The sequence below is a fragment of the Pedobacter sp. MR2016-19 genome, from assembly GCF_014947265.1.
GTDB lineage: Bacteria > Bacteroidota > Bacteroidia > Sphingobacteriales > Sphingobacteriaceae > Pedobacter.
In genome coordinates this window covers 1-57,671 of the sequence record NZ_JADCNK010000029.1, presented here as the reverse complement: position 1 = coordinate 57,671, position 57,671 = coordinate 1, and the positions used below count along the sequence as shown (strand labels likewise).

The following is a 57,671-nucleotide window of genomic DNA, read 5'->3' as shown; positions in this document are numbered from 1 at the left end:
TTCCACTTAAATACCTTGGGGTAGAAAGTGGTCTGTCTAACAACGTGGTAAATTCCTTGTATCTGGATCATTATGGTTTTATGTGGATGGGTACTTATGACGGATTAAACCGTTATGATGGTTATCATTTCAAGGTTTTTAGAAATGGGTGGGGAGATGAACATTCATTGGTAAACAATCATATCACAGTATTGAATGGAGATGAGAATAACAGGGTTTGGGTAGGTACGCAAAAAGGAATTTCATATTATGATTATGCCGATTCTAAGTTTCATCAATTGGTTTATCTGGATAAAGGCATAAAAAATGAAGTAAGTGATGCTATTAATTCAATTGCAATCAGTAAAGCTTCAGTTGTTTATGTGGCTACTGAAGAAAAAGGCCTGTTCATGCTTAAAAAGAATAGTAGTACAGCAGAACGGATCCCGTTTGGTAAAAATTTCGATTTTACGGTAAAAGCTTTATATGTAGATGAAAATCAAACCCTTTGGCTTTTTATAAAAGATGTTGGTCTTTGCAGGTATGATCATGATAAAAACACACTTCATTTAGTAACTTCTGCCATACGCTCGGTAACTTGCATTACCAAAGGTGCCAACCAAATGCTTTGGGTTGGAACAGAACACGGACTTTTTCAGTTTGATAAAGCCAGAGGTAGCCTGATCAGGTTCAACCAGCATTTAAGTAATGAGAATATTATGAATTTGTTGTTTGATCGGAAACAAAAGCTATGGATTTCGACCGATGGAGGGGGAATTGCTGTTTACGACACAAAAAATCAAAAAACGAATTACCTGTCTGCAGGAAAAGAAAAAGACTTACTGAGCAGTAATTCTATTGCACAGGTTTACGAAGACCGCGAATCCAGAAAGTGGATAGCAACCTTACGTGGCGGGGTGAATATCATTGATCCGGAAAATGAGCGGTTTACCACGATTAAACATGATCCATTAAATAGAAATTCCTTAATTAACAATTTTGTGCTCTCCTTTAGTGAAGATGAGCACAAAAACATCTGGATCGGAACTGATGGAGGTGGTTTAAGTGTTTGGAACCGGAAGCAAAATGTGTTTACTAATTATGCTAAAACCAGCGATCCGAATTCCTTAACCAGTAATTTTGTTACCAGTATTTTAAATGATACCGATCACAATGTCTGGGTGGCCACTTTTAGCGGAGGGATAGACAGGTTTAATAAAACAACCGGAAAATTTGTCCACTATAACTGTTATAATACTTTTAAAGGTATTGATGATATTAATATTTGGAAGCTTTATCAAGACAAACAACAAAATATTTGGGTAGGAACCACGAAAGGTGGCGCATTATACCGTTACAATAAGAGTACTGATAAATTTGAACTTTTCGACCATAAATTAAAGGATATTCACAGCTTGTTCCAGGATTCGAAAGGCAGGCTTTGGGCTGGGAATTATACCGATTTGATTGAAATAGATCCAATTAATAAAAAACATTATTATACAAAAATCAACTTTGCCATCAGGGCTATTCAGGAGGGTTTAAATCATCAAATATGGATTGGTACAGAAGGTGGAGGGTTACTGCTTTTTGATCCTGAAACAAAAAAAATAAAACGATATATCCAGAGTGATGGATTGCCGGGTAATTCGGTACTCAATATCCTCCAGGATAAACAAGGAAATTTATGGTGCAGTACCTACAATGGTCTGTCGAAATTTGATATTACACACCATAACTTTAAAAACTACTATGCTACTGATGGTTTACAGAGCAATCAGTTTAACTACAATGCAGCCCTAAAGCTTACTAATGGTGATCTTTTATTTGGTGGAATTGGTGGCTTCAACCTGTTTTCGCCCGATAGCATAAAGAAAAATAGAAGGATACCTAAAATGGTGCTGACAGATTTCAGGATCAATAATATTCCGCTCGACCAGGATTCAGGTTATAAGGATATCTCTATCGTTAATTTAGCTCATATAGAAATCCCATATAATGCTGCGGTGATTTCTATCGATTATGCAGCCATAGAATTTTCTTTTCAGGACCAGATTTCGTATGCTTATTACCTGGAGGGTTGGGACAGAGACTGGAATTATGTAAACAAATTGAGTACCGCTTATTATTCCAGATTAAGTGAGGGCGAATATAAACTGCACATTAAAAGTACCGATACAGAAGGTGCCTGGAGCAACAACGAAAAGATCGTGTTCATTCGGATTTTACCGCCCTGGTATCGTACCTGGTGGGCCTATTCCATTTATCTCATTATAGGATCTTCCCTGTTTTATCTTTTTCAAACTTATCGCAGCCGCCAGAGAAGATTAAAACACGAAGTGGAGCTTACCAATTTTAAAATGGAGCGTGAAAAGGACCTGAATGAGAAAAAGTTAAACTTCTTTACTAATATTTCTCACGAGCTTAGAACACCGTTAACCCTGATCGTTAATCCGATTAAAGATATTATCCATAAAAAAGATCCGGGGCAGGAAAAGAACGATTTAAGTGTAGTTTACCGAAATTCGAGGCGTTTATTAAGCTTGGTAGATCAGTTATTGCTATTTAGAAAAACGGAAAGTGAAAATGATACCTTGAAAATTGTAAGGATCAACCTATACAAATTTACAAACGAGATTTTCCTCTGCTTTAATTATCTGGCAAAGCAGAATCACATCGGGTATATATTTGAGTGCGAAGAAGAGGACCTGGATATTTATGCAGATAAAGACAAACTCGAAATTGTTTTTTTTAACCTGCTCTCTAATGCACTAAAATTTACACCAAAGGGCGGTTTTGTGAAATTTAGTGTTAAAAGCCTTGGTATGCGTGTGCATATTGAAGTGAGCGATAGTGGTCCGGGCATACCGGCGCATGTGGGTGAAAAGTTATTCGATAAATTTTATAAGGTTATGTCGAATGAATCGCTGAAAATGGGTTTCGGTATTGGTCTTTACCTGGCCAAAAACTTTGTAGAATTGCATCAGGGTAAAATTTCATTCCGCTCCAATCAGGGAATAGGTACGATATTTTTGATCGATATTCCGGTTGGAGAACCAAATTTGCAACACAGCGGTGTTTTTCAAAATGAATTAACCTATGTAAATGAACTTATTGCACAAGAGGAAGAAGCTGAAAATAATGACACGGAGAATGTAGGCAACCTCGAATTGCTTATCTCAGATTTACACTCAATTTTGGTTGTTGATGATAACCTTGAAATTATAGATTACATTAAACAGATTTTTCAAGATAACTTCAAAATTTACAAGGCCGAAAACGGTACCGATGGACTAAAACTTTGTAAAGAATATTTGCCAGATATCGTCATATCTGATGTAAACATGGATGGCCTCAACGGTATCGAACTCTGTAAGGCGATTAAAGACGATTCTGCCCTAAGCCATATTCCTGTAATTCTGCTAACCGGCGACCCTGGTCCGGAAGTAAAACTTAAAGGAATTGAAGTTGGTGCCTACGATTTTATAGGTAAACCTTTCGATAAAGAACTTTTTACAGCTAAGATTAACAGCATTATTAAAAACAGGACCAATCTTCAGTCTTATTTCTACAATGAAATAACCTTGAAGAGTGATGCCCACAAAGTCTCTCAGGAGGATAAGGGCTTTCTTCAAAAATGCATTATGATTATCGAAGAAAATTTAATGGAGGATAACTTCAACGTAAAAACACTGGCATCTGATCTTGGAATGAGTCATTCGAATCTTTATAAAAGAATCAAAGCTACTTCAGGCCAATCTATAAATGGTTTTATCCGTTTTATCAGGTTAAGAAAAGCTGCCGAATTATTAATCAATACCAATTTAAATATTAACGAAGCTGCCTTTAGAGTTGGCATAAATGATAGTAAATATTTTAGAGAGCAGTTTCAAAAGCTGTTTAAGTTAACGCCATCAGATTTTATAAAGAAACACCGGAAAAGTTTTCATAAATACTATAATGTTAATGCTACAACATAAAAGTTACGCTATTTTACGTTTTAAAAGGCATTTAGCTTAAAACACCCCCTGCAAAGTATGATTTAACCCCCTGTTTAAAGCTTAAAAATTTCGGTACTTAGGCTTTGCCAAATGTAATGCCGATCAGTGTAAACGTATAATGTATCAATACCTCAATAAAAGTATATTTCTAATCTGTGTGTTCGTCAGTGTTAGTCTGATAAGTGTTGCTCAAGAAACACAGCTGAGTACTATTGCCAGCAACGGTTGGGCGAACAATTCAGTAAATACAGTTATTTTTCGTAAAAATTCCTTAATTAGCTTTAAAGGCAGCCAGTATGCAGCTTACTATGATCACGAACAAAATGTGGTATTGGCCAAACGAAAAATCGGTTCTACCCATTGGACGTCGGTTATCACACCTTATAAAGGCGATGCTACCGATGCGCATAAATCAATCAGTATTATGATCGATGGGGATGGTTTTCTTCATATTGCCTGGGGCCAGCATAACAATAATTTAAACTACGCCAGATCAGCTTCAGCAGGTTCGTTAACTTTAGGCAAAAAAGAAGTTATGCTCTCCGCAAAGGAAAATAAAGTCAGTTATCCTGAGTTTTATAAACTGGCTAATGGCGATCTTTTGTTTTTTTACCGCGATGGGGGCTCTGGAAACGGAAACCTGATGATTAATCATTATAGTTTAAAAACCAGAAAGTGGACACCGGTACAAGATGGAATGATTGATGGCGAAGGCCAGCGTAATGCCTATTGGCAGGTTGCAGTAGATCAGGTTGGAACCATCCATTTATCTTGGGTTTGGCGCGAAAGCCCTGATGTAGCCAGTAACCATGATTTGTGTTATGCGAAATCAACCGATGGAGGCATCACCTGGTTAAAATCTACCGGCGAAAAATATAAGCTTCCCATTACCGCCACAAATGCAGAGTATACCGTAAAAATTTCACAGAAAAGTGAGTTGATTAACCAAACATCAATGTTTGCCGATGCGAAAGGTAAAGTATTTATTGCTGGTTATTGGCGCGGAGCGAATGAAACCGGGCCTCAGTATCACCTTGTCTTTAAAACAGATAGCAGCTGGAAAGTAAGTAACCTGAATTTTAGAAAAACAATGTTTAGCTTAAGTGGTACCGGTACCAAGCGGATTCCAATTTCGCGACCACAGATTATCGTTTGGCCAAATGGAAAACATTATGCCGCAGGTTTATTGTTTAGAGATGCCGAACGCGGAAACAAGGCATCTATTGCTTTAAATGATCATCTTGGATCAGAAAACTGGATAATTAAAGACCTTACCAAAACAAGCATGGGCGATTGGGAACCTACGTATGATACTGAACTTTGGAAAACTAAAGGTATATTAAGCCTATTTTTACAAAATGTTACCCAAATAGATGGCGAAGGAAAAGCAGACCAGGCGCCAACAAAGGTCCAGGTATTGGATTGGAAACCAAAAAAATAAAATAACCACACGAGAAATGAAATATTCACAAACAAAATATGCTATTCTTTTATTGCTGATATGTTTATCAGGAAAAATAATCGCACAACCTAAAAAAACTTCTGGTCAAAAAGCCGGATCAAAAGAGAATGTGGCTTACTTATTTACCTATTTCACCGGAAATTCGAAAGCAGAAGAAGCCATTCGTTTTGCAGTGAGTACCGATGGTTATCATTATAGCGCATTAAATAACAATAACGCAATCATTTCTTCTGAAAAGATTAGCAGCACTGGTGGCGTTCGCGATCCACATATTCTGCGCGGTGAAGATGGCAAAACCTTTTACATGGTGGCTACTGATATGGTTTCGGCTAATGGCTGGAACTTGAACAGGGCCATGGTATTGTTGAAATCAAATGATCTGATCCATTGGACATCAGCAGTTGTTAATATTCAAAAACGTTTTCCGAATAACGAAAACCTGCTGCGCGTTTGGGCTCCGCAAACCATCTATGATAAAACAGCCAAAAAATATATGGTTTATTGGTCGATGAAGAATGGCGATGATCCTGATAAAATTTATTACGCTTATGCCAACGCGGATTTTACCGACCTGGAAAGCACTCCAAAGCAGCTCTTTTTTAGTCCAACCAATGGCTCTTGTATCGATGGAGATATTATTTACGATAAAGGAAAATACAACCTTTTCTTTAAAACAGAGGGTAATGGCAATGGTATTAAAAAAGCAGTTTCTGATAAACTAACAGAAGGTTATGTATTACAGGATAAATACCTTCAACAAACTAAAGAAGCGGTAGAAGGTGCCGGTGTTTTTAAACTGAACCATGGCGATGAGTATATCCTGATGTATGATGTATATATGAAAGGCCGTTACCAGTTTACTAAGAGTAAAGATTTGACAAATTTTAGTGTGGTAGATCAGGATGTTACAATGGATTTTCATCCAAGGCACGGAACTATTTTGCCGATTAATCAACAAGAGTTAAGCCGGTTACTTAAACAGTGGTATACCGTTGAGTCTGTTCTACATACTGTAAAAAACAAGGCAATCAACCCAAATAATATTGTGCTGGATAGTGTGAACCAAAAACTTTATCTCCCTGTAAATTATGGCACAGATCTAAAGGCTTTTGATCCGCAGTTTAATACCTTTAACCAAATCAGTATCCTGCCAAAAGGAAAACTGGATTTTTCTAAAGGCCCTGTAAAAATTAAGGTGAGCATTCCTGGTCAGCAAGCTAAAACTTACGAGGTAAGTGTTGCAGTAGCGAATAACCCTGTGCTAAAAGGCTATTATGCCGATCCTGAGATTTTATATTCCAATAAAACTGCTAAATATTATATCTATCCAACCAGTGATGGATTTAACAATTGGAGCGGTACTTATTTTAAAACTTTTTCCTCAACAGATCTGGTTAACTGGAAAGATGAAGGCAAAATATTAGATCTTGAAAAAGACGTTTCATGGGCAAAAAGGAATGCCTGGGCACCTACTATTATCGAAAAGAAAGTAAATGGAAAATATAAATATTTCTATTATTTCACAGCTGCACAGAAAATTGGTGTTGCTGTTGCTGATGATCCGGCAGGACCATTTAAGGATAGTGGCAAAGCTTTAATTGCGGGCAAGCCAAAAGGAATTAAAGGTGGTCAGGAGATTGATCCGGATGTGTTTAACGATCCTAAAACCAATAAAAGTTATTTGTACTGGGGAAATGGCTACATGGCTGTTGCACCATTAAATGATGATATGATTTCGATTGATACCACTGCGATTAAAATTATTACCCCAAATAATGATTTCAGAGAAGGCACAGAAGTGTTTTATAGAAATGGGAAATATTATTTTTTATGGTCGGAAGATGATACCCGAAGTGAGAATTACAGGGTAAGATATGGTTTTTCTGACTCGCCTACAGGGAAAATAACCATCCCTGAAAACAATCTGATTTTGGCAAAAGATGCACCTCAGGGTATCTACGGTACAGGGCACAACAGTGTAATCAAAGTGAATGGCAGAGACGAATGGTATATGGTTTACCACCGTTTTACCCGGCCAAAAGGAATTTCAATGGGCGACGCTGCAGGCTTCAACCGCGAAGTTTGTATTGACAGGATGGAATTTAATACTGATGGAACCATTAAGCCTGTAAAACCAACTGTAAATGGCATTAAACCAATACACTAATGAATTCAAGATTATATAAAGTGCTTTTCTTACTCTTTTTCTTAACCAGCGGAGCGGTAAATGCCCAGAGCCAGCTGTCAAAAGAAGAAGTGCTGGAGATGATTAACCGGGCAAATACTTATTGGCAAAGTAGCAATAAACCCGAAGTGCGTGCCTTTTGGGATCACGCAGCTTATCATACAGGGAACATGGAGGCCTATGAGGTTACCAAAAACGAAGCATACCGAAAATATTCAGAAGATTGGGCCGAATATAACAAATGGATGGGCGCAAAATCAATCGATAAATCCAATTGGAAATATAAGTATGGCGAAACAGATGAACATGTACTGTTTGGCGATTGGCAAATCTGCTTTCAAACCTATATCAATCTATACCACTTAAAACCCGAAGAATATAAAATCGCCAGGGCAAAAGAGGTAATGCAATACGAAATGAGTACACCCAATAACGATTATTGGTGGTGGGCAGACGGCTTGTACATGGTAATGCCAGTGATGACCAAACTTTATAAAGTAACCAGCGATCAAAAATACCTGGATAAACTCTACGAATATTTTATGTATGCCAACAGCATCATGTACGATAAAAAGGAAAAGCTTTATTACCGCGATGCCAAATATGTTTATCCAAAACATAAAAGTGCCAATGGTAAAAAAGATTTTTGGGCAAGGGGCGATGGTTGGGTGTTTGCAGGTTTGGCGAAAGTGCTAAAAGATCTGCCCCTTACAGATCCACACCGGAATGAATTCCTAACCAAATACCGCAATATGGCCAAAGCAATTGTTAAAAGCCAGCAAGAAGAAGGCTATTGGACCAGAAGTATCCTCGATCCCCAACACGCGCCCGGACCTGAAACCAGTGGTACGGCATTTTTTACATATGGTTTGTTGTGGGGGATAAACAATGGTTATTTAAAAGAAAAAAACTATTTACCAGCAGCACAAAAAGCATGGACATATCTGGCTAAAACTGCTTTGCAGCCTAACGGTAAACTGGGGTATGTACAACCGATTGGTGAAAAAGCTATTCCGGGTCAGGTGGTTGATGTAAATTCTACAACGAATTTTGGTGTAGGTGCATTTTTATTGGCAGGAAGCGAAATGTACCGCTATTTATCCAGCAAACACTAAATTTTAAAGAGAAAATGAGACTTAAAAATATTTTGATTACAGGTTTATTGATCATCCTGGCCGGTGGATCTGTTTTTGCACAAAAGAAAGCCAAAAATACCAAAGGTGCGGCGCTAACTGACAGGCAGTTTTGGTTGCAGCAAATGGATAAGATGGTGAAACCTGTTTTATATAATTTGGCTAAAGACAGTTTGAGGATTGCGATGCCGAAGGTTACCTCTATCCATGTAGATAATAAAGAACACCGCATTAAAGTACAATATGTGGAGGTTTTGGGTAGGGTTTTAAGTGGTATTGCACCATGGTTACAGTTAGAAGGTGGTTCGGCTGAAGAAGTAGCGCTAAGGAAACAATATCGCGAGTGGGCTATTCAGGGCTTAAAGAATGCCTTAGATTCTAACGCCAAAGATTTTATGAACTTTGATATTGGTGGGCAACAACTGGTAGATGCTTCTTACGTAGCCCTTGCTTTGGTCCGTGCGCCATGGCTATGGGAAAACCTGGATAAGAAAAACCAGGCATTGATGATGCAATCTATTATAACAACCAGAAGATTTAAACCAGTTTTTTCTAACTGGTTACTGTTTTCAGCAATGAACGAGGCTTTTCTGGCTAAGTTCGGTTATAGTTGGGACCCTATGCGTGTTGATTATGCCCTGCAACAAATGGAACAGTGGTACACAGGTGACGGAATGTACACCGATGGAACATCATTCGCCTTCGATTATTACAATAGTTACGTAATCCATCCTTATCTGGCTACTTTGGCCAGTATCATTGGTACTAAAACGAGCAGTTATAAAGAAATGTTCGAGAAGATTAAAAAACGTAATGAACGATATGCCATCATTCAGGAAAGATTAATCAATGCCGATGGCACTTATCCTGCAACTGGTCGCTCGATCATTTATCGTGGAGCTGCATTTCATCATTTGGCTGATATGGCCTGGAGAAAAGCATTGCCTAAACAGTTAAGTCCGGCACAGGTACGTTGTGCTTTAACAGCGGTAATCAGAAAAACTTTAGAGAGCCCATCAACTTATAAAAATGGATGGTTAACAATAGGTTTATATGGCGATCAGCCCAATCTCGGCGATTTCTATAACAACCAGGGCAGCCCTTATATCGCCTCAAATATCTTCTTGCCTTTAGGTTTGCCGGCATCAGATCCTTTTTGGGCTAACCCGGCAGAAAAATGGAGTGCACAAAAGATCTGGAGCGGCGAGAATTTTGAGAACGACCATAGTGCCAGTTTAAAATAAATAAAACGTTGATATACCGTCGAAAAGATGTAGGTAATTACTTCTATATAATATTAAAATTAGTTAATTAAAATGATGAATAAGAGAATCAGTTTTGTTTTAGGATTTATCGCCTTTAGTTTGTGCTTAAACAGTTTTGTTTCTGCACAGCAAACCTATACCTCTTTTACCCCAGGTAAAATTTGGAAAGATGATAAAGGTGTTCATATCAATGCACATGGCGGCGGTATTGTGGAGCATAAAGGTGTTTATTATTGGTTTGGAGAACATAAAATTGAAGGAGAAATAGGAAATACGGCACAGGTAGGCGTGCATTGTTATTCATCGAAAGATTTATACAATTGGAAAGATGAAGGCATTGCCTTGCCGGTTTCAAACGATTTGACCAGTGATATTGCCAAAGGCTGTATCCTTGAAAGGCCTAAAGTAGTGTACAACAAGAAAACCAAAAAGTTTGTAATGTGGTTTCACTTAGAACTTTTGGGCAAAGGTTATGCAGCAGCCAGATCAGGTGTAGCTGTTGCAGATCGTCCAACCGGGCCATATACTTTTATCAGGAGCTATCGTCCAAATCCAGGTAAAATGCCTTTTTATGCATCAGGCACAGCCGAAAAAGATATGGTAAACTGCCAGCAACCAGCCAATAAAAGTGATGGCTTTTTCTGCAGGGATTTACCTGGCGGACAAATGGCAAGAGACATGACCGTTTTCGTTGACGATGATGGAAAAGCCTATCATGTATTTTCTTCCGAAGAGAATTTTACCTTGCATTTAGCAGAATTAACGCCAGATTATTTAGGGCATACCGGAAAATTTATCAGAATTTATGTAGGGCAGCAAACCGAAGCACCAGCTTTGTTCAAGAAAAATGGAACTTATTATATGGTTGGTTCAGGCTGTACAGGCTGGGCGCCAAATCCGGCAAGATGGTTTAAAGCAAGCAATATCTGGGGACCCTGGACTTATATGGGAAACCCTTGCCAGGGCGAAGGTGCTAAACTAACCTATGGTGGGCAAAGTACACATGTATTGCCAGCACCGGGTAAAAAGGGAGATTTTATTTTTATGGCCGATAAATGGGAGCCAAAAAATGCAATTGATGGCCGTTATTTATGGTTGCCGATCAAATTTGAGCAGGATAAAATTTCGATAAACTGGGCAGATGAATGGGATCTGAGCGTGTTTAGAAAATAAAGAAAAACAAAATTTTTATATAAACCTTGATGATTGGATTGCATAAAAGCATGCAAAAGGAACTTTTTTGCCCAAAATTAGGGTCATCTTAAAAAACAACTTTAAAAAAAATGAAAGCAAAATTACTATGGTTGGTGGCGATATGTTTCTCCTTATCGGCTTTTGGCCAGCAAGCTAAACATACGTTTAAGCTGGGAGAAACAGACTTTTTATTAGATGGAAAACCTTTTCAGATTATTTCTGGTGAGATGCACTATCCACGTGTACCGAAAGAAGCCTGGCGGGCCCGTATGAAAATGGCCAAAGCAATGGGTTTAAATACTATTGGTACCTACGTATTCTGGAATTTACACGAACCACAAAAAGGAAAGTTCGATTTTTCAGGTAATAACAACATTGCCGAATTTGTAAAAATTGCCCAACAGGAAGGTCTATGGGTTATTTTAAGACCAAGCCCTTACGTTTGTGCGGAGTGGGAATTTGGTGGGTATCCTTATTGGTTGCAAACCGAAAAAGGTTTGGTGGTAAGAAGTACCGAACAACAATATTTAGAGGAGTATAAGAAGTATATTATTGAAGTTGGTAAACAGTTGGCGCCATTGCAGATTAACCATGGTGGTAACATCATTATGGTACAGGTGGAAAATGAATATGGTTCTTATGCCGCCGATAAAAACTATTTAGCTATCAACCGGAAAATGTTTATAGAAGCGGGTTTTGATGGATTGCTTTATACCTGCGACCCCGCAGCAGATGTAAAGGATGGGCATTTAGACGGGTTGCTGCCAGCACTAAACGGTATTGATAATCCAGCAAAAATCAGGCAATTGGTAAATGAAAATCACAATGGCAAAGGGCCATATTTTATTGCAGAGTGGTACCCTGCCTGGTTTGATTGGTGGGGAACCCCTCATCACACTGTTCCAGCAGCACAATATACCCAAAAGTTAGACTCTGTTTTAACAGCAGGTATTTCAATTAATATGTATATGTTTCATGGAGGAACCACCCGCGATTTTATGAATGGTGCAAACTACAAAGATATTTCGCCCTACGAGCCACAAACCAGCAGCTATGATTATGACGCACCTTTAAACGAGGCAGGAAATGTGACTGAAAAATTCAAGGCATTTAGAAGTGTGATCGAAAAACACCTTCCAGCAGGACAAAGTTTGCCACCAATTCCCACTGCAAAGCATAGTATGGCCATTGCGCCTTTTAAATTGGGTACTAAAATAGCATTATTTAATGCCCTGCCTAAAGCATTAAAAAATAGTATACCTTTAACTTTCGAGGATCTTAGTCAGGATTACGGTTACGTATTATACCGCACCACCATTCAGGGTGGTAAAAAAGGCGAACTGCAGCTTAAACAATTGCGCGATTATGCCCTCATTTTTATTAATCAAAAAAGAGTAGGTATTTTAGACCGTAGGTTAAACCAGAATACATTAGCATTAGATCTTCCGGCAGGAGAGGTACAGCTTGATATTTTTGTGGAGAATATGGGCCGGATAAATTTTGGAAAGTATTTACTCGAAAACAAAAAAGGAATTACCGAACAGGTTACTTTTGATGGTGCCGAAGTTAAAAACTGGTCTATGTATGGCTTCCCTTTTGGCAACGATCGTCTTAACATTACTGGTTCATCAAAAGCTAATGGAAATGGGCCAACATTGCAGAAAGGTTCCTTTCAGCTATCAACCGTTGCCGATACCTATTTAGATATGACCGATTGGGGAAAAGGAGTAGTATGGGTTAACGGACACAACTTAGGCAAGTACTGGGCAATTGGTCCACAGCAAACGCTTTATATCCCTCAGGAGTGGCTAAAAAAAGGTAAAAATGATATCGCCGTTTTAGAACTGATTAAACCTGATCAGAATATTTTAAAAGCAATTAACCAGCCAATCTTAAACACGCTTAAAAATTAAACTTAGAATAAACGTTTACAATCTTCAATTTAGGGGTTAAAAAGCTAAATTTTAATAAAAAGTAACGATTTAGCCCCTACTTATTACCGTATTACCCCTCACTCCATTGGGATTTTATGTTTACATTGTTATAATCAATCCTTCATTATTCATGCACAATTTCTACATCCGGTCTGATTAAATATTTACTGAAATATTTTTAATAGACTACACTTTTGAATTCCTCTCGAGGTTCAATTATTAACTAACCAAATAATCTTAAAAAATGAAAAGAAAACTACTAGACACATCTAAGTGTGCGGTAATGTTTTTGTTTGTTTTAATCCTATCCTTAGGTAAATCAAACAATTCAATTGCACAAACAATCGCTCAAATCTCAATTTCCGGAAAAGTAAAAGATAATAAAGGTAACCCCATTCCAGGTGCATCTATTAGTGTTAAGGGAACTACTCAGGTGGTGGCCAGCGATGCCAATGGAAATTTCAAAATATCAGCCCAGAAAGGAGAAAGCCTGGTCATTAGTTTTATAGGTTACGTAACGAATACAGTATTGGTAGCTAATGACACGCAACTGAGCATTATCCTTGCAGAGGATAAGGATAAAAACTTACAAGATGTAATTGTTGTAGGTTATGGTACGCAAAAGCGTTCTGATGTTACCGGTTCGGTAGTTTCTGTACCTAAAGCACGATTGTCGCAACTACCGGTTACCAACGTTTTACAATCTATTGAAGGTGCAGTTGCAGGTGTCAATGTTAGCACGACATCTTCAGTTCCAGGTAGCCAGCCAAATGCATTAATCAGAGGTCAGAATTCAATAAGCGCAACTACTGGGCCTTATGTGGTTGTGGATGGGGTACCTTTGACCAAAACCGGTGGTTCATTAAATGACATTAACCCCAATGATATTGCATCGGTAGAGGTTCTGAAAGATGCGAGTGCTACCGCAATTTATGGTACTAATGGCTCAAATGGCGTAATCTTAATTACCACAAAAAGGGGAACAACTGGTAAACCGGTTATTCGTTATAGCGGTTATGCAGGTATCGATAATATTGCACATATTTTGGAGCCAGGAAGCGGTGCAGATTATGTTCAAAAATATGCTGATATGCTTAAACAAACCGGCCAGGTACAACAAAGACCAGTTCCAAATATCGGTGAACTTCCTGCTTATAATGCTGGTACCACAACCGATTGGGTTAAAGAAGCAACCCAACAAGGTGTAATTCAGGATCATAATGTTAGTATTTCGGGCGGATCACAGGATGTTAAATATTTCATTTCTGGTGATTACCTGGATCAAAAGGGTGTAATTAAAGGTTATGAGTTTAAACGCATCGGTTTACGTTCTAACCTGGATATTAATGTTACCAGCTTTTTAACCGTAGGTACTTCAATGTTCTTAACAAGTAATAACTATGATGGTGGAAGGGCAAACTTATTGTTAGCTACGGCGATGAGTCCCTATGGTCAGGAATATAACGCAAATGGAACGTATGCGATTTACCCGATGAGTCCGGAGTTGTTGTACACAAATCCACTACTTGGTTTAACAACAACTAAAATTAGCAGAACGACCAACATTAATGGAAATGGTTACGCTGAAGTTAAATTTCCCGGTGCTTTAACTGGTTTAAAATTTCGTTTAAATGCAGGTTATACTTATTTTCCAGAAAGAAGAGGAAGTTATATTGGCCGTTTAGCCAATGATTTAAATGGTACCGCAAGTAGTTTCAATGCCTCTACAAATAGTTATACTGTTGAAAATATCTTAAGTTATTCCAAAGACATTAAAAAGCACCACTTCGATTTTACGGCTTTATACAGTGCTCAAGAGCGTCAATACAGTTCTACTACAGCTGGTGCAGTTGGTTTTATCAATGATGAATTGGGTATGAATAATATGGGTGCCGGAGCTACACAAACCAGTGGATCTTCCCGGGATAGATATGGATTGAACTCACAAATGGGTCGTTTGTTTTATTCATATGACAGCAAATACTTACTGACTTTAACTGCACGTAGAGACGGTTCTTCAGTTTTTGGCGCAAATACAACCAAATACGGTGTTTTCCCTTCTGCTGCAATTGGCTGGAATATCATTAACGAAGACTTTATGAAAAGCGCCAAGGTTTTCAATAACCTGAAACTAAGATTATCATACGGTAAAACAGGTAACGAGGCTGTAGATGTTTACAGAACCATAACCACAGAAGGTTCTTTACGCTCTCCATTTAATGGGATAAGTACAATTGGTGTTGCTCCAAATAACTTAGGAAATACATCATTACAATGGGAAACCACAAAAACGGCAAATATTGGCTTAGATTTCGGTATTCTTAACAACAGGATTAATGGTAGTATAGAAGCATATCAGAATAAAACATCAGGTCTTTTATTAAATAGAGCTTTACCAATTATAACGGGTTACTCAAGAGTGTTAGAAAATATTGGTAAAACAACGAATAAAGGTTTAGAGATCACTTTAAATACACAAAATATTGCTGGTAAAGATTTCCGTTGGGAAACCATGTTTGTTTTTGCGACTAACAAAAATAAAATTACCGATTTATACGGCGATGGAAAAGACGATTTAGGAAACAGATGGTTTATAGGTAAGCCAATTAGAGTAGTGTATGATTATCAAATGACTGGCGTTTGGCAAACGGGAGAGGACGTTTCTAAACAAGACCCAACAGCAAAACCAGGAAGCCTGAAATTTGCTGATTTAACGAGCGACGGTAAAATTACTGCTGATGACAGAACGATTCTAGGTCAAATTGATCCAAAATGGACCGGTGGTATAACCAATACTTTCCACTACAAGAATATCAACCTGAGCATTTTCATTCAAACTGCTCAAGGGATGACTAGAAACAACCCTGATTTAAGCTATGGTGATGAAACCGGAAGAAGAAATACACCTGCTGAAATTGGTTACTGGACGCCTGAAAATAGGAGCCAGACAAGACCAGCATTATCTTACAACAATACTTTGGGTTATGGCTATGCATCAGACGCAAGTTACACCAGAATCAAGGATGTGACGTTAAGTTATGTTTTCGCACAGTCAGTGTTAGATAAACTTCACCTTGGTGGCTTAACCGTATATGCAAGTGGTCGTAACCTGCACACTTTTACCAAATGGGTAGGTTGGGATCCTGAACAAATTACTTACAGTAGAGGATCAGGCGATGGCAATGCAAATCAGCTGGCATTTGCAGCAGACTGGACCAATAATTATCCTTTAACCAGAACCTTCGTATTGGGTTTAAATGTTTCATTACGTTAATTTACAATCATCATGAAAAAATATATAACCATAATTGCATCCTTATCGGTGCTGTTTGTTGCATTTTCATCGTGCAAGAAAGCATTTTTAGATGAGAAACCGTTTTCATCATATACGCCATTAACGCTTACGGATTCGCTTGGATTTGAAGCTTCATTAATAGGTTTGTATAACCATACCAGTACAATTTTTTCCTGGGCTGATCAGCAGGGCTGGCCAAGCGTTTGGCAGGTTGGAACTGATGTTGCAAACGCAACCAATAACCAGCAAGGTGTAGAAATTCCTTATTATAATTACGCAACGCTAACGCCAACGGATAATGGAGCTGCCCGTACCTGGAACAGAAACTACATCATGGTAAACTTAACCAATATTATTGTAGACGGAGTCGATAACCCCGGCTTAACAAGCTTAAGCGCAAAAGGTAAAAGCCTGGTAAGTGCCGAAGCTAAATTTTTCAGGGCTTATGCTTACAATAACTTAGCAACTTTGTTTGGTGGCGTGCCATTGATTGTGCATGCATTAGCGGGGCCTAAAATAGATTTTGTAAGGGCGCCAATAGCTGATGTAAATAATTTTATCGTTTCAGATTTAGTGTATGCTGCGGCAAACCTTCCTGATATCGAATCCGTAAAAACAAATAGTAAGGGGAAAATGTACGGCAGAGCGAATAAGTTTATGGCGATGCAATTGCTTGCTGAGGTTTACCTTCGTATCGGCAAGCCTGATTTGGCAGAGCAACAGGCCCAGGCAATTATCAGCAGCGGCAAATTCAGCTTAATTAAAAACCGCTATGGTGTTAAAACCAGTCAGGCCGGAGATTATTACTCTGATATGTTCCAGTATGGCAACCAGAGAAGATCTCAGGGGAATACAGAGGCTATCTGGGTACTGGAACAGGAAAATCCGAATGTTGTTGTTGGTGGAATTACTGATAATCCCCAGCAAAGAAGGGTATGGGGGGCTGCTTATTACAACATTGCAGGTATGGCTATTGCCGATTCATTAGGTGGCCGTTCTATTGGTAGATTGCGTTTGAGCAACTGGGTGCTTTACGGTTTGTACAAAGGAAATGATATCCGTAATTCGCAATACAACATCCGCAGAAAATATTATTACAACGACCCAGATCCTAAATATGCAGCAAAATTTGGAAAACAAGTTCCTTTTACCGGTCCTGATACGTTAATCAATATTTGCCCAAGTACAACCAAATGGGGCGCTTTTGATCCCAATGATACTTTTGGTTATGCAATGATTAAAGATTTCATTTTGATGCGGTTAGGCGAAACTTATCTTCTGTTAGCTGAAGCACAGGTTGCACAAGGTAAAACAGGAGATGCGGCAACAACAATTAACGTGTTAAGAACCAGAGCAAATGCTTCACAGGTTAGTGCTTCTGAAATGACAAAGGATTTTATTCTTGATGAAAGAGCCAGAGAATTAATTGGTGAAGAAAACAGAAGAATGACCCTAATGAGAACCGGAACTTTGGTAGAACGTGCACTTCGTTTAAACTCGAATGATGCGTCAAAACCAATTACTGGCTTAACGACAAAAAATTTGTTATTGCCAATTCCTTTAGGTGAAATACAGCTAAACAAAGATGCTGTGTTGACTCAAAACCCAGGTTATTAACCCTTAAGGTTACTTAATTAATTCACTCTCCGAACCTTTCTGTAAAGAAAGGTTCGGAGAGTTTTTATTTACAGCCATTTTTAAAGCAGCTCAACCTGGTGAATCTGTTAAATCAATATCCTTTTAAGAAAATGGATTATGGAATCTTTCTTTTCAGAAATTAAACTTTAAATCAAAGTTTAATTTCTGACTAAAAACAGAAAAACAACATAAAAGGCCTAAAAATAACAATTTAACCCCTATTTATTACCGTATTACCCCTCACTACAAGCGATTTTTTTATGGTTAATTTGTTTAAACCAAGTATAAGAATAGAAGACTGATCCAGATTATTCGAGATTAACTACTAGAATAATTGATGTGTACAGCAGAGTAAAGAAAATATTATATCTAGTTTTTTGAAGCAAAATCTAATCCTTTAACTAATTATAAAAACACAAACAAAATGTCCTCATTCTTATTGACTCAAATTATTATTTGATGATGTGGTACGAACCCATTGTCTGCTTAACAAAAAAATAATGCCTAAACCAAAATTATGAAGAAAGATAAATCTACTCCACTTTTTTAAAATCCTAAACAAAAATAGGAAGTCCTTACTGCTGGTAAGGGCAGAACAATCAAAAATGTGAAGGGATAAGGCGCTACATGTGCCGCTCCCTAAACATTACCGACGAAACATTTTCGATAGAAAGAACTCCTGATGGCTCAACAAACTTGAGCAGGGGTAAGCTATGATCTAACTTATTGATGTACCTAACCAATTTAACCACTTTTATGAAGAAAAAACTACCAAATAAAATACTGCTCCATCCACACAGTATTGCCTTTAGGTCAATTTTAAAATTTTTATTCTGTTTTGTAATTATAACTTCTTGTTTAACGGCAGCAGCACAAACAGAGATAACCGTAATGGGTATAGTTAAAGACGAATCCGGGGGGATCCCAGGAGTAAACGTCAAAGTGTCTGGTACACTAAAAGGAATTTCTACAGACTCTGACGGGAAATATAATATTAAAATGGCCAGGTCGGGTAAATTGCTGTTCACAGGAATTAGTTACAAACCTAAAACGGTTATAGTAGCCGATTATTTACCAAATAAAGATGGCGTTTATATTATTAACGTAACGCTAGTGAGTGATGTAGGCTCTTTAGATGAAGTAGCTGTAGTGGGGTTTGGTACTCAGAAAAAGGCAAGTATGGTCAGTTCCATCACGACCATTAATCCAAAAGAACTGAAAGGTCCAACAAGTAATCTAACTACGATGATGCAAGGGCGTGTAGCAGGTATGATCGCCTATCAGCGTAGTGGAGAGCCAGGGGCAGATAATGCACAGTTTTTTATTCGTGGCTTAGGTACTTTCGGTACAGGTAAGCAAGATCCGTTGATCTTAATTGACGGTATAGAATCTACACAGAATGATATGGCCCGCTTGCAGGCAGATGATATCGCCTCATTCAGTGTTTTAAAAGATGCCACTGCATCGGCAGTTTATGGTGCCCGTGGTGCTAATGGTGTAGTGTTAATTACAACAAAATCTGGAGAAGCCGGTAATACAAATTTTACGGTCAGATCAGAAACGGCTGTTTCATCAAATACAAAGAATTTTCAATTTGCAGATAATATTACTTATATGAGAATGGCAAATGAGGCCGCACTAACGCGAAATCCTCAGGCCGCTTTACCTTATCTTCAAACCAAAATTGATGGTACGGCCAGGGGTGATAATCCTTTATTATATCCAAGCAACAACTGGATCGATCAATTAATTAAAGACTATACCATAAATACCCGTAACAATATTAGCTTACAGGGCGGTGGCGAGAAAGCCCGGTTTTATGTTGCAGGAACATACAATATAGATAATGGGTTACTAAAAGTTGAGGGACTGAACAATTTCAACAATAACGTAAAGTTGAAAAACTATTCTGTTCGCTCCAATGTTGATCTTGATCTGACCAAAACAACCAAAGCAGCAATTCGGGTTTATGGTCAATTTGATGATTATTCAGGTCCGTTACTAGGCCCCAATGGACAAAATGGAGGAGAGCGAATCTTTAACCAGACCATTTGGTCTAACCCAGTTCTTTTTCCGGCAGTTTACCCTTCAGAATTATCTCCTTTTGCTACACATGCCTTATTTGGTAATGCGATTACCCCAAATAACGGACTATATGTAAATCCTTATGCCGAAATGGTAAAAGGATATTCTGAGTACAATGCATCAACCTTACAAACACAAATTGAATTGAAACAAGATTTAAAAGTGTTTACTGAGGGTTTAAATGCACGTTTAATGACTTATGCCAGAAGATATTCTTATTTCGATGTTTCCAGAAGTTATAATCCCTTTTATTATGTAGCCAGCGAACAGCCAAATGGAGGTGTTGGTTTGCAGGTTCTAAATCCAGGCGGACAAGGTTCTATAGGTGCAACAGGTACTGAGTATTTGGGTTATTCGGAAGGTAGAAAGATTTTAAACTCGACTTTTTATGCAGAATTGGCCTTGAATTATGCGAGAACATTTGGAGGCAAACATGCAGTAAGTGGTATGCTTATCACAACCATGCGGAATTACCTTTCGGGCAATGCTGGAAGTTTGCAGTTATCGCTTCCGGCCCGTAACCAAGGCTTATCTGGTAGAGCAACATACGGTTACGACGATAAATATTTAGCCGAATTCAATTTTGGTTACAATGGATCAGAACGTTTTGCAGATAATAACCGTTTTGGTTTTTTTCCATCATTTGGCTTAGGTTATGTATTGTCTAATGAAGAATTTTTCAAGCCATTAACTAAAGTAATCAACAGCATGAAGTTGAGGGCTACTTATGGTTTTGTTGGAAACGATCAGATTGGAAATGACGATGATCGTTTCTTTTATATGTCGGAAGTCAACATGAACAACTTTGATTATGGTGCCACTTTTGGCGAGCAATATGGCTATTATAAAACTGGGATATTGGTGAGCAGATACGCTAATCCATTAATTACCTGGGAGAGATCAGAACAACTTAATCTAGGGGTAGACTTTAGGTTTTTTAATGCGCTGGATATCAATATTGATGTTTACCGAAATACACGTTCCAATATTTTAACTGCACGTACTTATATTCCTACCACAATGGGTTTACAGGCTGCTGTTAGAGCCAATACCAATAAAGCCCAGAATGAAGGGGTAGATTTTGCAGCAGCCTTCAATAAATCTTTTGGTAGCGGATGGTCAGTTCAAATGAGAGGGAATTTTACATATGCCAAAAGTAAAATACTGATTAACGATGAGCCAACGTACCCAGCTAACGAATATTACAGAACAAGCGTAGGCCTGCCTACCACTCAAAGATTTGGATACATCGCAGAACGCTTATTTATTGATGATAATGAAGCTAAAAACTCTCCCCTGCAATTTGATGGAACTCCTGGCTTAAACTATGGAGGTGGCGATATCAAATACCGGGATGTAAATGGCGATGGATTGATTAATGATCAGGATCAGGTGCCTATTGGTCTTCCAACTTCACCCGAAATTATTTACGGTTTTGGAGGCACAATTGGCTATAAAAGCTTCGATTTCAGTTTCTTCTTTCAGGGGTCTGCCCGCTCTTCATTCTTTATCAATTCAGAAAATATTGCCCCATTTGTATTAAACGGAGGTAGTCAGAATGGATTATTGTCAGCTATTTCTGATAGCTATTGGTCAGAAGAAAATAGAAATATTTATGCCATGTGGCCGCGTTTGAGCCCCAACTTCGTGAGAAATAATAGCCGGGAGGGTAACGACCTTAATCAAACCTCAACCTGGTGGATGAGAAGTGGAAATTTTTTAAGGTTGAGAAGTGTTGAGTTCGCTTACAATGCCAATAAAAAAATAACGCAAAGAATCGGATTAACAGCACTCCGTTTATATGTAAGTGCAACTAATTTAGGTTATATCAGCAGCTTTAAAACCTGGGATCCTGAAATGGGTGGTAAAGGCTTAGGATATCCTATTCAGGGCACATATAATTTAGGTGTCAGAGCCTCATTTTAATAAGAAAAACATGGCTTTAAACGATAATAAAATGAAAAATATTACTATAAACAAAATAAAATATAACGTTAGGGATATACTTATCACATTGTGTTTTGTAAGTGCTATATGCACTATGTCAGCATGTAAAAAATATTTAGATATAGTGCCCGATAACGTTGCTACAATAGATAATGCTTTCACTATGAGAACGGAAGCAGAAAAATACCTGTTTACCTGTTACTCCTTTTTGCCCAGAGACGGCGACCCGTTCTATAACGTAGGTTTACTCTCTGGCGATGAACTTTGGGTTCCAACTCAGGAATGGGATTTTGTATCTTATGCCTGGCGCGGTGCAAGGGGCGGGCAAAATGCTGCCAATCCATACATGAACGCATGGAATGGTAATTATCAAGGCGGAGGACCAAACGATAATTATGGTTTATGGAAAGGGATAAGAAATTGTAATATCTTTTTAGAGAATGTAAAAGATGAAAGTAAAGTAAGGGACTTAAGATCCGACGAGCGTGCCCGTTGGATAGCTGAGGTTACTTTCTTAAAAGCGTATTACCATTATTACCTGTTGCGGATGTATGGGCCGATTCCGTTAGTAGATCAGAATATAGATATTAGTGCTCCAGAAGATGATGTACGGATTAAACGTAGACCATTTGACGAATGTGTGGCTTATATTTCTGGTTTGATAGATCAATCTACAACAAATCTGCCACCTATTATTACCGATAGGACAACAGAGTTGGGAAGGATAACCAGACCTATAGCTTTGGCTGTAAAGGCAAAACTATTATTACTTGCGGCAAGCCCATTGTTTAACGGCAATCAGGATTACACCAATTTCAAAGACCGAGATGGTATAAATTTAATTTCAACGACTTATAGTGCTACAAAATGGAAAAGTGCTGCTGATGCGGCTAAGGTAGCTATTGATGCTGCAGAACAAGCAGGTGCCGCATTATATAAGTTCCCGGGATCAACCTTTAAACTTTCCGATACCACGAACCTGCAATTAACATTAAGGAGTTCAATTACAGAACGATGGAATGTCGAACATGTTTGGGCAAACCCAAACACTAGGGCAGATATGCTACAACGGGTAGCTATGCCTAAACTTGCTTCAGGAGGAGCAAGCGGTGATGCAAGAATGCAGTTAGCCGCTCCGCTTAAAATTGCCGAAATGTTTTATTCAAGTAATGGAGTGCCTATTAATGAAGACAAATTTTTAAATTTTTCGAATAAATACAGCTTGAGAACTGCTGTAGATAAAGAACGATTTTATATAAAAGCAGGTTATGAAACTGCGCGGGTAAACTTTGATCGCGAACCACGCTTTTATGCTGCCCTTGGTTTTGATGGTGGCGTTTGGTACAAATATGATAGCCCTTCTAACTCTGATGAAAATACATGGGTTGTTGAAGGGAAGTATACCCAGTTAGCAGGGGCTACACACGTTGGCTTTTACAATGAAACGGGTTATTATATTAAAAAATTGGTAGACTGGAACATGACGAACAGTACCAATGGTGTTTCGTATCGCGATTATCCTTGGCCTCAAATACGACTTGCAGATTTATATCTTATGTATGCAGAAGCCTTAAACGAAAGTCAGGGGCCTGTAAATGATGTTTTCGAATATGTAGATCGGATTCGAAAACGGGCAGGTTTATCGGGTGTGGTAGAATCGTGGAATAGTTTTTCCAATAACCCTAATAAACCAACAACCAAAGATGGTTTGAGAGAAATTATCCATCAGGAAAGAGGAATTGAGCTTGCTTTCGAAGGCAGTCGCTATTGGGATATGAAAAGGTGGAAGAAAGCGGGCGAAGTATTCAATCAAGCTATAACAGGTTGGAGCGTTTTTCAGGCCAATACCTTAGATTATTATAGAGTAAGGACGATTTATACACAAAATTTTGTTGCTCCACGCGATTATTTAGCACCAATTAGAAATTATGATATCACTGTAAATCCCAAACTGGTTCAGAATCCAGGATGGTAATTTATAAATCAAATAGCATTTTCAATATGAACACTATGAAATTAAATTTTGCACTACTATTATCAATGGTGATAGTTTTTGTAGCAGGTTGTAAGGTTGATGAACTGGAACCTCTCGAAAAAAATACAGATGTACCAGGTGCCATTTCCAATGTAAAATGGGTTGCTGGGCCAGGTAATGCAACTTTAACGTATGCAGTACCCAACAATAATAATCTACTTTATGTAAAAGCTGTTTATACCCTGGCCTCAGGGCGCATAATGGAAGTAAAGGCTTCCTATTATGGAAATACCTTAAAAGTGGAAGGTTTTGGAGATACAGAAGAACATGAAGTAAAACTTTATGCAGTTACAAGAAGCGAAATAGAGTCAGCTCCAGTAAGTGTAAAGGTGAAACCCCTTGAAAATCCGATTTGGGGAGTATTTAGAAGTATTAAAGCGCAGGCCGATTTTGGAGGATTAAGATTTACAGCAAAAAACATAGCTAAAGCAGATTTGGCGATAGAAATCTTAACAGAAGATAGTAAAGGCAAACTCGTACCCACTTCTAAAAATATTTACACCTCAATTGTAGATATAGACCAGGCGATAAGAGGATATGATCCTATTGAACGCAAGTTTGCCATTACCATTAGAGATAGGTGGTTAAACTATAGTGATACCTTATATACTTCATTAACACCACTTTATGAAGCGGTTATTCCGAAATCAGGTTATAAGTCCGTTACATTGCCAAGCGATGTAGCCTTGAACACCTCCACTTCAATTGCTGGTATGTGGGATGGAGATACAAATGGCTGGCCAAGGGTATTAATGACGAGTTCTGGAGTTTTAACTCCTCAATGGGTTACTTTTGATATTGGCAAATTATCTTCTTTAAGCCGTATTGTGATGTGGGATTATCCTGAGTATTTAAATGGTCGGACCTATTATTATGGTGGTAATTTGCTAGACTTTGAGGTATGGGGAACAGATAACCCACCATCAGATGGTAGTTTTACAAACTGGACTAAGCTAGGTACCTTCAAATCTATAAAACCATCAGGTAGTGCCTATGGGGTAAATACCGCAGAAGATAATACTATTGGCGCTGCGGGTTTAAACTACACTTTCGATCCGGGTATCCCTAAAGTACGATATATCCGTATCAAGAGTTTAAAAAATTGGCAGGGAACAACATTTATGGCCATCGGAGAAATTCAGCTTTATGGTGATCCTAGGTAATATGATAACGCTAAATAAAATTAAGATGAAAAGAATTTCTAAAAAAAATAACATTCGGCTATGTCAATTGGGAGTAGCCCTTTTATTAATTACAGCAATAGCTGCTTGTACTAAAAAAGACGATTACAAAAAGTTTATTGAAGGTGGAGAAATCTCATATACAGGTAAATTAGATTCTGTCAAAATCAATTCTGGTAAGTATCGTGTATTAATGAACGGTCTGTTTATTGCAGATCCGAAAGTTAAAAAATGTGTAGTGTATTGGAACAACAAGGCAGATTCGGTAATTATTCCGGTTACCCGAACACCAAATGTTGATACCCTTAAATTCTTCATTAACAACATGAAAGAAGGAGTGCAAAATTTTATCATCTATACTTATGATGGTGCTGGTAATAAATCTATTCCGGTATATAAAACGGGTAGGGTATATGGAGATCGATATCAGGTTACCCTGTCGAATAGAGCAATAAATTCAGTATTTACAAATGAAAATGGGGTAACAACACTTGAATTGGGAGGAATGGACAGGGTAAGTGGGGTGTTCGCTACAGAAGTGATTTATACAGATAATGCAAATGTAGACAAAACGGTAAGGATACCAATCAATACAAACAACTTTACCCTAGCAAATTTTAAAGAAAAAGGAACGATTAAATATCGCACCCTATTCTTGCCTGATACTTTAAGTGTTGATACATTTTATACCGATTATACAAGTTTATATGTTCCAAAGTTTATTAAAGTAGATGTAACCTCAACCTATTTAAAAAATGTTGGTCCTAACGTAAACTTTTCGTCTATTAATAGTGGCAATAGATGGGGTATTTTAAGCGATTGGATTACAAGTGCGTCCGTAAAAAATGCAAGTGGTTTCGGTGGGTATGAGAAAAAAAGTAATGTCGGTTACATATCACTCGAAGCAGGTTGGGGATTGCCTAATGTTACCGATGGTAAAATATATCAAACGGTTAATCTTCCGGTAGGTAATTATCGTTTTGAAATCGTAATGACTGATTTTAATGCAGGCGGATCTAGATACCTTACCGTTGCAGAGGGGACTAGCATACCGAATGTAGCAAATATCACAAGTTCAAGTATTGCCTTTTCTAATCTGGAAAGTAAGACACTTAATTTTGAATTGCTTCAGTCAAAGCAGGTTTCTCTAGGTTTTGCTGCATCGTTAACGGGTACAAGCAGTACCGGACAATATGCAAAGATAGCATCAGTTAAACTCTATAAAATCAATTATTTGTAATAAGTGTTATAACGCATTAGCAATCTGAAGAAATAAAACGTAAAGATTGCTAATGCTGATTTCTACTAAGCATAACCATTTTTTTTTACTGTTATATCGTTAAATTAGTCGATCAAAGAAATCATCTACGCAAAAATATATTTCAGATTAGTTTTGTTTTATTTCTTGCCATTTTCATCCAATCCTGCACCGTAAACAAGGATCAGAAATTTTCAAATGCTTATCTTAAGGGAGGTATGAATTGTGGAGCGTTAAACAGTACAAAATTTCCCAGTAGGATGGAAGTCGACTGCGAGTGCATCAGGAATATATTTCGACCTTACAGATTTTGAAACCTGTAAGGTCTTGGGGAAATAAAAAAGGGCTATGAAAATTAAATCGTGGCCCCTTTTTCTTATATTTTAAGAACTAGTTCTGAACTTTTATTTCAGTTCTTCTGTTCAGCATTCTTCCTTCTTCGCTGTTATTGCTACTAATCGGCTCTTTCTCGCCATGACCAACAACAGTGAAATTATTTCCATTTAAACCGGCGTTTATAAAGTATGATTTTACGGCATTTGCACGGTCTACAGAAAGTTGCATGTTGTGCTCAGGCGTACCTTCCGCAGATGAATGGCCATTTAGAATAAATTTTGTATCTGGCGATTTTTTCATTTCTGCTACTGCTTTATCCAGAATTGAGAATGATGATGTTTTAAGTACAAATGAATTAAACTCAAATTGGATGTTATCTAAGTTAAAGTTAGGTTTTTCAACCGGAGCAGGTGCTTCTTCTTTCTCTGGTGCAGGCGTTGATTTTTTCTCTTCTACTGGTGGTGCAGGCTTTTCAACAGGTGCCGGAGCAGGCTTTGCTGCCAGTTTTTTTGTTTTACAAGAGTACATGGTTAGCGTAAACAAAGCTAGGAGCGTAGTAAATAAAAGGTTTTTGGTAATGTTCATGTTTTAAGATTAATTTAAGTTTATTGCGTGTTTGTTGACCAAACATACTAATAAATGATTACAGCTATAACGATGTTTTTTTTAAGAACTTACATTTAATGTATTAATCCTGTTAATAACTTCAGTTTTACGCAAACATATTCACATCAATTTTCCTTTATGTATTATAACATTTTACTATGGACCGTTTTGAAAACAAAATCGCTTTAATTACCGGAAGCAGTCAGGGAATTGGCGCTGCATGTGCCTTAAGATTGGCCAAAGATGGCTGTGATATTATTTTAAATGGGCATAAATTTGATGAGCGGGGCGAAAAACTTATCAAAGAAATACAGGCCATGGGTAGAAAGGCAACTTTTTTGGAAGCCGATTTAAGTAAAGCCAATGCAGCCATTAAAATGATTACCAATGCAGTTGCAGTATTTGGCCATTTAGATATCCTGGTCAACAATGCGGGGGTAGAAAAAAAAGCCAGCTTTTGGGAAGTTACGGAAGAAGATTACGACCTGATCATGAATACAAATTTAAAAGGTGTTTTTTTTAGCATCCAGTCGTTCGTAAATTATTGTAGAAAAAGCAAAGTGGCTGGAACCATAATCAACATGAGTTCTGTACACGAAGAAATCGCATTTCCACATTTTGCTGCCTACTGCACGAGTAAAGGAGGTTTAAAGATGTTAACCCGAAATCTTGCTTCAGAATTAGCCCAATTTAATATCAGAATTAATAACGTAGCTCCCGGAGCTGTTTCAACACCGATCAATCAGGATTTATTGAACAATAAAGAACAGCTGGATAAGCTACTTCAGAATATCCCGTTAAAACGAATGGGTAAGGTAGAAGATGTGGCTGCGGTAGTGGCATTTCTTGCTTCTGATGATGCCGCTTATGTAACCGGATCAACTTATTATGTAGATGGAGGATTAACTTATCATTATGAAGAACAATAGGCTAACCCATGTTATAAATTAATTTAAGTCTTTAAATTTGGCATTAAGTTTAAGAAAGCCTGCGAATTGGCATTGTATTTTTTCTTATCTAATTTAAAATAGAATGCACCTTTTTTAGAACCTGTTCTGTCCTTTTCGGCCAGCTTAATTAATAATCCTGTAGAGGTAATTTTACGGCTAAAATTTCTGGTATCGATTTTAGTGTCGTTTACCTCCTCAAAAAGAATATGCAGTTGTGGAATCGTAAATTTTTTAGGCAGCATTTCGAATAATATTGGATGAAGTGCAGCTTTATACCTTAATTTTTTTCGGGCATCAGCAACCATTTGGTTATGATCGAAAATAAGTTTTGGCCGGTCGTTAATCAAAAACCATTCTGCCTCATAATCGTCGCTTAACTGTGCCTCATATTTGTGAATATCAATGAGGGCAAAATAGCCAACAGAAAGCGTTCTTTCGATGGGGTCGCGGCCTGGCTCTCCATAAATCTGCATCTGCTCCAGGTAAACGCCTTCTAAACCTGTCATTTTTTTGAGTACCCTATTTGCTGCATCATCCGGACTTTCATCGGCGCCTACAAAACCTCCCATTAAACTCCATTTATTTATTTCGGGTTCTAAACCCCGCTTAACCAATAGAATTTTAAGGTGTTCGCCGTCAAATCCAAACACGATGCAATCAACAGCAACAAGATAATGTGGCTGCCTCGAATATTCAATCATTTTTTATCAAGGTTTTAAAGGGCTTAATATGTTCAAATTTTCACGAAAATAAAAATTATTATTAATTGTCTTTTTGACAATTAATAATAATTTTATAATTTGGCAGACTAGATAGGAGAGCCATGTGGCTTTCTTTTTTCTAACCAGTTGAAAAATATAAAATGAACCAAACATTCGAACTTGACAGTAATCCACATACCCGGCTTAACATATTAACCGGCGAGTGGGTGTTAGTATCACCACACCGCACCAAGAGACCATGGCAAGGTAAGGTTGAAGATATCACACCAGATAACCGCCCCGAATATGATCCTAAATGTTATTTATGCCCGGGAAACGGTAGGGCAGATGGCGAAAGCAATCCACAATATACGGAGAGCTTTGTTTTTAATAATGATTTTGCTGCGTTGCTTGAAGACACGCCTGCCGGTGATATGAACGAAGATGATTTATTGGTAGCTAATAATCAGAGAGGGCTTTGCAGGGTAATCAGTTTTAGTCCGAAACACAACCTCACACTTCCTGAAATGGGTGTCGAAGCCATAACTGCTGTGGTAAATGTTTGGCAGAACGAATTTAATAGCCTTGCAGAAAATGATTGGATCAAATATATTCAGATTTTCGAAAACAAAGGTGAAATAATGGGCTGTAGCAACCCACATCCGCATGGACAGATCTGGTCTCAGGGTGATATCCCATTGGAAATTGCCAAAGAAACCGAACGCCAGAAAACTTACTATGCCATTCATAGGAGAAGTTTACTTGCCGATTATTTAAAACTGGAGCAAAAGAAAAACGAACGTATTATATTTGAAAATGATCATTTTGCAGTATTGGTGCCTTTTTGGGCAGTTTGGCCATACGAAACCATGGTCATCAGCAAAAGACATGTCAATAGTATTAAACTTTTTACTGCTGCAGAAAAGAAATCACTGGCTGAAGCTATTAAAATCCTCACCACTAAATACGATAACCTGTTTGAAACATCTTTCCCTTACTCGGCAGGTATGCACCAGGCTCCGGTGAACAATGGTGATTACCCAGAATGGCATTGGCATATGCATTTTTATCCACCATTGTTACGCTCGGCATCAGTTAAAAAATTTATGGTCGGTTATGAGATGCTTGCCAACCCTCAGCGAGATATTACCCCTGAGTTTGCGGCAAACAGGCTGAAAGAAATGTCTGCTATTCACTATAAAACCAGCAGGGCTGAAGATTAAAATTATTGACAATGAATGCACAACATTTAAAAAATACATTTAACAAGCTTTTCAATGCTGAACCCATTTTAGTGCGTTCGCCCGGAAGGATCAATATTATTGGCGAGCATACCGATTACAATGGCGGTTTTGTAATGCCTGCTGCTATAGATAAAGCCATTTATGTAGCCATATCAAAAAGAGAAGATGATGAAATACATTTATTTTCAGAGAGTTATCAGCAATTTGATATTTCATCAATCAAAAGCCTGAAAAAATCAGAAAATAGTTGGGCCAATTACATTTTAGGTGTTGCCGATCAGTTAAAAGAAAGAGGTTACCAATTAGGAGGTTTTAACTTTTATATCGATGGTGATGTGCCTTTGGGCGCAGGTTTATCCTCTTCGGCTGCTGTAGAATGTGCTACGGGCTTTGCGCTCGATCAGCTTTTTTCGCTTGATGTTCCAAAAATAGATATTGCTTTAATTGCTCAAAAGGCTGAACAGACTTTTGCCGGTGTTAACTGCGGTATTATGGATCAGTTTGCCTCTGTATTTGGTAAAAAAGATCAGGCCATCATGCTTGATTGCAGATCGATGAAACACGTTTATATCCCATTAAAATTAGATGGTTACAAACTTTTGCTTTTAAATACAAATGTAAAACATGCCCTTGCTGATTCGGCTTACAACAAAAGAAGAGCCCAATGTGAGCAAGGTGTAGCCTGGGTAAAAGAACATTACCCCAATATAAATACATTACGTGATGTAGATCTTAGTATGTTAGAAGCACATGTTAAGCCAAAAGATGAAGAGGTATTTACAAAATGCAGCTTTGTAGTGAAAGAAATAGGGCGTTTACTAACAGCGGCAGAGCAACTTGAAAACGGTAACCTGCAGGGTTTAGGAAACCTGATGTTCGAAACGCACGAAGGTTTAAGCAAAGATTATGAAGTAAGTTGTAAGGAATTGGATTTTTTGGTTGAAGCTGTTAAACCACTGGATTACGTATTGGGTGCCAGGATGATGGGCGGTGGTTTTGGTGGTTGTACCATCAATATTGTTAAGGAAGAAAAAATTGCGGATTTAATAGAGGAACTGTCTTCTAAATATTTATTGCAATTCGGCCTCAAGCTGGATGCTTATACTGTTCAAACCGATAACGGAACCAGTTTATTTAATTAAATTTAAACAACCCAAGGTATTTTAACCAAAATAAATCAATGAAAAACAACTTACTAGATACGAAGGATTACATTGTATTTGCAATTTACTTCGTTATTGTAGCCGCTTACGGGCTCTACATTTACAACAAGAAAAAATCCGAATCTACGGGTTCTAAAGATTATTTTCTTGCGGAAGGTTCTTTAACCTGGTGGGCAATCGGTGCATCTTTAATCGCATCAAACATCTCTGCTGAGCAGTTTATCGGTATGAGCGGTTCAGGCTTTAAAATGGGATTGGCTATTGCAACCTACGAATGGATGGGCGCACTTACCTTGGTAGTGGTAGCCGTATTTTTCATTCCGGTTTATTTGAAAAACAAAATTGCTACCATGCCGCAGTTTCTGCACCAGCGCTATAATGGTACTGTAGCCATGATTATGGCCGTTTTCTGGTTATTGCTTTATGTTGTGGTAAACTTAACTTCTATTCTTTACTTAGGTGCTTTAGCGGTAAGCAGTATTTCTGGTTTCGATTTAAGGTTTTGTATGTATGCCATTGCAATTTTTGCCATTCTCATCACCTTGGGTGGGATGAAAGTAATTGGGTATACCGACGTAATCCAGGTGTTTTTCTTGATTTTAGGTGGCTTGGCTACCACTTATCTGGCTTTAAACCTGGTTTCTACACATTATGGTACAAGCGGTATTTTTGAGGGCTATAGCTTAATGACTTCTAAAGCATCGGAGCATTTCCATATGATCTTAAAACCTGATAACGAAAATTATATCGATTTGCCAGGCTTAAGCGTATTGATTGGCGGTATGTGGATCGTGAACCTAAACTATTGGGGCTGTAACCAGTACATTACACAACGTGCTTTAGGTGCTAATCTGGAAACTGCACGGGGAGGTATCCTTTTTGCAGCTTTCTTAAAGTTGTTAATGCCTATCATTGTGGTATTGCCTGGTATTGCCGCTTATGTGTTGTATAAAGATGGTGCTTTCCAAGCCGAAATGCTGCAGGATGGATCTGTAAATCCAGATCGTGCTTACCCGGTATTGTTAAACTTGCTTCCTGCAGGATTAAAAGGGCTTTCCTTTGCTGCCTTAACCGCTGCGGTTGTGGCATCACTGGCGGGTAAAGCAAATAGTATTGCCACCATTTTTACGTTAGATATTTATAAAAAAGTATTAAAAACCGATGCTACAGAGAAAAATTTAGTTACAACAGGTAAGATTTCTATTGTTGTAGCAATGATTCTTGGCGTGTTGATTGCTCCACACTTGGGAATCGATAAAAAAGGCGGCTTTCAATACATTCAGGAATATACCGGTTTTGTTTCTCCGGGTATTTTTGCCATGTTCATTTTAGGTTTCTTCTGGAAAAGAACAACTTCTGGTGCAGCACTATTTGCTACCATTGGAGGTTTTGGTTTGTCAATTTTACTTAAATTTTTGCCTACACTAACCGATCTTTCATGGTTGTCGGGTATGGGCTTCTCTGTTAAAAATGCAGCCGGAGTTTACGAAATTCCATTTTTGGATCGGATGGGCTTTGTATTTGTATTCTGTATGTTAGGTATGGTGATCATCAGTTTAGCGAGCAACAAAGTTAAGGCAGAAGCTAAAGGATTGGCTATTGATGCTAAAATGTTTAAAACCACTACCAGTTTTGCAGTAGGCGCTTTAATCATCATCGGCTTATTGGTTGCGCTGTACAGTGTGTATTGGTAAACAATTTAGATCAACAATTATTTACTTTGACAATCTTTTGGGCGTAATGCCTGATGATTGTCAAAGTTTTAACTGCATCATTACCTAATGATTAAAGAAATAAGTCGATTAATTACTTTGACAATCTTTGTGCGTGATGCCTGTAAGATTGTCAAAGTTTTAACTGCATTATTCCACAATGATTAAAGAAATAAGTCCGATTAATTACTTTGACAATCTTTGTGCGTGATGCCTGTAAGATTGTCAAAGTTTTAACTGCATTATTCCATAATGATTAAAGAAATAAGTCCGATTAATTACTTTGACAATCTTTGTGCGTGATGCCTGTAAGATTGTCAAAGTTTTAACTGCATTATTCTATAATGATTAAAGAAATAAGTCCGATTAATTACTTTGACAATCTTTGTGCGTGATGCCTGTAAGATTGTCAAAGTTTTAACTGCATCATTACCTAATGATTAAAGAAATAAGTCGATTAATTACCTTGACAATCTTTGTGCGTGATGCCTTTAAGATTGTCAAAGTTTTAACTGCATTATTCTATAATGATTAAAGAAATAAGTCCGATTAATTACTTTGACAATCTTTGTGCGTGATGCCTGTAAGATTGTCAAAGTTTTAACTGCATCATTACCTAATGATTAAAGAAATAAGTCCGAAAGTCAGGGATCGGGATGTCCGAAATTTAAGGTAAAAACGACTCTGTTTTCTCTGTGATTTCTTCTTTGTGAACTCGGTGGTTAAAAAACAAAATTATCCTTCATCCTCAGTGGCCAATTTCTTCACCAGCCATGGTAAAGTAAGACCCTGCCCGATAAGGGTGAAAAGTACCACCATTACCGAAATAAATATAACGGCATTTCGCTGTGGAAACGCACTTCCGTCCGATAAAGTAGCTGGTAACCCAATTGCAATGGCCAGCGAAACAATGCCTCTCATTCCCGACCAGCTGATAATTAAACTGTTCTTGAAATCCAGCAATGCTTCCTCTGTAATGCGGTGTTTTCTTTTCTGAAAAGCTTTTTGAAGATTAAATTTTTGTAAGAAAACACGCGCCATTCTAAGTAATAAAGCGACAACGGTAATCACTAGCGAATAACCTATGTAAGGTAGGATATCAGCGCTGCTAATATTTTTATATACATAAGGAAACTGTAAACCAATTAATATAAAAATTAGCCCATTCAATAAAAAAATAATAATGTCCCAGATGTTTTTCGATTGATTTTTAAGCTGCTCTGGAAATACCTGCTTGCTAAACCTGGAGATCCCCAATCCTAAAACAACAACTGCAATAACGCCCGAAACATGTATTTGTTCAGCAATTAAATAGGTAACAAAGGGCATTAATAACATAAAGCTAATGGTTGCCAGGCGATTGTTATGAATCCGCTTCATAATAAACGCTAAAATTTTCGACATCACCATGCCAATTAAGAATCCACCAGCCATCAATAAGACAAATTCAAGGGATGCTTTCCAAAATACAAAGGCTGTTCCTGTTACTGCGGCTACTGCAAAACGATACGCTACCAGCGCAGAAGCATCATTAACTAAACTCTCACCCTCCAGAATGGTGTTGGTTTTATGAGATAAACCCAGTCCCTTGGTAATACTCATGGCGGCAACCGCATCGGTGGCTGAAAGAATTGCGCCTAATACGAAAGATACCGGCCAACTCATCCCCGGAATCATATAATGGGCAACAACAGCAATGCCGATAGCGGTGATAAAAACCAGCGTAATAGCTAGAGTAAATATGGTTTTGATATTGGTTTTAAATCCATTAAATGAGATATTAAAAGCGGCATCATAAAGCAATGGCGGTAGAAATATCAAAAAAATAATTTCGGGATTAATATCAATTGGCGGTAAGGAAGGTATAAAACCTACTGCAATTCCAGCTATAATCAGTAAAATAGGATAGGGGATTTTAATTCGGTCTGCAATAGCAGAAAGCCCAATCATTACAGCTAGAATAAATATTACAACGGCATAATTTTCCATACGTCTAAATTCGTTTTTTAATCAACACGTAATGCAAATTATACGTTTACCATCGGATTACGAAGTTTATGTAAAATTAGCTAGGTGGCAGAGGTCTTTCGCATAATGAGTTGAGGGTATCGTCATCCGGTAGCTATTGGATACGAAGCTGATCTTACATTGGATAAATCAAGCTTTATAGCAGGAAGAAAAAAAAGCAAGAAAGATTAACGTTTATTCTTGAGCCTTTCAGTAAAGGCCAATTTGATGCACTAGCGTTGTAACCTGGGCCTTTTACTTTTAAAAGCTGGGTTGGGTTTTGGTTTTACTGCTTTAGCGCCACCTTCCTCTTCAGATATTTTAACTGTAATGACATTACCTTTAAATGTCTCGCCATTTAAAGTTGATACGATGTTTTTGGCGTCGGGAAGACTATAAATTTCCAGAAAAGCGTAACCTTTACATTTACCCGTTGCCCTGTCGCGAACAATTTTAATTGTTTCTACCCTACCATGAAGGCTAACCAATATTGCCAAATCCATCTCTTGGATATTGTCAGGAAGGCCGCCTATGAAAATCTTAATCATTAATTCTTTTATTTGAGAGAACATTTGAGCTATAAATATTAAAATCCAGCGCTGTTCCTTAAGACCTGCAAAATAAGTAAAATGATGTTCTTACCCAAAATAATTTGTAGGAATTTTGTCTCATTAACCATAAATTTTGTTTGTAGCAGACCTGTATATTGATGTTGATCGGTAGAAAACGTACATTAGCTTTCTAATCATCCAAAAATAGGTTAAAATATGAGCGCGCGCAGGTTAAGATCTATACTTCTCATTACACTATTACTTTGCATATCTCCCTTTATACAAGCTAAAATTTTATTGCCCTCAGTTTTTAGCAATAACATGGTTTTACAGCAGAAAACAAATGCTTCAATCTGGGGCAAAGCATATGCAGATAAAGCAGTCAAAGTAACGGTTTCATGGAATAAAATTAATTATGGAGCTATTGCCGATGCCAATGGTAATTGGAAAATTAAAGTGGCAACGCCAGGCTACGGTGGGCCGTACACCATCACCATATCAGATGGAGAGTTGCTGGTACTCAGTAACGTATTAATAGGTGATGTGTGGATCTGTTCCGGGCAGTCGAACATGGAAATGCCGTTGGCAGGCTGGGGAAAAATCCTCAATAATGAAAAGGAAATTGCCGAAGCTAAATATCCCAATATCCGTTTATTGCAGACGGAGCATGTCACCAGTAATTTTCCACTTAATGATGCTAAAGTGGCCAATGGCGGTTGGCAGGAATGCAGTCCAAAATATATTGCAGAGTTTTCTTCTACCGCATATTTCTTCGCCCGAGAAGTATATGAAAAAACTAAAATCCCAATTGGTCTGATTCATACTTCCTGGGGTGGTACAATTGCCGAAGCCTGGACGAGTGCCGAATCGTTAAAAAAGATGGCAGATTTTTCTGCTGCAGTTGATAAGATTCAGAAATCTGCTAAAAATCCATCTCCAATTTCTTATGATGAAAAGCTGAAAAATTGGGTTAAAATCACCACAGATAAAGATTCAGGTAATCAAGACGGGCAGATGAAATGGGCTTTAGAAGACAGTGGCAATTGGAAAAATATGACTTTGCCGACCTTATGGGAGGATGCAGTACTTAAAGACTTCGATGGTGTGGTTTGGTTTACAAAACAGGTTACCATTCCAGAAAACTGGAAAACGAACCGCGTAAAGCTTAATTTGGGAACTATTGATGATAACGATATTACTTTTATAAATGGTGTAAAAGTGGGCGAAACAGCAGGATATAATGTTGGAAGAACATATACAATACCTGCTAATTTGCTCAAAGTAGGTGATAATACGATCACTGTCAGGGTTTTTGATAGTGGAGGAGGGGGCGGCTTATACGGTGACGCTAAAGATTTAAATTTAACAAATGGTGCTGCCGGGAAAATTTCATTGACTGGTGAATGGAAATATAAAATAGGTTTGGATTTTAAAAATATTGAGCCCAAGCCCTACGAAGAAAACGGTGCTAACCGCCCAACAGTTTTATACAATGCTATGATTCATCCTTACCGTCAATTCTCCATCAAAGGGGCTATTTGGTATCAGGGTGAAGCTAATGCCGACAGAGCTTATCAATACCGCGAGTTATTTCCAACAATGATCAAAGATTGGCGTCAGAAATGGGGGCAGGGCGATTTTCCATTTTATTTTGTTCAGTTGGCCAATTTTATGCAAGTTGATAATTTGCCGGCACAATCTGCCTGGGCAGAACTTAGGGAGGCACAGCAAAAAACACTCGCTTTGCCAAATACGGGCATGGCCACAATTATTGATATTGGTGATGCAAAAGATATCCACCCTAAAAATAAACAAGAGGTAGGTAGAAGACTGGCATTAATTGCCCTTGCCAAAACATATGGCCAAAAAATAAACTATTCCGGCCCAGTTTATCAATCAAATAAAATTGAAGGAAAACAGATTGTTTTAACCTTTAGCAATACAGAAAATGGATTAAAAGCCGCAGATGGCGCAGCACTTACAGGTTTTGCCATCGCCGGAGCAGATAAGAAATTTCACTGGGCCAAAGCAAATATCAAGGGTAAGCAGATTATCGTAAGTAGCGATCAGGTAACAAACCCTGTTGCCGTTCGTTATGCATGGGGAAATAATCCTGTTTGTAACCTCGTTAGTAACGATGGCTTACCAGCGTCGCCATTTAGAACAGATACCTGGCCAGGCATTACCTTTGCAAAGAAATAAACAGTTGTAAAGCATTTTCATTTAAAAAAAGGTTGAAATTTTTCTTAAAGCATGTTTAATGCTTTTCGGTCAGAGCAGTCCTTCTTTCTGTTAATATCTTTTTATGAAGTGAGTGCTCAATGTCATTAAGTTAGGGGGAAAAATCGCAAAAAGATCTCATCCTGAGGGATGATTTATTATTAAAAATCAATATGAATGACAGATTTTTAGCGGATTTTAGACTGCGAGGAATCGTCATTCCCAACTTGATTGGGAACCACGGAGTGCTCATGAATGCCTCTGAATAAAAGGAAAACTGATGAATAATCGTAATGCAAGCGCTTTAAGATTCCCGCCTGCGCGAGAATGACGGCCGTACTGATAAATTCTGTCAATGGTAGTATAATCTAAGGGCATTTATTTGCGATTTACCAATCTCAAGAAGTCTCCGACTACGCTCAGATTGACGATCGTGGTGCTGAACTTATAATATCAAGGTAAGTTTCAGGCTGTTGCCTATGCTACAAAAGTCTAACTACTACATAATTTATTTAACAGTTATACTATTCGAATATACGCTTACTAAATCGTTTTAATATTTGATGTATATTTATTAGTTTTATAAAACATTTCTAACCAATATGTCTTTTATGAAAAGAATATATATCTTAATCCATTTTCTTGTTTCTATATCGATTTCTGCATTATATGCCCAAAATTTAACTGAATTTAATAAAGCGCCGTTAAAACAACAGGTTTATGTGCAATTACCAATAGGCAGTATTAAAGCAAAGGGATGGTTGTTAAAACAGTTGGAACAACAAAGAGATGGTGCAACAGGAATGGCTGAAGAGTTGTATCCTGAAAAAGATAATCTTGGAAAAAATTCCGATTGGCTGGGAGGCGATGGAAATGGATGGGAACGAGTACCCTATTATGTTAAGGGGGTAGTTGCATTGGCTTATACTTTAGATGATCCTATGCTAAAAGCGAAAGCGCAGAAGTATATCGATTGGACCTTAAACAATCAACAAGCCAATGGATTATTTGGTCCACCGAAAATGAAAGATTGGTGGCCGCGAATGCCAATGATGTATGCTTTACAAAGCTATTATGAAGCTACAAATGATAAAAGGGTTATTCCATTTCTCTCCAAATATTTTAAATATGAACTTGCGAATCTCGATGCGGATCCGTTAAAAGAATGGGGCAAAGCAAGGGCAGGTGATAACATGGAAATTGCCATTTGGCTTTACAATAAAACCGGTGATCAGGATTTATTAAAACTTGTAGAAAAGTTAAAACAACAGGCATATCCCTGGATTGATATTTATAGTAATAACGAATTTTACTTTTTCGGTGACGATTTTCAGCCAAAACACATGGTTAATGTGGCTCAGGCGTTAAAATTTCCTATAGTTTATGCGCAACTTCAAGATCTTCCATCAAATCTTGAATCATTCTCTAAAGGTATCACACATATTATGCACGATCACGGTCAGCCCGAAGGGTTAGGTTCCGGAACTGAATTCCTTGCAGGTACAAGCAGTACAGAAGGCGTAGAAACCTGTACAGTGGTAGAATGGATGCAGAGTTTAGAAACTGCGGCAAAGGTTATTCACGATGCAAAAATTGGCGATCAGTTGGAAAAAGTGGCTTTTAATGCTTTGCCTGCACAGTTTAGCCGGGATTTTAAAAACCACTCCTATTACACACTACCCAATCAGGTACAGAGTATTCATGGCGAGCATGGTTTTAATCAAGATTATATTACAGGTATTGTTTCCAGTCCATATTCAGGTTATGGCTGCTGCCGATATAATATGCACATGGGCTGGCCTTATTTTGTAAAAAGTAGCGTGGTATCTACTCCAGAGAAAGGTTTAGCGGTAATTACCTATGGCCCTATGGAAATAGAAACCGTAGTAGCAGAAAATAAAAAAATAAAAATTACCGAAGAAACCAATTACCCCTTCGAAGAACAAATCAGGTTAAAAGTAGAACTTGCCGCCAGTATATCATTTCCATTAATTTTAAGAATCCCAGCCTGGAGTGTAAAACCAGGCATCAGGTTAAATGGAGCTGCATTAAAAGGCGTAAAAGCTGGAGAAATGTTTACCATAGCCAGAGAATGGAAAAATCAAGATCAATTAGAATTGAATTTTCCAATGGAAATCACTACCAGGGCACAGGTAAACAATTCTGTAAGTGTAGAACACGGACCTATTGTTTATGCATTAGAGATTAAGGCGGTAAACAAGGTAACCAAAACACATCCTGTTGCTGGCTTTGCAGATTACGAAATCCATCCGGAATCAGCATGGAATTATGGTTTGATGATGGATGAAAATGGTTTAAGTAAGGCTAGTGTATTAAAATCAGAAATGCCAAATAACCCTTTTATTGCGGCAAATACACCGGTTAAAATAAAGGTTCGGGCAAAAAAGATTCCGTCATGGGGTTTAGGCTACAATAAAATGTCTGCTTTTGATGTGCCTTTTAGTCCAATCGCATCAGCTGAAAAACAGGAAGAAGTTATCCTGGTACCTTACGGATCTGAAAATATCCGCCTAAGCTGTTTCCCTGTAATCGGTGAGCCAAAAAAAATAAATAAAACTTTGGTCGAAAACTTTGATCGAGGAATGGCTAGCAATTGGGTTTTTTATGGCGGGGGCTGGTTTTGGAAAGATGGACAGATAAACGCTGCATCAAATGCAGGCTCTGGTGGCTATGGCATACATGGATTTAAATATGTGGCCAATGGCACAGACTTTAAAGATTTTGTTTATCAGGCAGATGTTAAAATCAATACCACTGGTGATGCTGGTTTAATGTTCAGGGTTTCTAATCCTGCTATTGGTGCCGATGCTTACCAAGGCTATTATGTTGGCTTAGATCAACTTAATGGAACTGTAATATTTGGAAAAGCCAACGGACAAAAATGGACGGTAATACGTTCAGGAAAATATTCTGTTGAAATGAACAAAATGTACACCTTAAAAATAGTAGCGAAGGCAGATAAATTTGATGTCTTTATAAACGGATCAGTTCAGCCTGTGCTTTCGGCAACAGATAATCAATACCAATCGGGGAGTATAGGATTAAGAACATATAACGCTTTGGCAAGCTTCGATTCGGTAAAAATTAACACCTTTTAACATCAGCTACGGGCGATGTAAAACTTACGGCAAGGAATTTGCTAATGCAGTGGTAACAAATAAAGTAATATTATGAAATTATACAAATCAATTCCCATAATGCTCTTTACCCTTGCACTTGCTGCAGGTTGTGTAAGCAATAAAAAGTATGCAGAACTTCAGGACACCTATGCCAAGTTAAGAGATAGGAATCAGGAACTCAGTAATAAATACCAGGATAGCCAGCGTGAACTTAGCGGAAGTACCAGTAGGGTTAAAAGTTTAGAAGAGCAGATCGCATCAGAAAAAGCCAATGTAACGGCACTGCAAGATGCTTTAAACAAATGTTTAAATTCGAGTAACCAGGGAAATGTTAACATTTCAAAATTGGTTGATGAGATTAACAGTTCAAACAAATACATCAAACAATTAGTGAATGCTAAAAACAAAAGTGATTCACTTAATATGGTGTTAACTAATAACTTAACAAGGTCATTAAGTCGTGAAGAGTTGGGTGATGTTGATGTTCAGGTGCTTAAAGGTGTAGTTTACATTTCTTTAGCTGATAACATGTTATATAAATCTGGTAGCTATGAAGTTTCTGATAAAGCTGGCGAAACTTTAAGCAAAATTGCCAAAATTATTAAAGATTACGATACCTATGATGTACTGATAGAAGGTAACACCGATAATGTGCCAATTGTTCAAACAAACATCCGTAACAACTGGGATTTAAGTGCCTTACGTGCTTCATCAGTAGTGCAGGTATTACAAACCAAGTATGCTGTCGACCCTAAGCGTTTAACCGCTGGTGGACGTGGAGAGTTTAATCCAATTGCTGATAATAATACTCCAGGTGGAAAAGCAAAAAACAGGCGTACACAGATTATCATAACACCTAAACTAGATCAGTTTATGGATCTGATCGGAAAAGCGCCTGAGCAATCTCAAAAATAAAAGGTTATTATGATTAAGCATAAGAAGGGTTGGAGTTAATTTTCCAACCCTTTTTATTTGCAATGCTTTTCTTTTGATATTTAAATGAAATATATCCTGATAACCAGACTTCTATGACTGTTCTAATCATTAATAAAGGTATATTTGCTTATATCAGTAATACTATCACTTCTTTCTCTCGCTGATGTACCATTATAGTATTCGCTAATCTTATTTAGGTGAGTATTCCTTACTCCAGCCACCGAATTGTTTAAGCAATGATGATTGGTCTTAGCTAACAGTAAACATTTATTTTTATGAGTAGAGACAAAAAGAAAGAGGCCAGTCTAAATAAAAAGGCACCCTCAGATTATCAATCGGGAAAAGGTAAAACAGCAAAAACAGAAATTGATCCTTTCGCCAAAAAACCGGGTAAAAATGGCAAATAACGATCAAAAAGCTCAGGCCAAAGTTTTTTTGTATGAATTGAACAATACCAGGCACGAATATGGTTTTTCGGCAGACGAAGAGTGGACATTGGATTTAGCTACAGATAGTCAGCGAAAGGTTCTCGAGCATAAATATTACCCCATGTTATCTTTAACTGTTGTACCAGAAAACATTATCGGGATGCTTGATCTTTTGGAAGATAAACTTGGAAATGCAGTTGGCCATATTAAAGATAGCCTCAGCCGTAAAAAGATTTCAAAAGAATCAACACACCTTTTGGCTTATTGTATAGCGAGATTAAAACATTAAAACACGGAATTGCCTATTTGCTTGCATTAATTCGTTTTAGTAATAAATATTGTATCAATCCCTACACTTAATTTTTCAAAAAAAATCTTTTATGTATCTTTTATGATACGTAAATTGACTATAATTGTTCATTATTTATAAAAATAAATTCTGCAATGGGAGTGAATAGGAAGGGAGACGTTATCCAGATTGACTTTGAAAATGGTCATGGGATCATTATTGATGAAAATGGCCAGGATATCCATTTTCAATTAGATGACGTGTCTGATCGAATTAATATAAACTCGAAAATAGTTTTTGAAATTGAATTACACGAGCGTGGCTTGGTGGCGGTTAACGTTAAATTAGCAATGGAAGAGATAAAAGTTTAATTCCACACCGACTGAATAGATATTCAGGGCATCAAATGGTCATTTGGGATGGGCAAGCTGAAATAAAATGTAGAACCTTGCCCCAACTTGCTTTCTGCCCAGATTTTCCCCCCATGCCTTTGAATTACTTCGGAACAAATGTACAGGCCAACTCCAAATCCTGCAATTGTTTTAGTATCAGAACTTTCTACCCGGTAAAAGCGGTCAAAAAGTTTGGGTATATTATCTTCCTTAATGCCTATACCCTCGTCTTCTACACTAATAACCAGATAACCCTTTTGTATATCGCATTTTATTGCAATTAAAGATTCTTTTTTCGAGTATTTCGCTGCGTTGCCAATCAGGTTATTAACTACATTGCCAATTTTGTCCATATCAGCATGTAGCATCATTTCTTCAGGACCAATTACCTGGATAAAATGGCTAGGTAAAACCATTCTATTTTCTTCAGCAATAGTTTTAATCAAATCAACCAGATTAAAATTTGTTTTATTCAATAAAATTTTACCCGATTCTAATAAGGAGACATTTAAGAAACCATCAATCATTAATGACATTCTCTTTAACTGGACATTTATCTTATCCAGTATCTGAGTAGGGAACTCGTTATCTGTTTCTTTGAATTTAAATTGTAAAAGCTGTACATAAGCGCTTAATGATGTTAAAGGAGTTTTAAGCTCATGACTTACCATACCGATGAAATCATTTTTTCTAATTTCATCCTGTTTGTGTTCCGTAATATCAAGAACTGCTCCGGCAATATAAACGGCTTTTCCCTCTTCGTTATAATAGGCTTTTCCTGCAGTTCTTAACCATTTACGTTTTGCACTTATACCATTCAAATTAATCTGGTATTCGATATTAAAAGCATTTCGGTGGTGTAATGCACGTTTAATACCACTAGTAAGATGCCTGCTGTCTTCGGGGCTGATCAACGATTTGGCTTCCTCAATACCCAATCTGTTGTTCTCCAGTTCATAAATATGTTGTGCCCTTTCTGACAGCAGGATCTGTTTGTTTTCTAAGTCGATATTCCACGAGCCCATTTCTGATGCATCCATGGCTATTTTTAAAATATCTTTAGCCTTAAGTAGTTCTTTTTTAAAGTTTACCTGCTCTGTAATATCTTTGATGATCACTAAAATTCTGGTTACTTCGTTTTTATCATTTTTTAAAGGTTCATACAAAGCGATGAAATAACCGTCTGAAACTGCTGTGGAGAGTTTTAATTCGTTGAGTGTTAATGGCTGTTCGTTTTTGAAAATGTCTTTTACACGTTTTACAAGTGCCTGCTGTTTTTCAAATTCCGACCGTGCCTCTTCTAAAGGTAATCCGATAACTTCTTTTCTGGATTTACCCCAAATTTTTAATATGTTATCATTTGCATACTCCGTAATCAGTTCCGGACCTTTTAATACACACATGCCTAAAGGTGCCTGCTCAAAAAATCCCCTAAAACGTGCTTCACTTTCCGAAAGTTCAAATAAAATATGCTCAAGGTCATTTTCATCCATTGGAATTTCCCTTAATGAACAAACAAGGTATTCAACCGGACGGTCATTTTGTAATACTGGCGAAAATTCCAATTCCCACTTCACGTTTGGCGAGTTGGAATAGATGGGATGAATAATTAGCGTACTTTTTGCCTTAAGCTCACTAACTTTTTCAACTGTTTTAATTAGAATATTCTTTTCAGCATCAGATAAGAGGTTTGGGATAATGTCGATATTATATAATTTTGATTTTCCACCCACGCGCTCAATTAAAGCCAGGTAAGCATCGTTATGTTCTACCACCACCAATATCGGCTTTACTTTAAAAATGATTATAGGACTTGTAGAATGTTTTAATAGTGCTTTTAGGAATGGAGAAGCTAAATCTATCATATTTTTGAGTGACACTTTCCCAAATATAATCCTTAAACAGTTAATCGCCAACCGATTTTTAAGGAATAGCTAACATTTATCAGACAAATTAGTATAAATGATAAGTATGATAATTTTATTGTAAGCTGTTACATTTCATTATTTAATTTGGAACCCTTAAACTGTGATCAATAAAACATTTCAGATGTATGGGTTTGTTCTTATCTGTTCTAAAAATCTGCATATGATTTTTAGGAGTGTAAATAAAATGATGTTATACAAATATCAAAAAATTGTAAAGTTAAGGTCGTAAAGTGATAGGCGAAACTTAAATTAGATCATTATAAGATAATTAAGACTCATTTATAAGACAGTATTAAGCGTTATTCTGTTAAAAAGTGAGTCTTTTTAAGCATTAAAAAAGTTTTTGTCTATTTTTTTAAAAAATTATTATTCTGATAATCAGTTGTTTGTGTTTTATTTTTGAGTTTAACATTTGATTTAAGTGATTTAGCATTTCTCCATTACATTTTTTTAAAAAATTATATATATTTGTTCTTACCCTTTCGAGGGTATGTTTTTCATAGGTAGATGTAGGGTCAGAACATTGTTCTGGCCCTTTTTTGTTTGAATAGATTTATAAAAACTATTTTTGTGTTATGATGAAAAAGAAAGTGATTATTGCTGTTACAGGTGCCAGCGGTTCAGTTTATGCAAAGGTTTTATTTGATCAGTTATTAAAATTAAAAGATCAGATTGAGGCTGTTGGTGTAGTGATGAGCGATAATGCGAAAGAAGTTTGGCAATTCGAACTGGGAAACCAGGATTATAATCATTTTAAAGACTTCACTTTCTATAATAAAAACGATTTTAATGCGCCTTTTGCTTCAGGTTCGGCAAAATACGATACGATGATCATCGTTCCATGCTCAATGGGAACATTAGGACGTATTGCACAAGGAATATCAAATGATCTGATTTCAAGGGCTGCAGATGTGGTACTAAAGGAACGGAGAAAACTGATTGCTGTAGTACGCGACACACCTTTTAGCTTAATCCACATCAACAATATGAAAACAGTTACCGAAGCCGGTGGCATTATTTGTCCGGCTAATCCATCTTTTTATAGTCTGCCTAAAAGCATTGAAGAAGTAGCCGGAACGGTTGTGAGCAGGGTATTGGATTTAGCAGGTTTCGAACAGGAAAGTTACCGTTGGCAGGAGAAATAAGTTTCACTTAGCAGTTTTCACCCGATCGTTTATAATTAGCTGGAAATCGAAAAACTACAAACACCATTGTTAATTAACTGTAATTTACCTTTAATCTCCAATCTCATATCATAATACTCAAATCTATTTTGTTATCTTTGCAGCCTCAATGAAAAAGGTCGCATTTTATACATTAGGTTGTAAACTCAATTTCTCCGAAACCTCAACCATCGGTCGTTTATTTACCGATGCTGGTTATGCCGTAGTAGAATTTCAGGATCAGGCCGATGTTTATGTGATCAATACCTGCTCTGTTACGGAGCATGCTGATAAAAAGTGCCGAAAAGTTGTTAAAGAAGCTTTAAAGTATTCACCAAATGCCTTTGTAACCATTGTAGGTTGTTATGCACAGCTAAAACCACAGGAAATTGCCGAAATAGAAGGAGTTGATATGGTTCTGGGTGCTGCAGAAAAATTCAGGATAGTAGAATATATTACCGATTTAACCAAACAGCCTAAAACCCTTATTCATCAGCAAAATATAGAGAAAGTAAACCATAATTTTATTGCCTCTTATTCTATTGGCGATAGAACACGTACTTTTTTGAAAGTACAGGATGGTTGCGATTACCCTTGTACATACTGCACCATTCCTTTAGCACGCGGTGCAAGTCGTAGCGATACCATTGAAAATGTGGTGAACCGTGCAAAAATGATTGCAGATAGCGGTGTTAAAGAAATTGTATTAACCGGTGTAAACCTTGGTGATTTCGGAATCAGGAATGGTCAGCGTGAAGATAAATTTTTTGACCTTGTTAAGGCTTTAGATGAGGTAGAAGGAATTGAAAGAATCCGTATTTCATCTATTGAACCAAACCTATTGAGCAATGAGATCATTCAGTTTGTCTCCACTTCTAAAAGGTTTGTTCCGCATTTTCATATTCCGCTGCAATCCGGTTCTGATAAAATTTTAGGTTTAATGCGCCGTCGTTACCGTAGCGATTTGTATGTTGAGCGTGTTGCCAAAATTAAGGAGGTAATGCCGCATTGTTGTATTGGAGTTGATGTAATTGTTGGTTTCCCTGGTGAAACAAAAGAAGATTTTTTAGATACCTATCAGTTTTTAAACCAACTTGATATTTCTTATTTACATGTATTTACTTACTCTGAGCGCGAATTAACAGCTGCAGCCGAAATGAAAGGTGTTGTGGCAGGAAGTGAACGTAATGAGCGCAGTAAAATGCTTCATATTTTATCTGATAAAAAGCGCAGGGCTTTCTACGAATCACAAATTGGTGCTGAAGCAGAAGTGCTTTTTGAAGCAGATCAGAAATCGGGTTATATGCATGGTTTTACTAAAAACTATGTGAAAGTACGTGCCAAATACGATCCGGTTATGGTAAATGAATTAAAAGCGGTTAAGCTTTTAGAAATTACTGCTGATGGAGAAGTAGAAGTGGCAGAACTGGAAACTGTTCACGCACATCATTAATTTAGTTCTGAGTCTTACGTTAAGTCCTAAGTAATTACTCAGAAGTCTTCAGTCAAATATCCTTTACTGTCATTCTGAACGCAGTGAAGAATCTTTTATTTATGAAATGCAGAACTCCGAAAACACTTAGTCAAAATCCACCATTAATACAAAAGAACCTTACCTTTTCAATGCAGATTCTTCACTGCGTTCAGGATGACAAATAAGCGGAGAAAGACAATCTCTTTTAGAATCTGTTTTTTGCACTTAATAATCCCCAAGAACTACTGCAATAAGTTAATTAAACCTGATCGGAGCGAGCACGAACCCGATGTTTTTTCAATCGGGTGAGTAAAGCGGAGAGCAGGACCGCAATAACCGATGAAATACCAAACCTCTCTTTTCAAAATAAAAAAGATTGATTTTTACCTGTTTCTTCAAACCTTAGATCTTGCTCTTTAGTCTTTCCGCTTTAGTCTTTAAGCTTTGGTCTTTAATCTTTCAGCTTTGCTCTTTCTTTCCTATCTTCGCAACAAATTATTTGTATGTTTCCTACCGTTTCACATTTCTTAGAATACTTATTCGGCATTAATTTACCGCTTCCATTTAATACATTTGGTGTTTTTGTCGCGCTTGCCTTTGTTGCCGGTTATTGGGCATTTACAAAAGAGCTTAAACGTAAAGAAGCATTAGGCATACTCCATCCAATAAAAAAAACAGTAGTGATCGGCAAACCAGCTACTACATCCGAATTGATCATGAACGGCCTTTTTGGATTTGTTATTGGGTATAAACTGGTTTATGCGTTGTTAAACTATAAACTTTTTGTAAATGATGCACAGTCGATTTTAATGTCGGCCAAAGGAAATATAATTGGTGGTTTGTTTTTTGCAGGTTTGTTTGCTTACTGGGATTATACCGAAAAGAATAAGCACAAACTAGATAAGCCAAAAGAAACTCAGGTAACCATTCACCCTTACCAAACTATGAGTAATCTGATTGTTTGGGCAGCTATCTGGGGATTTTTAGGCGCAAAATTCTTTGATAATTTAGAATATTGGGATGATTTTGTTCAACATCCGATAGAGCGCTTATTATCTTTTAGTGGCTTAACTTTTTATGGTGGCTTAATTTGCGGCGGTGCAGCTGTATTAATTATCGCCAAGAGAAACGGTATTAAGCCTTTACACATGCTTGATGTAGGCGGACCGGGGATGATGCTGGCTTATGCTGTAGGTCGTATCGGTTGTCACTTAGCTGGCGATGGCGACTGGGGGATTGTTAATTCAAACCCTAAGCCATTTTCATGGCTTCCAGATTGGTTGTGGTCTTATAAATATCCGAACAATGTTGTGGGAGAAGGCATTCCAATTCCTGGTTGTACCGGAAAATTTTGTAATGAACTCGCACAAGGTGTATATCCAACACCGATCTACGAAGTAATTATCTGTTTAATTCTTTTTGCCTTTTTATGGCGCATCAGAGATAAAATTAAAGCACCAGGTTTAATGTTTGGTATTTATATGATCTTAAACGGTGTTGAGCGTTTCTGTATCGAATTAATCCGGGTAAATTCAAAATACCATGTTTTTGGTTTGTCTTTTACACAGGCAGAAATGATTTCAACTTTTCTTGTAGTAGGTGGAATTATACTAAGTGCTTATGCTTTAAGAAACAAGAACCAATTGGCGCAGTAAACAACAACATTATAAATTCATTTAAAATCCAACAACAACCTTATTCTGTTGTTAAACAGTTATGAATTACGAATTAATATGCAATAAAGTGATCTCGATTGTAAAGCTTACCGGAAATTTTATCCGTAAAGAGGCCATGCAGTTTGATGTTCAGAAAATAGAATACAAAGGGTTAAATGATATGGTTTCTTATGTTGATAAAACAGCAGAGCAGAAATTGGTTCAAAATCTTGAAAAATTAATTCCCGATGCAGGTTTTATAACCGAAGAGAAAACCATTAACCGGACAGGTAAAACCTACACCTGGATCATCGATCCTTTAGATGGCACAACAAACTTTATCCATGGCATTCCGGCTTATGGCATTAGCGTAGCGCTTTATGAAGATGGTTTACCTGTAATTGGTGTCGTTTACGAATTAAATAGGGGAGAGATGTTCTATTCGTATAAAGGCGGACTTGCTTTTATGAATAAGAAAGAAATCAAGGTTTCTGTAAACCCTGATCTGGGTTCGAGCTTGTTGGCTACAGGTTTCCCATATTATCAGTTTGATAAACAAGAGAAATACTTGAAATTATTAGCCGAAATGATGCAGAAAAGCCATGGGGTACGTAGAATTGGTGCAGCGGCAATAGATTTAGTATATACAGCCTGTGGACGTTTTGATGCTTTTTTTGAATACAACCTGCAGCAATGGGATTTTGCAGCCGGGTGCTTTATTGTTCAGCAGGCAGGAGGAGAGGTGTTCGATTTCTCTGGAGGCAATGATTACTTTGAAAAGAGAGAGATATTGGCTACTAATGGTAAACTTACTGCTGAAATGTTAACTGCGATTAAACAGCATTTTTAACGATCGTGACGTCACCTGACCTGTAGTGAAGCGGAAAAGCTACGAAGTAAACCGAGCCTTAAGCGAGCTCACCGAAGGTAATTTATTTCGGGGCCTAACCTAGCAGGAAAGATGCTGAAACAAGTTCAGCATGACGACAAAGAAGAACGCATAAAAAAAGGTCGCGATTCTCATCGCGACCTTTTCACTATATATACTATGAAAAATGCACAATTTTAAAGCGCTTCAGAAACTACTTCTGTAACTTCAGGTACCATTCTCTGTAATAAGTTTTGGATGCCTGATTTAAGTGTAATGGTAGAAGACGGACAACCACTGCAAGAGCCACGTAATTCTACAGTTACCACGCCTTCATCAAAAGATTTGTAGGTAATCGCACCACCATCCTGTTCAACGGCCGGGCGTACATAATCGTGTAAAATCTGCTGAATTTTAATTTCAGTTTCTGTACCCTCAAAAGCAGGTGCTTCTTCGGTAGTTGCTTCTTTAATTTTTAATTCCGATTCTACAGCACCTTTAACAAATTCTTTTAGAATAGCTTCGATATCAGCCCATTCTGCATCATCTGTTTTGGTAATGGTAACAAAATTACTGGCGAAAAAAACGCCGGAAACGAAGTTGAACTTAAATAACTCTTTAGCAAAAGGCGAATGCTCTGCACTCTCTTTAGTCGCAAAATCCTCACTGCCATTTATTAACAGTTTGTTTACCATGAATTTCATGGTCGCTGGATTTGGAGTCTGTTCTGTATATACGTTAATCGTCATGTCTTAATCAATTTGAATAAACAAAATTAACAATTACTCAGCAATAAAGCCTTTATTGGCTGTCTGCTTAACGTCAATTTAATTTTACTAAAAAACGCCGGTGTAATTAAAAGGTGTAATGGTTCTCAACTGCACTTTTACAGATTCAGAAACCGCTAAACCTTCAATAAATTCGGCAATACTTGCTGCATTGATTTTTGAATTGGTTCTGGTTAATTCTTTTAAGGCTTCGTAAGGGTTAGGGTAGTTCTCTCTCCTTAAAACCGTTTGAATAGCCTCGGCAACAACTGCCCAGTTTTCATCTAAATCTGCATGTAAAGCAGCTTCATTTAGTAAAATCTTATTTAATCCACGTAAAGTAGAATTAATGGCAATTAAAGTATGTCCAAAAGGAACACCGACATTTCTCAAAACGGTAGAATCTGTTAAATCTCTCTGTAAACGCGAAATCGGTAATTTAGCAGCAAAGAACTCAAAAAGTGCATTTGCAATTCCCGCATTTCCTTCTGCATTTTCAAAATCGATAGGGTTAACTTTATGTGGCATTGCCGATGAACCAATCTCTCCGGCTTTGATCCTTTGTTTAAAATAGTTTTTGGAAATATAAGTCCAGATATCTCTATCCAAATCGATAATGATGTTATTGATGCGTTTTAAAGCATCGCACTGGGCTGCAAACTGATCGTAGTGCTCAATCTGCGTAGTATGTTGCGCACGGGTTAAGCCTAATGTTTCATTTACAAATTGATTCGAGAAATCAACCCAGTTTACTTCTGGGTACGCAATGTGATGGGCGTTGAAGTTTCCGGTTGCACCACCAAATTTTGCACTATTAGGAATGTTTTTCAAGCTTTCTACCTGAATAGCCAAACGCTCAGCGAAAACCAAAAACTCTTTCCCTAATTTGGTAGGAGAAGCCGGTTGTCCGTGGGTATGTGCCAACATCGGAATATCTTTCCATTCTGTTGCCAAGGCATTTATTTTTTCGATTAAAGAACCAATCGCCGGGTAGTAACTTTCGTTCAGCGCCAGTTTAATAGAATAAGGGATGGCAGTATTGTTGATGTCCTGAGAGGTTAAGCCAAAATGAATAAACTCTTTATAGTTTTGGAGAGATAAAGCATCAAATTTACTTTTGATAAAATATTCAACCGCTTTAACATCGTGATTGGTTACTTTTTCAGTTTCTTTAATTTCTAAAGCATCTGCTTCTGAGAAATTTTCGTGGATTTTGCGTAGTTCAACATAAAGATTTCGATCAAAATTTTCTAAGCCAGACAAGTTGATTTCGCAGAGCGAGATAAAATATTCGATTTCTACAAAAACCCGGTATCTAATTAGCGCTTCTTCAGAAAAATAAGCAGCTAAACTTTCGGTAGTTTTTCTATAACGGCCGTCAACAGGTGAAATAGCTTGTAGTGATGTTAAATTCATTATGTGGATTATATTTTTGCCGCAAATTTACGACAATTGATGGATTTTAAGGTCTAGCTGCCTAAAATAAAAAAAGCCCTAGGTATACTAAGGCTTTTTCAAATGGTTTGATAAAACTATTTTTTAGTTGTATCAGCTTTTAGAGTGTCTTTAACGGTTGTGTCTTTTACAGTAGTATCTTTAACTGTAGTATCAACAACAGTAGAATCAACCTTAGATGAATCTGTTCCGCCATCTTTCTTTTCTGATTTACAAGCGATAACAGATAAAGAAAGGGCTAAAGCTAAAAAGCCAAATTTAAATGCATTTTTCATTGTTTTTTAATTTGTTTGGTTTTTAAAATTAATTAATTACTAATTTATACAAAAAAAGCTATAAAAGTAACCCGGTTTGATTAAATAAAAAAGGTCACGATTCAGAATCGTGACCTTTTTCGTGGAATTTTATAAAAAATTAGTGTTTTACTTCAGTTTTTTCTGTAGTAGCTTTAACTGTAGTGTCTTTTACGGTAGAATCTTTAACTACTGTATCAACTTTAGTTGTATCAGTAACAATTGTAGAAGAATCTGTCACTGTTGTATCAGCGCCATCAGCTTTTTTAGTTGAATCGCCACAAGCAGCAACTGTTAAAGATAAGGCCAGGGCTAAAAAGCCTAATTTGAATGCATTTTTCATCTTGGTATATGTTTTAGGGTTAATATATACCATTAATACCCCAAAAGTAAAAAGGTAACCCGTTTTTGGGTTAAAATGAAAAAGCCTTTGAAAAAATGAATTTCCAAAGGCTTTTTTATAAAAAAGTTAAACTAGTGTTTAACTTCAGTTTTTTCTGTAGTAGTTTTTACAGTAGTATCTTTTACTGTAGAATCTTTTACTGTAGTATCTTTTTTAGTAGTGTCAGTAATTACAGTTGAAGAATCAGTAGCTGTAGTATCAGCACCTTCTGCTTTTTTCTCTGAGTTACAAGCAACAACTGATAAAGATAAAGCTAAAGCTAAGAAGCCTAATTTGAATGCATTTTTCATTTTGAATATTTTTTAAGTAATTAATTAATTTACCTGTTAATACCCGTTATTGAAAAAGGTAACCCAAAAAAATAAAAAAAATAGAAAAAAAATAAAAAAGGCTTCTGATTTATAACCAGAAGCCTTTTTTTATAGTAAAGTTAGACTAGTGTTTAACTTCAGTTGTAGTAGTAGTAGCTTTTACAGTTGTATCTTTTACTGTAGAATCTTTAACTGTAGTATCTTTTGCAGTAGTATCAGTAACGATAGTAGAAGAATCAGTTAAAGTAGTATCAGCACCTTCAGCTTTTTTTTCTGATTTACAAGCTACAACTGATAAAGATAAAGCTAAAGCTAAAAAGCCTAATTTGAATGCATTTTTCATTTTTGATTTTTTTTAGTAATTAATTTCTTATTAATGCCGCAAAGGTAAAAAGGTAACCCGATAATTTTCAGAAAAGGTAAAATATTTTTTTCTGGCGATTTGGGTTACCGTTTGCTTTTAGTTTGTATTAAGCAATTATAGTAGCAATAAATATTTTTTTGTCTAATATTGGGTTACTATTTATAGAAAAATGTATTAACTAGTGAATAACAGTTTAAAGAGTTCATTTCCAACAGATAGAGAGGTTATTTTAGGTATTCTAAATAACTCAGAAGATACACTTAACAAGTTATACAAAGCGTATTATGCGATGGTTTTGCAGTTTATCCTAAACAATAACGGTGATGAAGATGATGCAAAAGATGTTTATCAGGAAGGCATAATAATTTTATATAACAAAATTAAGGCTGGTAATTTTGAGCTCAGCAGCAAGCTGAAAACTTATATTTATTCGGTCTGCAGGCGTATCTGGCTAAAAAAACTTAGTCTGAACAGTAAAAAAGCCGGTAATATTACCGATTATGAAGATGTATTTGCTGTTGAAGAAGATGTAGAAAACCATGAAGAGAAAGATGCTTCTTTTGCAAAAATGCAATCGGCACTTGATCACCTGGGCGAACCTTGTAAAACCATTATTCAGGATTTTTATATCCACAATTTATCCATGCAGGATATCTGCGAAAAGTTCGGTTATACCAATACCGATAATGCAAAAACGCAGAAATATAAATGCCTGCAAAGGTTAAAGAAAATATTTTTTCAACCATAATTTGAAATGAGAAACGATTTGGAGTTAGATGCAATTATTGAAGATTATCTTTTAGGTAAACTTAATGCACAGGAAATGGAAGCTTTTGAACAGTTACGTCTTAATGATGCCACAGTAGATCATAAGGTAGTTTCGCATAAGTTCTTTTTAGCATCTATGGATACATTTGCAGAACAGCTGCGCTTAAAAGAACAATTAAATCATATTCATTCAGAAATTGATGTGGAAGGTCTGGCTTCTACACTTAGGCCTCATCCTTCACGTGTAGTTCAATTGTGGCGGAAACATAAATCTGCCATTGCAGTGGCCGCATCTTTTGTTGTACTTTCTCTGGTTTCTATCTACTCTATTCAGCATAGCACTCAACAGGCAGAACGCTACAGACAATTAAGTAATCGGGTAAATAATGCCATTAAAACACAAAATAGCTTAATCAGAAATATTAAGCATAACAATGCAACTTCTGATAAGCCAAGTACTCAGAATAGTTTTGGTGGTACTGGTTTTGCCATTTCTACCAATGGTTACATTTTAACTAACCTGCATATCATTAATGGCGCTGATTCTTTATATGTTCAAAACAGTAAAGGAGAATCATTTAAAGTAAAATCGATTTATACAGATCCTCAAAACGATATCGCAATTCTTAAAATAAACGATAAACACTTCAGTAACTTATCTTCTATTCCTTATACCATTAAAAGAAATACCAGTAACATTGGCGAAATTGTTTACACTTTAGGTTATCCAAAAGACGATGCTGTACTTGGAGAGGGTTATGTGAGCTCTAAAAATGGTTTTATTGGAGATACCACTCAGTATCAGGTAGCCATTTCGGTTAATCCGGGTAATAGCGGCGGTCCGGTTTTAGACAACAACGGAAATTTGGTTGGTATTATCAGTGGCAAGCCAGATCAGACTGAAGGTGCAGCCTTTGCCATTAAATCAAAATATATCTTAGAGGCTATGAGGGCTATTCCCCAAGATTCATTGGGTACAAATAAACTTTCTGCCAACAAAAAGAGCTTACTGTCTGGTTTAAAACGTACCAAACAGATCGAAAAAATACAAGATTATGTATTTATGATTAAAGCATATTAAAAATAATACCCCAAACAAATTAATATTCTTAAACCCTGTAGATTAAATTCTTCAGGGTTTTTTATTGGAATTGTAATTTGGAGGTCTGAAATTAATATTAAATCTATGTATTTACTATAGTATTGTTTAGATTTGTTAAAGTCAAAATTAAATTAATAATATCATGAGTATAAGATTAGGCGATACCGCACCGAATTTCAAAGCCGATACCTCTATTGGCGAAATAGATTTTTACGATTATTTAGGCGATAGCTGGGGCGTGCTTTTTTCTCATCCAGCTGATTATACGCCAGTTTGTACTACTGAACTGGGCAGAACTGCTGCATTGAAAGGCGAGTTTGAGAAAAGAAATGTTAAAGTTCTGGCATTGAGTGTTGATTCTGCGGAGTCGCATAAAGGATGGATCAACGATATCAACGAAACTCAAAATACTTCTGTCGAATTTCCAATTATTGCCGATCCGGATAAAACTGTTGCGAACCTGTACGATATGATTCACCCGAATGCTTCAGAAACATTAACGGTTAGGTCGTTGTTCGTCATCAGTCCTGATAAAAAGGTGAAATTAATCATTACTTATCCGGCATCTACCGGAAGAAATTTCAATGAAGTATTGCGCGTAATTGATTCTTTGCAGCTTACTGCAAATTATAGCGTAGCTACACCAGCTGATTGGAAGGATGGGGAAGATGTGATTGTGGTTAACAGCATCAAAACTGAAGATATTCCGGCTAAATTTCCAAAAGGACATCAGGTAATCAAGCCATATTTACGTACTACACCTCAGCCAAATAAATAATCGATTTTTATAGTAACGCAACATTTTTGTTGAACGGAGCAAAATAGCTTGTGTTGAATTCGTAAATTATTATATTTGGTAGTTTTGTTTCAATATTAACGCTTAAAATGGTTGGTTTATTTATATTAATGCACAATTGTTTAGATGAAATGCTGATCAAGGCTTAAAAGGTTTATTTATTTATACAATTTTTTATTTTTTTATGGCAACCGGAAAAGTTAAGTGGTTTAACACACAAAAAGGCTTTGGATTTATTGTACAAGAAGACAATAAAGACTTATTTGTACATTTTAAAGATGTTTTAGGTGGAATCGAAAGCTTGAAAGAAAACGATACAGTAGAATTTGAAGTGGCTGAAGGCAGAAAAGGTTTACAGGCAGTAAACGTTAAGAAAGTTTAAGCAATAATATAACGATTATTTCTTCATCCTTATAAAAAGTCTTTTGAGAGAAGGGCTTTTTTTATTTTGTATTGACATGTTTGTCATTCTGAACGCAGTGAAGAATCCCTGACCTATGAATACTGCCTTCTGGACTGTAACTTTGCACAAAGGTCGATTAGCATTTATGTTGGTTGCTCCCTACTTGCGGATTCCTTATTCTGTTTGGGATCACAGTTTACTAATATCATGCAATGGGTTCTGACCTATTTTTTGAAAAGCAGTAGTTGTAATGCTTCTGTTTTGATAGTCCCGCCATTTGCTTAATCCCGATTTAAATCCTCTATGGGATAAAATATAATACTCCAATCGGGATGACGCTGTCTGTCGGGTTTATTTTACAAACAATAGCTGTACTATTTAAGCCAGCTAAACCCGATCTTAGCGAGATGCCGATATTTTTCATCGGCAGAAGCGGGAGCGTGGCTGTGGGATCCCAAAAGCTTCTGAACCTGCTTTTCCAAAAAAAAGTAGTTGGTTTTTGATTTAATTTTTTAGTTAAAGATTCTTCACTGCGTTCAGAATGACAGACTTCAATAGAATGGTCGTCATCTCGACCGGAGCAACGCAAAGTGGAGAGATCTATTTAGACAGATTTTGCTTCGCAGACCCTTCGGGTTCTTGGCAGCGTTGCAC

The 57,671-nt window shown here is 37.1% G+C and carries 42 protein-coding genes (1 of these 42 running past the window's edge); 31 read left to right on the top strand and 11 right to left on the bottom strand.

All coding sequences use genetic code 11. From position 1 onward, the window contains the following. The 13 genes from IM793_RS23295 to IM793_RS23235 form a co-directional block, all read left to right on the top strand. A protein-coding gene (locus tag IM793_RS23295) for a hybrid sensor histidine kinase/response regulator transcription factor (protein ID WP_193425684.1) crosses the window boundary here: on the top strand, positions 1 to 3,959 show its 3' portion. Its footprint begins 52 nt before the window's first position; only the last 3,959 of its 4,011 coding nucleotides appear in the window; the start codon falls outside the window, past its left edge; the stop codon is at positions 3,957 to 3,959. Between the two features lie 139 nt (positions 3,960 to 4,098). After that, positions 4,099 to 5,421, top strand: coding sequence for a BNR repeat-containing protein (locus IM793_RS23290; protein ID WP_193425681.1), 1,323 nt, complete (start codon positions 4,099 to 4,101; stop codon positions 5,419 to 5,421). A 16-nt stretch (positions 5,422 to 5,437) separates the two neighbouring features. After that, the gene (locus IM793_RS23285; RefSeq protein ID WP_193425679.1) at positions 5,438 to 7,609 is read left to right on the top strand and encodes a family 43 glycosylhydrolase; all 2,172 of its coding nucleotides are present in this window, start codon (positions 5,438 to 5,440) and stop codon (positions 7,607 to 7,609) included. Then, complete coding sequence (locus IM793_RS23280) at positions 7,609 to 8,742, top strand: glycoside hydrolase family 88 protein (RefSeq protein WP_193425677.1); 1,134 nt, start codon at positions 7,609 to 7,611, stop codon at positions 8,740 to 8,742. Before IM793_RS23285 ends, IM793_RS23280 begins: the two co-directional genes overlap by 1 nt. Positions 8,743 to 8,756: 14 nt before the next feature. Further along, a complete protein-coding gene (locus IM793_RS23275; protein WP_193425674.1) occupies positions 8,757 to 10,004 on the top strand; it encodes a DUF2264 domain-containing protein in 1,248 nt (415 codons plus the stop codon). Between the two features lie 75 nt (positions 10,005 to 10,079). Beyond that, positions 10,080 to 11,198 (top strand): glycoside hydrolase family 43 protein, encoded by a 1,119-nt coding sequence (locus IM793_RS23270; protein WP_193425672.1) that lies wholly within the window; start codon positions 10,080 to 10,082, stop codon positions 11,196 to 11,198. A 110-nt stretch (positions 11,199 to 11,308) separates the two neighbouring features. Further along, positions 11,309 to 13,132, top strand: coding sequence for a beta-galactosidase (locus IM793_RS23265; RefSeq protein WP_193425670.1), 1,824 nt, complete (start codon positions 11,309 to 11,311; stop codon positions 13,130 to 13,132). A gap of 265 nt (positions 13,133 to 13,397) precedes the next feature. Continuing rightward, on the top strand, positions 13,398 to 16,427 hold the full coding sequence (locus IM793_RS23260; protein ID WP_193425668.1) for a TonB-dependent receptor: 3,030 nt from the start codon (positions 13,398 to 13,400) through the stop codon (positions 16,425 to 16,427). A gap of 12 nt (positions 16,428 to 16,439) precedes the next feature. Then, a complete protein-coding gene (locus tag IM793_RS23255; RefSeq protein WP_193425666.1) occupies positions 16,440 to 18,065 on the top strand; it encodes a RagB/SusD family nutrient uptake outer membrane protein in 1,626 nt (541 codons plus the stop codon). 777 nt (positions 18,066 to 18,842) lie between these two features. Beyond that, positions 18,843 to 22,097 (top strand): TonB-dependent receptor, encoded by a 3,255-nt coding sequence (locus IM793_RS23250; RefSeq protein ID WP_227256364.1) that lies wholly within the window; start codon positions 18,843 to 18,845, stop codon positions 22,095 to 22,097. Positions 22,098 to 22,281: 184 nt separating this feature from the next. Continuing rightward, complete coding sequence (locus IM793_RS23245; RefSeq protein ID WP_227256363.1) at positions 22,282 to 24,093, top strand: RagB/SusD family nutrient uptake outer membrane protein; 1,812 nt, start codon at positions 22,282 to 22,284, stop codon at positions 24,091 to 24,093. Positions 24,094 to 24,128: 35 nt separating this feature from the next. Next, entirely contained in the window at positions 24,129 to 25,316 is a 1,188-nt protein-coding gene (locus IM793_RS23240) for a DUF5000 domain-containing lipoprotein (protein ID WP_193425664.1), read from the top strand. A 25-nt stretch (positions 25,317 to 25,341) separates the two neighbouring features. Beyond that, positions 25,342 to 26,574, top strand: a complete 1,233-nt coding sequence (locus IM793_RS23235; protein WP_193425662.1) for a DUF4998 domain-containing protein — start codon at positions 25,342 to 25,344, stop codon at positions 26,572 to 26,574. Positions 26,575 to 26,982: 408 nt separating this feature from the next. Here IM793_RS23235 and IM793_RS23230 read toward each other — a convergent pair whose 3' ends face one another. Further along, entirely contained in the window at positions 26,983 to 27,513 is a 531-nt protein-coding gene (locus IM793_RS23230; RefSeq protein ID WP_193425660.1) for an OmpA family protein, read from the bottom strand. 179 nt (positions 27,514 to 27,692) lie between these two features. Between IM793_RS23230 and IM793_RS23225 the strand changes: the two genes are divergently transcribed. Then, positions 27,693 to 28,463, top strand: coding sequence for an SDR family NAD(P)-dependent oxidoreductase (locus IM793_RS23225; protein WP_193425658.1), 771 nt, complete (start codon positions 27,693 to 27,695; stop codon positions 28,461 to 28,463). 23 nt (positions 28,464 to 28,486) lie between these two features. Here IM793_RS23225 and IM793_RS23220 read toward each other — a convergent pair whose 3' ends face one another. Further along, positions 28,487 to 29,185 (bottom strand): NUDIX domain-containing protein, encoded by a 699-nt coding sequence (locus IM793_RS23220; protein ID WP_193425656.1) that lies wholly within the window; start codon positions 29,183 to 29,185, stop codon positions 28,487 to 28,489. Positions 29,186 to 29,346: 161 nt separating this feature from the next. Here IM793_RS23220 and IM793_RS23215 point away from each other — a divergent pair, with 161 nt between their 5' ends. From IM793_RS23215 to IM793_RS23205, 3 genes are read left to right on the top strand one after another with little or no spacing between them, the layout of a single operon-like run. Further along, positions 29,347 to 30,408 carry a UDP-glucose--hexose-1-phosphate uridylyltransferase gene (locus tag IM793_RS23215; RefSeq protein WP_193425654.1) on the top strand — a complete coding sequence of 354 codons (1,062 nt, stop codon included), beginning with the start codon at positions 29,347 to 29,349 and terminating at the stop codon, positions 30,406 to 30,408. Between the two features lie 11 nt (positions 30,409 to 30,419). Beyond that, positions 30,420 to 31,571: a galactokinase gene (locus IM793_RS23210; RefSeq protein ID WP_193425652.1), complete on the top strand. Its 1,152-nt coding sequence runs from the start codon at positions 30,420 to 30,422 to the stop codon at positions 31,569 to 31,571. Between the two features lie 38 nt (positions 31,572 to 31,609). Next, the gene (locus tag IM793_RS23205; RefSeq protein ID WP_193425650.1) at positions 31,610 to 33,286 is read left to right on the top strand and encodes a sodium/sugar symporter; all 1,677 of its coding nucleotides are present in this window, start codon (positions 31,610 to 31,612) and stop codon (positions 33,284 to 33,286) included. 753 nt (positions 33,287 to 34,039) lie between these two features. Here IM793_RS23205 and IM793_RS23200 read toward each other — a convergent pair. Beyond that, a complete protein-coding gene (locus IM793_RS23200; RefSeq protein ID WP_193425648.1) occupies positions 34,040 to 35,293 on the bottom strand; it encodes a Na+/H+ antiporter in 1,254 nt (417 codons plus the stop codon). Positions 35,294 to 35,544: 251 nt separating this feature from the next. Then, positions 35,545 to 35,859: an RNA-binding protein gene (locus IM793_RS23195; RefSeq protein WP_227256362.1), complete on the bottom strand. Its 315-nt coding sequence runs from the start codon at positions 35,857 to 35,859 to the stop codon at positions 35,545 to 35,547. A gap of 324 nt (positions 35,860 to 36,183) precedes the next feature. Here IM793_RS23195 and IM793_RS23190 point away from each other — a divergent pair, with 324 nt between their 5' ends. From IM793_RS23190 to IM793_RS23170, 6 genes are all read left to right on the top strand, one after another. Then, positions 36,184 to 38,064, top strand: coding sequence for a sialate O-acetylesterase (locus tag IM793_RS23190; RefSeq protein WP_193425645.1), 1,881 nt, complete (start codon positions 36,184 to 36,186; stop codon positions 38,062 to 38,064). A 629-nt stretch (positions 38,065 to 38,693) separates the two neighbouring features. Next, positions 38,694 to 41,201, top strand: coding sequence for a beta-L-arabinofuranosidase domain-containing protein (locus tag IM793_RS23185; protein ID WP_193425643.1), 2,508 nt, complete (start codon positions 38,694 to 38,696; stop codon positions 41,199 to 41,201). Between the two features lie 72 nt (positions 41,202 to 41,273). After that, a complete protein-coding gene (locus IM793_RS23180; protein ID WP_193425641.1) occupies positions 41,274 to 42,137 on the top strand; it encodes an OmpA family protein in 864 nt (287 codons plus the stop codon). Positions 42,138 to 42,433: 296 nt separating this feature from the next. Further along, a complete protein-coding gene (locus tag IM793_RS25045) occupies positions 42,434 to 42,565 on the top strand; it encodes a hypothetical protein (RefSeq protein ID WP_255512139.1) in 132 nt (43 codons plus the stop codon). Then, positions 42,555 to 42,875: a hypothetical protein gene (locus tag IM793_RS23175; RefSeq protein ID WP_121283141.1), complete on the top strand. Its 321-nt coding sequence runs from the start codon at positions 42,555 to 42,557 to the stop codon at positions 42,873 to 42,875. The genes IM793_RS25045 and IM793_RS23175 overlap by 11 nt, the downstream gene beginning before the upstream one ends. A gap of 155 nt (positions 42,876 to 43,030) precedes the next feature. Next, the gene (locus tag IM793_RS23170) at positions 43,031 to 43,246 is read left to right on the top strand and encodes a hypothetical protein (protein ID WP_121283142.1); all 216 of its coding nucleotides are present in this window, start codon (positions 43,031 to 43,033) and stop codon (positions 43,244 to 43,246) included. A 23-nt stretch (positions 43,247 to 43,269) separates the two neighbouring features. Here the strand turns inward: IM793_RS23170 and IM793_RS23165 are convergent, their stop codons facing one another. Then, on the bottom strand, positions 43,270 to 45,132 hold the full coding sequence (locus IM793_RS23165) for an ATP-binding protein (protein WP_193425639.1): 1,863 nt from the start codon (positions 45,130 to 45,132) through the stop codon (positions 43,270 to 43,272). A 638-nt stretch (positions 45,133 to 45,770) separates the two neighbouring features. On the opposite strand from IM793_RS23165, the gene IM793_RS23160 reads away from it, so the two are divergent. From IM793_RS23160 to IM793_RS23145, 4 genes are all read left to right on the top strand, one after another. After that, the gene (locus IM793_RS23160) at positions 45,771 to 46,340 is read left to right on the top strand and encodes a UbiX family flavin prenyltransferase (protein WP_193425637.1); all 570 of its coding nucleotides are present in this window, start codon (positions 45,771 to 45,773) and stop codon (positions 46,338 to 46,340) included. A 148-nt stretch (positions 46,341 to 46,488) separates the two neighbouring features. Beyond that, entirely contained in the window at positions 46,489 to 47,811 is a 1,323-nt protein-coding gene (gene mtaB, locus IM793_RS23155; RefSeq protein WP_132396258.1) for a tRNA (N(6)-L-threonylcarbamoyladenosine(37)-C(2))-methylthiotransferase MtaB, read from the top strand. Positions 47,812 to 48,335: 524 nt separating this feature from the next. Further along, positions 48,336 to 49,487, top strand: a complete 1,152-nt coding sequence (locus tag IM793_RS23150; protein WP_193425635.1) for a prolipoprotein diacylglyceryl transferase — start codon at positions 48,336 to 48,338, stop codon at positions 49,485 to 49,487. A gap of 61 nt (positions 49,488 to 49,548) precedes the next feature. Further along, positions 49,549 to 50,337, top strand: a complete 789-nt coding sequence (locus IM793_RS23145; RefSeq protein ID WP_193425633.1) for an inositol monophosphatase family protein — start codon at positions 49,549 to 49,551, stop codon at positions 50,335 to 50,337. 215 nt (positions 50,338 to 50,552) lie between these two features. Here IM793_RS23145 and IM793_RS23140 read toward each other — a convergent pair whose 3' ends face one another. The 6 genes from IM793_RS23140 to IM793_RS23115 all read right to left on the bottom strand — a co-directional run bounded on the left by IM793_RS23140 (position 50,553) and on the right by IM793_RS23115 (position 53,927). Next, positions 50,553 to 51,104, bottom strand: coding sequence for a NifU family protein (locus IM793_RS23140; RefSeq protein WP_057934267.1), 552 nt, complete (start codon positions 51,102 to 51,104; stop codon positions 50,553 to 50,555). Between the two features lie 87 nt (positions 51,105 to 51,191). Continuing rightward, positions 51,192 to 52,538, bottom strand: a complete 1,347-nt coding sequence (gene purB, locus IM793_RS23135; RefSeq protein WP_193425631.1) for an adenylosuccinate lyase — start codon at positions 52,536 to 52,538, stop codon at positions 51,192 to 51,194. A gap of 116 nt (positions 52,539 to 52,654) precedes the next feature. Continuing rightward, positions 52,655 to 52,852, bottom strand: coding sequence for a hypothetical protein (locus IM793_RS23130; RefSeq protein ID WP_193425629.1), 198 nt, complete (start codon positions 52,850 to 52,852; stop codon positions 52,655 to 52,657). Between the two features lie 139 nt (positions 52,853 to 52,991). Further along, positions 52,992 to 53,213, bottom strand: a complete 222-nt coding sequence (locus IM793_RS23125; protein ID WP_132396248.1) for a hypothetical protein — start codon at positions 53,211 to 53,213, stop codon at positions 52,992 to 52,994. Positions 53,214 to 53,344: 131 nt separating this feature from the next. Beyond that, positions 53,345 to 53,563: a hypothetical protein gene (locus tag IM793_RS23120; protein ID WP_116251789.1), complete on the bottom strand. Its 219-nt coding sequence runs from the start codon at positions 53,561 to 53,563 to the stop codon at positions 53,345 to 53,347. Positions 53,564 to 53,708: 145 nt separating this feature from the next. Continuing rightward, positions 53,709 to 53,927 carry a hypothetical protein gene (locus tag IM793_RS23115; RefSeq protein ID WP_116251788.1) on the bottom strand — a complete coding sequence of 73 codons (219 nt, stop codon included), beginning with the start codon at positions 53,925 to 53,927 and terminating at the stop codon, positions 53,709 to 53,711. Positions 53,928 to 54,129: 202 nt separating this feature from the next. Here IM793_RS23115 and IM793_RS23110 point away from each other — a divergent pair, with 202 nt between their 5' ends. The 4 genes from IM793_RS23110 to IM793_RS23095 all read left to right on the top strand — a co-directional run bounded on the left by IM793_RS23110 (position 54,130) and on the right by IM793_RS23095 (position 56,996). Beyond that, the gene (locus IM793_RS23110) at positions 54,130 to 54,696 is read left to right on the top strand and encodes a sigma-70 family RNA polymerase sigma factor (protein WP_193425627.1); all 567 of its coding nucleotides are present in this window, start codon (positions 54,130 to 54,132) and stop codon (positions 54,694 to 54,696) included. A 6-nt stretch (positions 54,697 to 54,702) separates the two neighbouring features. Further along, positions 54,703 to 55,797 (top strand): S1C family serine protease, encoded by a 1,095-nt coding sequence (locus tag IM793_RS23105; RefSeq protein ID WP_193425625.1) that lies wholly within the window; start codon positions 54,703 to 54,705, stop codon positions 55,795 to 55,797. A 163-nt stretch (positions 55,798 to 55,960) separates the two neighbouring features. Further along, a complete protein-coding gene (locus IM793_RS23100) occupies positions 55,961 to 56,596 on the top strand; it encodes a peroxiredoxin (RefSeq protein WP_193425623.1) in 636 nt (211 codons plus the stop codon). Between the two features lie 202 nt (positions 56,597 to 56,798). Further along, positions 56,799 to 56,996 (top strand): cold-shock protein, encoded by a 198-nt coding sequence (locus tag IM793_RS23095; RefSeq protein ID WP_029276380.1) that lies wholly within the window; start codon positions 56,799 to 56,801, stop codon positions 56,994 to 56,996. Positions 56,997 to 57,671: the final 675 nt, after the last annotated feature.

What these genes read in the sequence shown, in the direction of transcription:
- IM793_RS23290 (WP_193425681.1), top strand. Translation starts at nt 4,099, where the DNA reads ATGTATCAATACCTCAATAAAAGTATATTTCTAATCTGTGTGTTCGTC.
- IM793_RS23285 (WP_193425679.1), top strand. Translation starts at nt 5,438, where the DNA reads ATGAAATATTCACAAACAAAATATGCTATTCTTTTATTGCTGATATGT.
- IM793_RS23280 (WP_193425677.1), top strand. Translation starts at nt 7,609, where the DNA reads ATGAATTCAAGATTATATAAAGTGCTTTTCTTACTCTTTTTCTTAACC.
- IM793_RS23275 (WP_193425674.1), top strand. Translation starts at nt 8,757, where the DNA reads ATGAGACTTAAAAATATTTTGATTACAGGTTTATTGATCATCCTGGCC.
- IM793_RS23270 (WP_193425672.1), top strand. Translation starts at nt 10,080, where the DNA reads ATGAATAAGAGAATCAGTTTTGTTTTAGGATTTATCGCCTTTAGTTTG.
- IM793_RS23265 (WP_193425670.1), top strand. Translation starts at nt 11,309, where the DNA reads ATGAAAGCAAAATTACTATGGTTGGTGGCGATATGTTTCTCCTTATCG.
- IM793_RS23260 (WP_193425668.1), top strand. Translation starts at nt 13,398, where the DNA reads ATGAAAAGAAAACTACTAGACACATCTAAGTGTGCGGTAATGTTTTTG.
- IM793_RS23255 (WP_193425666.1), top strand. Translation starts at nt 16,440, where the DNA reads ATGAAAAAATATATAACCATAATTGCATCCTTATCGGTGCTGTTTGTT.
- IM793_RS23250 (WP_227256364.1), top strand. Translation starts at nt 18,843, where the DNA reads ATGAAGAAAAAACTACCAAATAAAATACTGCTCCATCCACACAGTATT.
- IM793_RS23245 (WP_227256363.1), top strand. Translation starts at nt 22,282, where the DNA reads ATGAGAACGGAAGCAGAAAAATACCTGTTTACCTGTTACTCCTTTTTG.
- IM793_RS23240 (WP_193425664.1), top strand. Translation starts at nt 24,129, where the DNA reads ATGAAATTAAATTTTGCACTACTATTATCAATGGTGATAGTTTTTGTA.
- IM793_RS23235 (WP_193425662.1), top strand. Translation starts at nt 25,342, where the DNA reads ATGAAAAGAATTTCTAAAAAAAATAACATTCGGCTATGTCAATTGGGA.
- IM793_RS23230 (WP_193425660.1), bottom strand. Translation starts at nt 27,513, where the DNA reads ATGAACATTACCAAAAACCTTTTATTTACTACGCTCCTAGCTTTGTTT.
- IM793_RS23225 (WP_193425658.1), top strand. Translation starts at nt 27,693, where the DNA reads ATGGACCGTTTTGAAAACAAAATCGCTTTAATTACCGGAAGCAGTCAG.
- IM793_RS23220 (WP_193425656.1), bottom strand. Translation starts at nt 29,185, where the DNA reads ATGATTGAATATTCGAGGCAGCCACATTATCTTGTTGCTGTTGATTGC.
- IM793_RS23215 (WP_193425654.1), top strand. Translation starts at nt 29,347, where the DNA reads ATGAACCAAACATTCGAACTTGACAGTAATCCACATACCCGGCTTAAC.
- IM793_RS23210 (WP_193425652.1), top strand. Translation starts at nt 30,420, where the DNA reads ATGAATGCACAACATTTAAAAAATACATTTAACAAGCTTTTCAATGCT.
- IM793_RS23205 (WP_193425650.1), top strand. Translation starts at nt 31,610, where the DNA reads ATGAAAAACAACTTACTAGATACGAAGGATTACATTGTATTTGCAATT.
- IM793_RS23200 (WP_193425648.1), bottom strand. Translation starts at nt 35,293, where the DNA reads ATGGAAAATTATGCCGTTGTAATATTTATTCTAGCTGTAATGATTGGG.
- IM793_RS23195 (WP_227256362.1), bottom strand. Translation starts at nt 35,859, where the DNA reads ATGATTAAGATTTTCATAGGCGGCCTTCCTGACAATATCCAAGAGATG.
- IM793_RS23190 (WP_193425645.1), top strand. Translation starts at nt 36,184, where the DNA reads ATGGTTTTACAGCAGAAAACAAATGCTTCAATCTGGGGCAAAGCATAT.
- IM793_RS23185 (WP_193425643.1), top strand. Translation starts at nt 38,694, where the DNA reads ATGAAAAGAATATATATCTTAATCCATTTTCTTGTTTCTATATCGATT.
- IM793_RS23180 (WP_193425641.1), top strand. Translation starts at nt 41,274, where the DNA reads ATGAAATTATACAAATCAATTCCCATAATGCTCTTTACCCTTGCACTT.
- IM793_RS25045 (WP_255512139.1), top strand. Translation starts at nt 42,434, where the DNA reads ATGAGTAGAGACAAAAAGAAAGAGGCCAGTCTAAATAAAAAGGCACCC.
- IM793_RS23175 (WP_121283141.1), top strand. Translation starts at nt 42,555, where the DNA reads ATGGCAAATAACGATCAAAAAGCTCAGGCCAAAGTTTTTTTGTATGAA.
- IM793_RS23170 (WP_121283142.1), top strand. Translation starts at nt 43,031, where the DNA reads ATGGGAGTGAATAGGAAGGGAGACGTTATCCAGATTGACTTTGAAAAT.
- IM793_RS23165 (WP_193425639.1), bottom strand. Translation starts at nt 45,132, where the DNA reads ATGATAGATTTAGCTTCTCCATTCCTAAAAGCACTATTAAAACATTCT.
- IM793_RS23160 (WP_193425637.1), top strand. Translation starts at nt 45,771, where the DNA reads ATGATGAAAAAGAAAGTGATTATTGCTGTTACAGGTGCCAGCGGTTCA.
- mtaB (WP_132396258.1), top strand. Translation starts at nt 46,489, where the DNA reads ATGAAAAAGGTCGCATTTTATACATTAGGTTGTAAACTCAATTTCTCC.
- IM793_RS23150 (WP_193425635.1), top strand. Translation starts at nt 48,336, where the DNA reads ATGTTTCCTACCGTTTCACATTTCTTAGAATACTTATTCGGCATTAAT.
- IM793_RS23145 (WP_193425633.1), top strand. Translation starts at nt 49,549, where the DNA reads ATGAATTACGAATTAATATGCAATAAAGTGATCTCGATTGTAAAGCTT.
- IM793_RS23140 (WP_057934267.1), bottom strand. Translation starts at nt 51,104, where the DNA reads ATGACGATTAACGTATATACAGAACAGACTCCAAATCCAGCGACCATG.
- purB (WP_193425631.1), bottom strand. Translation starts at nt 52,538, where the DNA reads ATGAATTTAACATCACTACAAGCTATTTCACCTGTTGACGGCCGTTAT.
- IM793_RS23130 (WP_193425629.1), bottom strand. Translation starts at nt 52,852, where the DNA reads ATGAAAAATGCATTTAAATTTGGCTTTTTAGCTTTAGCCCTTTCTTTA.
- IM793_RS23125 (WP_132396248.1), bottom strand. Translation starts at nt 53,213, where the DNA reads ATGAAAAATGCATTCAAATTAGGCTTTTTAGCCCTGGCCTTATCTTTA.
- IM793_RS23120 (WP_116251789.1), bottom strand. Translation starts at nt 53,563, where the DNA reads ATGAAAAATGCATTCAAATTAGGCTTCTTAGCTTTAGCTTTATCTTTA.
- IM793_RS23115 (WP_116251788.1), bottom strand. Translation starts at nt 53,927, where the DNA reads ATGAAAAATGCATTCAAATTAGGCTTTTTAGCTTTAGCTTTATCTTTA.
- IM793_RS23105 (WP_193425625.1), top strand. Translation starts at nt 54,703, where the DNA reads ATGAGAAACGATTTGGAGTTAGATGCAATTATTGAAGATTATCTTTTA.
- IM793_RS23100 (WP_193425623.1), top strand. Translation starts at nt 55,961, where the DNA reads ATGAGTATAAGATTAGGCGATACCGCACCGAATTTCAAAGCCGATACC.
- IM793_RS23095 (WP_029276380.1), top strand. Translation starts at nt 56,799, where the DNA reads ATGGCAACCGGAAAAGTTAAGTGGTTTAACACACAAAAAGGCTTTGGA.